The sequence below is a fragment of the Streptomyces sp. NPDC008125 genome (assembly GCF_042957125.1).
Classification (GTDB): Bacteria; Actinomycetota; Actinomycetes; order Streptomycetales; family Streptomycetaceae; genus Streptomyces.
In genome coordinates this window covers 113729-169579 of sequence record NZ_JBIBHR010000016.1, presented here as the reverse complement: position 1 = coordinate 169579, position 55851 = coordinate 113729, and the positions used below count along the sequence as shown (strand labels likewise).

General features: G+C 71.4%; 53 protein-coding genes (2 of these 53 only partly in view). 20 read left to right on the top strand and 33 right to left on the bottom strand.

All coding sequences use genetic code 11. The annotated features are described in order from the left end of the window. Together ACFZAX_RS25920 and ACFZAX_RS25915 are read right to left on the bottom strand one after the other, a co-directional pair. Window positions 1-1019, bottom strand: partial view of an MFS transporter gene (locus ACFZAX_RS25920; RefSeq protein ID WP_390964602.1) — the 5' portion only. Its footprint begins 316 nt before the window's first position; only the first 1019 of its 1335 coding nucleotides appear in the window; its start codon is at window positions 1017-1019; its stop codon lies off the left edge, out of view. A gap of 1 nt (window position 1020) precedes the next feature. Continuing rightward, window positions 1021-1911: an alkaline phosphatase family protein gene (locus tag ACFZAX_RS25915; RefSeq protein ID WP_390964600.1), complete on the bottom strand. Its 891-nt coding sequence runs from the start codon at window positions 1909-1911 to the stop codon at window positions 1021-1023. 187 nt (window positions 1912-2098) lie between these two features. Between ACFZAX_RS25915 and ACFZAX_RS25910 the strand changes: the two genes are divergently transcribed. From ACFZAX_RS25910 to ACFZAX_RS25895, 4 genes are all read left to right on the top strand, one after another. Continuing rightward, window positions 2099-2416 carry a hypothetical protein gene (locus tag ACFZAX_RS25910; protein WP_390964598.1) on the top strand — a complete coding sequence of 106 codons (318 nt, stop codon included), beginning with the start codon at window positions 2099-2101 and terminating at the stop codon, window positions 2414-2416. A gap of 32 nt (window positions 2417-2448) precedes the next feature. Continuing rightward, the gene (locus ACFZAX_RS25905) at window positions 2449-2736 is read left to right on the top strand and encodes a hypothetical protein (RefSeq protein ID WP_390964596.1); all 288 of its coding nucleotides are present in this window, start codon (window positions 2449-2451) and stop codon (window positions 2734-2736) included. Between the two features lie 278 nt (window positions 2737-3014). Further along, on the top strand, window positions 3015-4997 hold the full coding sequence (locus ACFZAX_RS25900) for an acyl-CoA dehydrogenase (protein ID WP_390964594.1): 1983 nt from the start codon (window positions 3015-3017) through the stop codon (window positions 4995-4997). A 225-nt stretch (window positions 4998-5222) separates the two neighbouring features. After that, the gene (locus ACFZAX_RS25895) at window positions 5223-5420 is read left to right on the top strand and encodes a hypothetical protein (protein ID WP_390964592.1); all 198 of its coding nucleotides are present in this window, start codon (window positions 5223-5225) and stop codon (window positions 5418-5420) included. Window positions 5421-5493: 73 nt separating this feature from the next. Here the strand turns inward: ACFZAX_RS25895 and ACFZAX_RS25890 are convergent, their stop codons facing one another. The 3 genes from ACFZAX_RS25890 to ACFZAX_RS25880 form a co-directional block, all read right to left on the bottom strand. Next, a complete protein-coding gene (locus tag ACFZAX_RS25890) occupies window positions 5494-6390 on the bottom strand; it encodes a geranyl diphosphate 2-C-methyltransferase (RefSeq protein WP_390964590.1) in 897 nt (298 codons plus the stop codon). Between the two features lie 15 nt (window positions 6391-6405). Further along, window positions 6406-7839, bottom strand: coding sequence for a family 2 encapsulin nanocompartment cargo protein terpene cyclase (locus tag ACFZAX_RS25885; protein ID WP_390964588.1), 1434 nt, complete (start codon window positions 7837-7839; stop codon window positions 6406-6408). A 171-nt stretch (window positions 7840-8010) separates the two neighbouring features. Next, window positions 8011-9423: a family 2B encapsulin nanocompartment shell protein gene (locus ACFZAX_RS25880; RefSeq protein ID WP_390964586.1), complete on the bottom strand. Its 1413-nt coding sequence runs from the start codon at window positions 9421-9423 to the stop codon at window positions 8011-8013. Window positions 9424-10136: 713 nt separating this feature from the next. Between ACFZAX_RS25880 and ACFZAX_RS25875 the strand changes: the two genes are divergently transcribed. The 8 genes from ACFZAX_RS25875 to ACFZAX_RS25840 all read left to right on the top strand — a co-directional run bounded on the left by ACFZAX_RS25875 (window position 10137) and on the right by ACFZAX_RS25840 (window position 18007). After that, complete coding sequence (locus tag ACFZAX_RS25875; RefSeq protein ID WP_390964584.1) at window positions 10137-11648, top strand: cryptochrome/photolyase family protein; 1512 nt, start codon at window positions 10137-10139, stop codon at window positions 11646-11648. A gap of 418 nt (window positions 11649-12066) precedes the next feature. After that, window positions 12067-12915 carry a phytanoyl-CoA dioxygenase family protein gene (locus tag ACFZAX_RS25870; protein WP_390964582.1) on the top strand — a complete coding sequence of 283 codons (849 nt, stop codon included), beginning with the start codon at window positions 12067-12069 and terminating at the stop codon, window positions 12913-12915. A 20-nt stretch (window positions 12916-12935) separates the two neighbouring features. Continuing rightward, the gene (locus ACFZAX_RS25865) at window positions 12936-13502 is read left to right on the top strand and encodes a DUF6309 family protein (RefSeq protein ID WP_390964580.1); all 567 of its coding nucleotides are present in this window, start codon (window positions 12936-12938) and stop codon (window positions 13500-13502) included. Then, complete coding sequence (locus tag ACFZAX_RS25860; RefSeq protein WP_390964578.1) at window positions 13499-14083, top strand: AMP-binding protein; 585 nt, start codon at window positions 13499-13501, stop codon at window positions 14081-14083. Before ACFZAX_RS25865 ends, ACFZAX_RS25860 begins: the two co-directional genes overlap by 4 nt. A gap of 104 nt (window positions 14084-14187) precedes the next feature. Next, window positions 14188-15450 (top strand): aminotransferase class III-fold pyridoxal phosphate-dependent enzyme, encoded by a 1263-nt coding sequence (locus ACFZAX_RS25855; RefSeq protein ID WP_390964576.1) that lies wholly within the window; start codon window positions 14188-14190, stop codon window positions 15448-15450. Window positions 15451-15533: 83 nt separating this feature from the next. Continuing rightward, window positions 15534-16430, top strand: coding sequence for a TauD/TfdA family dioxygenase (locus ACFZAX_RS25850; protein WP_390964574.1), 897 nt, complete (start codon window positions 15534-15536; stop codon window positions 16428-16430). Beyond that, window positions 16427-17173 (top strand): SDR family NAD(P)-dependent oxidoreductase, encoded by a 747-nt coding sequence (locus tag ACFZAX_RS25845; protein WP_390964572.1) that lies wholly within the window; start codon window positions 16427-16429, stop codon window positions 17171-17173. The genes ACFZAX_RS25850 and ACFZAX_RS25845 overlap by 4 nt, the downstream gene beginning before the upstream one ends. A gap of 60 nt (window positions 17174-17233) precedes the next feature. After that, the gene (locus ACFZAX_RS25840; protein WP_390964570.1) at window positions 17234-18007 is read left to right on the top strand and encodes a methyltransferase domain-containing protein; all 774 of its coding nucleotides are present in this window, start codon (window positions 17234-17236) and stop codon (window positions 18005-18007) included. 199 nt (window positions 18008-18206) lie between these two features. Here the strand turns inward: ACFZAX_RS25840 and ACFZAX_RS25835 are convergent, their stop codons facing one another. The 10 genes from ACFZAX_RS25835 to ACFZAX_RS25790 all read right to left on the bottom strand — a co-directional run bounded on the left by ACFZAX_RS25835 (window position 18207) and on the right by ACFZAX_RS25790 (window position 28005). Then, entirely contained in the window at window positions 18207-18632 is a 426-nt protein-coding gene (locus ACFZAX_RS25835) for a hotdog domain-containing protein (protein WP_390964568.1), read from the bottom strand. Continuing rightward, complete coding sequence (locus ACFZAX_RS25830; RefSeq protein ID WP_390964565.1) at window positions 18629-19777, bottom strand: GNAT family N-acetyltransferase; 1149 nt, start codon at window positions 19775-19777, stop codon at window positions 18629-18631. Before ACFZAX_RS25830 ends, ACFZAX_RS25835 begins: the two co-directional genes overlap by 4 nt. Next, the gene (locus ACFZAX_RS25825; protein ID WP_390964563.1) at window positions 19774-21042 is read right to left on the bottom strand and encodes an MFS transporter; all 1269 of its coding nucleotides are present in this window, start codon (window positions 21040-21042) and stop codon (window positions 19774-19776) included. The genes ACFZAX_RS25830 and ACFZAX_RS25825 overlap by 4 nt, the downstream gene beginning before the upstream one ends. Before the next feature lie 47 nt (window positions 21043-21089). After that, a complete protein-coding gene (locus ACFZAX_RS25820; RefSeq protein WP_390964561.1) occupies window positions 21090-22280 on the bottom strand; it encodes an acyl-CoA dehydrogenase family protein in 1191 nt (396 codons plus the stop codon). Window positions 22281-22322: 42 nt separating this feature from the next. Next, window positions 22323-23306, bottom strand: a complete 984-nt coding sequence (locus ACFZAX_RS25815; RefSeq protein ID WP_390964559.1) for a beta-ketoacyl-ACP synthase 3 — start codon at window positions 23304-23306, stop codon at window positions 22323-22325. A 16-nt stretch (window positions 23307-23322) separates the two neighbouring features. Further along, on the bottom strand, window positions 23323-24663 hold the full coding sequence (locus ACFZAX_RS25810; protein ID WP_390964557.1) for an aminotransferase: 1341 nt from the start codon (window positions 24661-24663) through the stop codon (window positions 23323-23325). A 48-nt stretch (window positions 24664-24711) separates the two neighbouring features. Next, window positions 24712-25449 (bottom strand): SDR family oxidoreductase, encoded by a 738-nt coding sequence (locus ACFZAX_RS25805; RefSeq protein ID WP_390964555.1) that lies wholly within the window; start codon window positions 25447-25449, stop codon window positions 24712-24714. 5 nt (window positions 25450-25454) lie between these two features. Further along, window positions 25455-26453 (bottom strand): hypothetical protein, encoded by a 999-nt coding sequence (locus ACFZAX_RS25800; protein ID WP_390964553.1) that lies wholly within the window; start codon window positions 26451-26453, stop codon window positions 25455-25457. Between the two features lie 166 nt (window positions 26454-26619). Further along, a complete protein-coding gene (locus tag ACFZAX_RS25795; RefSeq protein WP_390964551.1) occupies window positions 26620-27849 on the bottom strand; it encodes an acetyl-CoA carboxylase biotin carboxylase subunit family protein in 1230 nt (409 codons plus the stop codon). A 3-nt stretch (window positions 27850-27852) separates the two neighbouring features. Next, window positions 27853-28005: a hypothetical protein gene (locus tag ACFZAX_RS25790; RefSeq protein ID WP_390964549.1), complete on the bottom strand. Its 153-nt coding sequence runs from the start codon at window positions 28003-28005 to the stop codon at window positions 27853-27855. Between the two features lie 121 nt (window positions 28006-28126). Between ACFZAX_RS25790 and ACFZAX_RS25785 the strand changes: the two genes are divergently transcribed. Further along, complete coding sequence (locus ACFZAX_RS25785) at window positions 28127-29155, top strand: LuxR C-terminal-related transcriptional regulator (protein ID WP_390964547.1); 1029 nt, start codon at window positions 28127-28129, stop codon at window positions 29153-29155. A gap of 13 nt (window positions 29156-29168) precedes the next feature. Further along, complete coding sequence (locus ACFZAX_RS25780) at window positions 29169-29912, top strand: 3-keto-5-aminohexanoate cleavage protein (RefSeq protein WP_390964545.1); 744 nt, start codon at window positions 29169-29171, stop codon at window positions 29910-29912. Window positions 29913-29979: 67 nt separating this feature from the next. Here the strand turns inward: ACFZAX_RS25780 and ACFZAX_RS25775 are convergent, their stop codons facing one another. The 5 genes from ACFZAX_RS25775 to ACFZAX_RS25755 form a co-directional block, all read right to left on the bottom strand. Continuing rightward, window positions 29980-31431: a cellulose binding domain-containing protein gene (locus ACFZAX_RS25775; RefSeq protein ID WP_390964543.1), complete on the bottom strand. Its 1452-nt coding sequence runs from the start codon at window positions 31429-31431 to the stop codon at window positions 29980-29982. After that, the gene (locus tag ACFZAX_RS25770) at window positions 31428-32936 is read right to left on the bottom strand and encodes a family 20 glycosylhydrolase (RefSeq protein ID WP_390964657.1); all 1509 of its coding nucleotides are present in this window, start codon (window positions 32934-32936) and stop codon (window positions 31428-31430) included. The genes ACFZAX_RS25775 and ACFZAX_RS25770 overlap by 4 nt, the downstream gene beginning before the upstream one ends. A gap of 14 nt (window positions 32937-32950) precedes the next feature. Continuing rightward, window positions 32951-33796: an ABC transporter permease subunit gene (locus tag ACFZAX_RS25765; protein WP_390964541.1), complete on the bottom strand. Its 846-nt coding sequence runs from the start codon at window positions 33794-33796 to the stop codon at window positions 32951-32953. Continuing rightward, on the bottom strand, window positions 33793-34680 hold the full coding sequence (locus ACFZAX_RS25760; protein ID WP_390964656.1) for an ABC transporter permease subunit: 888 nt from the start codon (window positions 34678-34680) through the stop codon (window positions 33793-33795). Before ACFZAX_RS25760 ends, ACFZAX_RS25765 begins: the two co-directional genes overlap by 4 nt. Before the next feature lie 163 nt (window positions 34681-34843). After that, window positions 34844-36100 carry an extracellular solute-binding protein gene (locus ACFZAX_RS25755; protein WP_390964539.1) on the bottom strand — a complete coding sequence of 419 codons (1257 nt, stop codon included), beginning with the start codon at window positions 36098-36100 and terminating at the stop codon, window positions 34844-34846. A gap of 192 nt (window positions 36101-36292) precedes the next feature. On the opposite strand from ACFZAX_RS25755, the gene ACFZAX_RS25750 reads away from it, so the two are divergent. From ACFZAX_RS25750 to ACFZAX_RS25740, 3 genes are all read left to right on the top strand, one after another. Continuing rightward, a complete protein-coding gene (locus ACFZAX_RS25750; protein ID WP_390964536.1) occupies window positions 36293-37126 on the top strand; it encodes a UTRA domain-containing protein in 834 nt (277 codons plus the stop codon). A 209-nt stretch (window positions 37127-37335) separates the two neighbouring features. Then, a complete protein-coding gene (locus ACFZAX_RS25745) occupies window positions 37336-38490 on the top strand; it encodes a right-handed parallel beta-helix repeat-containing protein (protein ID WP_390964534.1) in 1155 nt (384 codons plus the stop codon). Window positions 38491-38524: 34 nt separating this feature from the next. Beyond that, entirely contained in the window at window positions 38525-39625 is a 1101-nt protein-coding gene (locus ACFZAX_RS25740) for a methyltransferase (RefSeq protein ID WP_390964532.1), read from the top strand. Window positions 39626-39707: 82 nt separating this feature from the next. On the opposite strand, the gene ACFZAX_RS25735 is transcribed toward ACFZAX_RS25740, so the two are convergent. From ACFZAX_RS25735 to ACFZAX_RS25705, 7 genes are all read right to left on the bottom strand, one after another. Beyond that, a complete protein-coding gene (locus ACFZAX_RS25735) occupies window positions 39708-40028 on the bottom strand; it encodes a TcmI family type II polyketide cyclase (RefSeq protein ID WP_390964530.1) in 321 nt (106 codons plus the stop codon). 213 nt (window positions 40029-40241) lie between these two features. Continuing rightward, window positions 40242-40721, bottom strand: a complete 480-nt coding sequence (locus ACFZAX_RS25730; protein WP_390964528.1) for an SRPBCC family protein — start codon at window positions 40719-40721, stop codon at window positions 40242-40244. A gap of 1 nt (window position 40722) precedes the next feature. Then, entirely contained in the window at window positions 40723-40980 is a 258-nt protein-coding gene (locus ACFZAX_RS25725) for a phosphopantetheine-binding protein (RefSeq protein ID WP_390964526.1), read from the bottom strand. 15 nt (window positions 40981-40995) lie between these two features. Then, window positions 40996-42255, bottom strand: coding sequence for a beta-ketoacyl synthase N-terminal-like domain-containing protein (locus ACFZAX_RS25720; protein WP_390964524.1), 1260 nt, complete (start codon window positions 42253-42255; stop codon window positions 40996-40998). Further along, the gene (locus ACFZAX_RS25715; protein ID WP_390964522.1) at window positions 42252-43520 is read right to left on the bottom strand and encodes a beta-ketoacyl-ACP synthase II; all 1269 of its coding nucleotides are present in this window, start codon (window positions 43518-43520) and stop codon (window positions 42252-42254) included. Before ACFZAX_RS25715 ends, ACFZAX_RS25720 begins: the two co-directional genes overlap by 4 nt. After that, entirely contained in the window at window positions 43517-43969 is a 453-nt protein-coding gene (locus tag ACFZAX_RS25710) for a cupin domain-containing protein (protein WP_390964520.1), read from the bottom strand. The genes ACFZAX_RS25715 and ACFZAX_RS25710 overlap by 4 nt, the downstream gene beginning before the upstream one ends. 71 nt (window positions 43970-44040) lie before the next feature. Continuing rightward, window positions 44041-45159, bottom strand: a complete 1119-nt coding sequence (locus ACFZAX_RS25705) for a TcmI family type II polyketide cyclase (protein WP_390964518.1) — start codon at window positions 45157-45159, stop codon at window positions 44041-44043. Between the two features lie 256 nt (window positions 45160-45415). Here ACFZAX_RS25705 and ACFZAX_RS25700 point away from each other — a divergent pair, with 256 nt between their 5' ends. Then, a complete protein-coding gene (locus ACFZAX_RS25700; protein ID WP_390964516.1) occupies window positions 45416-47116 on the top strand; it encodes an FAD-dependent monooxygenase in 1701 nt (566 codons plus the stop codon). A 97-nt stretch (window positions 47117-47213) separates the two neighbouring features. Here ACFZAX_RS25700 and ACFZAX_RS25695 read toward each other — a convergent pair whose 3' ends face one another. Both ACFZAX_RS25695 and ACFZAX_RS25690 read right to left on the bottom strand, forming a co-directional pair. Next, the gene (locus tag ACFZAX_RS25695; RefSeq protein WP_390964514.1) at window positions 47214-48137 is read right to left on the bottom strand and encodes a class F sortase; all 924 of its coding nucleotides are present in this window, start codon (window positions 48135-48137) and stop codon (window positions 47214-47216) included. 90 nt (window positions 48138-48227) lie between these two features. Further along, the gene (locus ACFZAX_RS25690) at window positions 48228-48725 is read right to left on the bottom strand and encodes a sortase (RefSeq protein WP_390964512.1); all 498 of its coding nucleotides are present in this window, start codon (window positions 48723-48725) and stop codon (window positions 48228-48230) included. A gap of 599 nt (window positions 48726-49324) precedes the next feature. Here ACFZAX_RS25690 and ACFZAX_RS25685 point away from each other — a divergent pair. Continuing rightward, window positions 49325-50377, top strand: a complete 1053-nt coding sequence (locus ACFZAX_RS25685) for a family 43 glycosylhydrolase (protein ID WP_390964655.1) — start codon at window positions 49325-49327, stop codon at window positions 50375-50377. Window positions 50378-50437: 60 nt separating this feature from the next. On the opposite strand, the gene ACFZAX_RS25680 is transcribed toward ACFZAX_RS25685, so the two are convergent. The 3 genes from ACFZAX_RS25680 to ACFZAX_RS25670 form a co-directional block, all read right to left on the bottom strand. Further along, window positions 50438-52006 (bottom strand): arabinofuranosidase catalytic domain-containing protein, encoded by a 1569-nt coding sequence (locus tag ACFZAX_RS25680; protein WP_390964510.1) that lies wholly within the window; start codon window positions 52004-52006, stop codon window positions 50438-50440. Between the two features lie 644 nt (window positions 52007-52650). Continuing rightward, window positions 52651-53148: a hypothetical protein gene (locus tag ACFZAX_RS25675; RefSeq protein WP_390964508.1), complete on the bottom strand. Its 498-nt coding sequence runs from the start codon at window positions 53146-53148 to the stop codon at window positions 52651-52653. 129 nt (window positions 53149-53277) lie between these two features. Then, a complete protein-coding gene (locus ACFZAX_RS25670; RefSeq protein WP_390964507.1) occupies window positions 53278-53886 on the bottom strand; it encodes an ABATE domain-containing protein in 609 nt (202 codons plus the stop codon). Between the two features lie 86 nt (window positions 53887-53972). Here ACFZAX_RS25670 and ACFZAX_RS25665 point away from each other — a divergent pair, with 86 nt between their 5' ends. After that, the gene (locus ACFZAX_RS25665; protein ID WP_390964506.1) at window positions 53973-54743 is read left to right on the top strand and encodes an MBL fold metallo-hydrolase; all 771 of its coding nucleotides are present in this window, start codon (window positions 53973-53975) and stop codon (window positions 54741-54743) included. 136 nt (window positions 54744-54879) lie between these two features. On the opposite strand, the gene ACFZAX_RS25660 is transcribed toward ACFZAX_RS25665, so the two are convergent. Continuing rightward, window positions 54880-55851, bottom strand: the end of a protein-coding gene (locus ACFZAX_RS25660) for a GH92 family glycosyl hydrolase (RefSeq protein WP_390964505.1). Its footprint extends 1404 nt past the window's final position; the window shows 972 of its 2376 coding nt (coding positions 1405-2376); its start codon lies beyond the right edge, outside the window; its stop codon occupies window positions 54880-54882.

Sequence of the window (55851 nt, the reverse complement as noted above, 5' to 3'; positions counted from 1 at the left end):
TACGCCCCGAGCAGCGCGACGTGCCCGGCGAGGAACACCTGCCACGCCCCGACCCGGTCCGCGAGCCGCCCCAGCGGCAGGGCGAGCAGCAGGAACGCGGCGGCGGTCCCGACCGGCATCAGGGCGAACCAGCGGTCGGGTACCCCGAGGCGGTGCTGGAGCAGCAGGTAGACGAACGAGTCGCTCACGGTCGCGAGCCCCAGCAGCAGCGCGCAGACGGCGATCCGCCGGATTCGGCGGTGCCGCAGCAGCGCGAGGGCCGCGCGCAGGGTGGGGCGGGGGTGCTCGGCCGACCTCGCGGCGTGCGGGGCGCCGGTCCCGGAGGGCACAGGAGCCGTGGAGGGGGCAAGGGGCCCGGAAGGCGCAGAGGTGGTGGAGGGGACGAACAGCACGAGGACCAGGACGCCCGCCACCGCGACGCAGAAGCTCACGGTGAACACCGCGTCGTAGCCGTCGACCGTGGCACGCAGGATCAGGAACGCGGCGAACGGCCCGAGCAGGGCGCCCGCGGTGTCCATCGCGCGGTGCACGCCGAAGGCGCGGCCGCGGGTCTCCGGCGGTGACGACAGGGAGATCATCGCGTCCCGGGGCGCGGTGCGCAGGCCTTTGCCGGTGCGGTCGGCCGCCAGCACGAGACCGATGGGCGTGAGGGTGTGGACCATGAGCAGGAGCGGTTTGCAGAGCGCCGAGATGCCGTAACCGAAGACGGCGACGAGCTTGTGGCGCCCGCCTCCCCGGTCGGCGAAGTGGCCGCCGACCAGCCGTACGAGGGCGGAGAACCCGTTGTAGACGCCGTCGAGGAGCCCGAATCCGAGGGGGCTGAGGCCGAGTCCCGCCACCAGGTAGAGCGGTAGCACCGCCGTCACCATCTCGGAGGACACGTCGGTGATCAGGCTGACCGTGCCCAGCGCCAGCACGGTGGGGGCGACCGCCACGCGCCGCCGGGCCGGCTCCTCGCCCGGCCCGGCGGCGCGTTCGGCGGACCCCGCACGGGTGGCGCGGCTGTCCGCTACATACATGTCAGGACGTCCAGATCCCGGTGATGTCCTTGGCGGACGCGGCGTTCCCCGCGTGCCCGAGGCCGTGCATGTCCTCCAGCGTGCGCAGGAGGTCGTAGTGGTTGTAGGTGGTGGCGGAGGTGGCGCCCGCGGCCACCCGCTGCCCGTAGAGGACCGTCGGGATGCGGTTGCCGCTGAGCCGGTTGTCCTCGTCGAAGGTGACGACGAGCAGGCTGTTGTGGGTCTTGGCCCAGGTCGCGTAGGCGCCCAGGTTGTTCTTCAGCCAGGTGTCACCGCTGGACACCGAGCAGTCGTGCATGTCGCTGCACAGGTTCGGGACGACGAAGGAGACCTGCGGCAGCTTCGTGTAGTCGGTGGGGAACTGCTGGAAGGTGTAGGCGGACGAGGTGGGGACGTTGCTGAACCCGAACCACGGGTTGTGCTTGCGGGCGTAGTTGCCGCTGCTGCACGTGGTCGAACCCTGGCTCGGCAGCGTCTCGTTGTAGCTCGCCCAGGTCTTGCCGGCCGCGATCAGCTCGGACGCGAGGTTGGCGTTGGCGGAGAAACCGGGGGTGTAGCAGCTGTCGTCCGTGATGCCCTGGGTGGAGCCGGAGAACAGGGCGAAGTAGTTGGGCTGACTGGGGTGCGTCTCGGCGTACGAGGCGGTGAGGTTGGCACCTCCGGTCTTCAGCGAGTTGATGTAGGGGGCGCTCGACGAACCGATGACCTGGCTGTAGCCGTGGTTCTCGAAGACGACGACGATCACGTGGTCGGGGGTGGGCACACTGGCCGCGGCCTGTGCGGACGAGGAGCCGCCGATGCCGGTCCACAGGCCGACGGCGGCCACGGCGGTGAGGGCAAAGGCACAGGTGAGGGCGGTGCGACTGCGGCGGAACACGGATCTGCCGAGCACGGGGGCCTCCGGTGGGGGAGTCGGGAGTGAACGGGGGGCGGTGCAAGGCCAGAGCATGCTCACGCCAAGAATCATCTGGGGCGCTCCACGCTGGTGGAGTCATGAAGAGCGGGTGAACTGTGCGTTCCGGTGAGTCATGCGCGGGGCCCTCTCGACAGGAAGGTGGCGGCCGCCCATGATGTTTGTCATGACCTCAACACAACTGCAGGGTTTCGTGCTGCCCCTGGCCGCCGCCCTCGCCCTGGTCACCGCCGGATCGGCGCAGGCCGAGCCGACCGTTCCGGACCACGCCGTCATCGTCTGCGACAGCGCCAGCTTCTACGCCAACTACGACAGCTCCTCCGGACCGGCCGGACTGAAGCGGGTGCTCGCGCGGGGCGACAAGGTCGGACACACGCGCGGCGCCCACCCCGTCTACAACGGATGGGCGGCCACCTTCGACTTCGGCCCCGACGACTGGGGTTTCGTCAGGCAGGAGTGCCTGGGAGGTTACGGATCATGGTGACGCCCGCGACCCGCACCCCCGGAGGGGGCCCCATGACCCGTACCAGCGGGCGCACCGCCCTCGTCCTGGCCGTCGCCGCCACGGTGGCGGCCCTGGCCGCAGGCCCCGCCGCAGCTGCCGACGGCACCGCCGGGCAGCGTGAGACCGTCTGCGCCGAGGACCTCTTCGTCCGGGTCACGGCCCCCAACGGGGCCTGGATGGGCACCCTGTACCGGGGGCAGACCTTTCTCGTGGAGGAAGCCGGCGGAACATGGGTCTACGGCTTCGCCTACGGCGACATCAACCGCCGGGGCTGGGTCCAGAACGGCTGGTTCTGCTGACCTCGCCGCCCCAGGCGCCTCGGAGTGCCGGTTGCCTCGGCCTGCCGACCAGCACCAACACCGGGAAGCCGGAGTGCGCCGCCGTCACGGTGACGGCGACCGGGGCGGGCGGCCGGCACTGAACGGGTGCGGGACGAGCACGGAACGTGCCACCGCGTGCGGCCGGTCGGACGATCCCGGGCGCGCGCGGTGCCACGGGCTGTCCTGACAGTTCCGGAGCGTCCGGGGTACCGGGAGCGGCCTCGCTTGATCGTCCGAAGCCGGGGTAGCGACATGCCATGACCACCGACAACGCTTCCACCCCCGGCACCGGCCACGTGCGGCCCGAGGTCGACGTCCAGGCGCTGACCGGGCTGCTCGACGGCGAGTACGCCGAGATCCGCGATCTCGTCCGGACCAACCTGGTGACCCATGCCTCCGTCCTCGACGAGGCCGAGGAGCTCGGCATCGACGCGTTCCGCGAGCGGGTGCGTGAACGCGTCGTCGAGATGGCCGCGACCGGCCAGACCGGTATGGGATTCCCCCGTGAGTACGGCGGTGGCGGCGACCTCGGCGCCTCGATCGCCGCGTTCGAGACGCTCGCCTTCGGCGACCTGTCGGTGCTGGTGAAGGTCGGCGTCCAGTTCGGGCTCTTCGGAGGGGCGATCCTGCAACTGGGCACGGCACGCCACCACGACGCCTATCTGCCCGACCTCGTCACCGGACGGCTGATGGGCTGCTTCGCGATGACCGAGAGCGGCCACGGCTCCAACGTCCAGGCGCTCGGCACCCTCGCGAGGTACGACCCCGCAGCCCAGGAGTTCGTCATCACCACGCAGGGCGACGGCGCGCGCAAGGACTACATCGGCAACGCGGCCCGCCACGCGGAACTGGCCGTCGTATTCGCCCAGTTGGAAGTGGGCGGGAAGTCCGAGGGCGTGCACGCCTTCGTCGTACCGATCCGGCGCGGCGGCGACGTCGTGCCGGGTGTCAGGATCGAGGACGACGGCCGCAAGATGGGCCTCAACGGCGTGGACAACGGCCGCATCCGGTTCGACGGCGTGCGGGTGCCGCGTGAGGCGCTGCTCAACCGGTTCGCCGACGTCACCGCCGACGGCGTCTACGAGAGCCCGATCGAGAGCCCCGGCCGGCGCTTCTTCACCATGCTCGGCACCCTGGTTCAGGGCCGGGTCAGCGTCGGCGGCGCCGGCATCAACGCCGCCAAGGTCGCCCTCGCGATCGCCGTCAAGTACGCCGTGCGACGACGCCAGTTCGAGGCGACCTCGGACGCGGCCTCGGACGCGGGCCCGGGGGAGGAGCAACTCCTCCTCGACTACGGTCTGCACCAGCGCCGCCTGCTGCCGCTCCTCGCGCGCACGTACGCGCTGCACTTCGCCCAGGACGTCGTCCGGACACAGCTGCACGAGGTGTTCTCCGGCATCGAGGGCGACCCCCACGCACGGCGCCTGCTCGAATCCCGCGCCGCCGGGACCAAGGCCCTCGGCACCTGGCACGCCACCCGGGTCATCCAGGAGTGCCGCGAGGCGTGCGGCGGCGCCGGGTACCTCGCCGTCAACCGGTTCGCCGCCCTCAAGAGCGACAGCGACGTCTTCACCACGTTCGAGGGCGACAACCACGTCCTGCTGCAGCTCGTGGCCAAGGGCCTGCTCACCCACTACGCAAGCGAGTTCGAGGACCTGGACCAGCTCGGCCTGGTCCGCCACGTGACCGGCCTCGCCGTCGAGACGGTGCTGGAGAAGACGTCCGCCCACAAGCTGCTCGAACGCGTACGCGACCTGCTGCCCGGTGGCGACGAGTGGGACCAGGAGGCGGGCCTCCTCGACCCGGAGTACCAGCTCGCCATGCTCCGCTACCGCGAGGAGCACATGCTCGCCGGTGTGGCACGCAGGCTCAAGCGCGGCATCGACCGGAAGGACAACCCCGGCGCCGTCTTCTCGCGGGTCCAGGACCATGTGATCGCCCTCGCTCGCGCCCATGTCGAACGGCTCGTACTGGAGGCGTTCGTCGACCGGGTGCGTACGCTGCCCGAGAGCGGCAACAAGGCCGCCCTGGCACTCCTGTGCGACCTGCACGCCCTGTCCACCATCGAGGCGGACCGCGCCTGGTTCATGGAGCACGGCCGGCTGACCGTCCAGCGCTCCAAGGCGATCAGCCGCGAGGTGAACGAGCTCTGCCGCAGGGTCCGCCCCCTCGCGGTGGACCTCGTCGAAGCCTGGGGAATCCCGTCCGAGATGCTGCGCGCACCGGATCTGGTGGGCTGAACCGGGGCGGGTCGCGACGGACGCCCACGACGGAGGGGGCGGAGGACCGGGTCGGCCCCGCGATCCCGGACCGGTGTTGGCAGGCGGCGAGGGGTGCCGGACGTCCACGGACTTGAGTGCCGGCCAAGGCTGTGCGCGGTGCCGACGCCCGGTCGGCCCACCGGCGCCCCGGCCCCGCCCGAGCCACCCGCTTCCGCACCCGAACGGGTTTGGCACGAAAGGTGGTTGTGGCTGCGCTGCGTCGCGGCGTGTCCGCTGGCCGCCGCGCTCACGCTGCCGATGTCGGTCGTCGCCGCGCCCGGCGCGCAGGCGTCCGGGCTGTGGAGCCTGGTCGCCGAGTTCGCCCTCGTGGCCGTCGTCCGTCAGGGCGTCGGGCCGCTGCGGTACCGGTTTCGGGCGAACGGCGAGAGCGGCCGGGCGTAACGCGCCGGCCGGCACCGGCGCGGGAGGGCCCGTTCCTGTGAACGAGCCCTCCAGGTAGCACGGTCGAAGGCGGTCAGACGCGGTCCGCCGCGATCAACAGGTACTGGAACGAGCCGTCCTTGTACGCGTTGATGAACGCGTCCTCGATCCCCGTGACCAGCGAGGACGTGGCTCGCAGCTCCCAGTAGGGCAGCGTGTCGGGGGTGAGGTCGACGACGGCCGTGGGCACGAGGCGGTTGTCGGCCATGGTGCGCAGGTACTCCCGGCGCGAGTGGATGTTGCACTCGAAGTGCGCGTTGATCTGCGAGACCCACTTCGAAGGCTGGCCGTACCGCGGGTTCCAGCAGCCGGTGATGGTCACGTAGCGACCGCCGACCCGGAGAATGCGGGAGTGCTCGGCGAAAAGGTCCTCCAGGTCGACGTACATGCTCGACTCGTTGTTCCACGAGCCCGCGGCCGACCCGGTCTCGAAGGGAGTGGCGAGCATGTTGCAGACGCGGGCACGGACATGGTCCTGGATGCCGAGTTCGCCGGCCCGGCCGTTGGCGAACTCCGCCTGCTTCGCCGAGAGCGTGACGCCTTCGACCGTGCAGCCGAAGCGCTGGTGCGCCATCACCATCGAGCCGCCCCGGCCGCAGCCCGCGTCCACCAGGGTGTCGTCCCGTCGGATGTCGCCCAGGTGTCCCAGGAGGTACTCGGCCTGTGCCGACTCCAGGCGGTGGAGTTCGGCGATGAGCTTCTTCTCGCTCTCGCTGTCCTCGGGGTTGCCGAGGGCCGCGTGGTCCACGTCGCCGATGCCGTAGTGGTGGTGGTACAGGCCGTCGACATCGCCGAGGCGCAGGTTCACGGGCCTGGCCTCCCCGTCCCAGTAGCGGGCGATGTCCCCCTGGTAGGGCGTCGCCGGACCGGCCGTCGCCGGCCGGGGGATGCGCAGGGAGGCGGGGGCGGCCGTGAGTTCGGTGTGGGTCACTGATGAATCCGTTCTTTACCAGAAATCGGGCAGGCGGTAGCGGAAGGTGTTGGTCCGGTGCCAGTAGTGGTTGCCGTCGACCCAAGCCGCGACGCCCCGCAGGAAGCGCTGCACTTGGGGAGCGGGGCAGGCCTCGGCCAGGGCCGCGGCCTCCGCCTCGAAGTCGTGCATGAGGTCGTTGTGGACCTCGACCGCCTTCAGATAGGCGTCCCGCTCGGAGAGCCCCTCGCGTTCGGAGATCACCACCGGCAGGTTCAAGTGCTGGCCGGGGGAGTCGAGTTCCTTCATGTAGGAGTACAGATCGTTCACGATGGTCGTCGCGTTCCCGGCGAGCGCGATGACCTTCTGCATGTCGGCGCGGGCGTGCAGGTCCGCCGGAAGTTCGTAGCCGCCGACGGTGTCGGTGATCGTCGGGCAAGGGCGGAAGTTGTTGAACTGGCGCATGGCCAGGTACTCCCACACCTCCGGTACGCGGCCTTCCTGGGACCAGGCCGCTTCGGCGAGGTACCCCAGGTGCAGCCGGGCCATGTCGTGCCGGAGCCGGTCCGCCTGGGAGGCACCCGCCGCCTGTACGAAGTACTCCATGGCGGAGCGGTAGGCACGCCGGGGTGCGTCCGCACGGAGCGACTCGGCCCACTGCGGCTGGTACTCCGCGGTCGTGTACAGGGGATCGAGGGCGGTGTGCGCCAGCAGAAGGCGTTCGCCGAGACCGATGGGCGAGCCGCCGTGGTCCTCGCAGTAGCAGTCGTCCACCGCGTTCTCGGCCACCATCAGGCGGGTGGCGAGCATCAGGTGGTCGACGGTGGGCGCGTCCGGATGGCAGGCGACCATGTACCGGCCGACGGAGAAGCCGTCGAACTCCTCCTCCCAGTCGTCGGGGAACAGGCTGACCTCGTCGACCGCCCAGTCCTTGATCCGACGGCTGACCTCCTCCACCCGTACTGGATCGGGCTCCGGCACCGGGTGGTGGTAGAGCCCTGGGACGGGCGTGCCCTCCGCAGTGTCCACGGCCGCCTCCCCCAACGTTTCTGCAGGTGAGGGCAGAGGTGACGGCAGGGACGCCGGCAAGGGGGAGGACAGCGACGGAGGCGTCGGCGGTGCTTCCCGCAGGACCAGGCGGAGCCCTGCCGTGCCCAGGCCGCTGGGGCCGCGCAGGAGGCGCTCCAGGCCCGCGTCCGGCGTCGGCGCTTCGGCCTCCACGAGGTCGAGGGAGGTGGCCGGTGCGGGTACGGCGATCGCGGCCGGATGGCCGGGCGCGGGGGCCGCAGGCAGGTCGGGGACGAGGACCGCCGCAGGCAGCCCGGGCACGGACACGGCGTCGGGCGGTCCGCCGGTGGCTGCCTTGACGTCGTGGGCGCGGGCCGCAGCGGCGGCGAGTACGTGCGCCCCGTAACGGGCGGCGGCCTCTGGCAGGCTCGACCGCGGTGGTGGCAGCTCGGGCGCTGGCATCCATGGCTCCTTGATGGGATGAGCGGCTCTCCGAAAGCCCGCCGGGGCACGCGCGGGCGCCCCGGCGGTTCCATGAGGGTGTCGCACCGGGCCCCTTGGATCAGGGCCTCTTCGGGCAGGGCCCCTTTGAGGCTGCGGCCCCTTTCAGGCAGGGTCCGCTGCGGGACGGACCTACCTGGGCCAGTGGGCGATCTGTACGTTCTCCAGCACGCCGACCGCGTCCGGCACGAGGATCGCGGCGGAGTAGTACGTACTGACGAGGTAAGACGTGATCGCCTTCTCGTCGAGGCCCATGAAGCGGACCGACAGGCCCGGTTCGTACTCGTCCGGCAGCCCGGTCTGGTGCAGGCCGATGACACCCTGGTTCGCCTCGCCGGTACGCATGCAGAGGATCGAGCTGGTCTTCTCCGGCGTGACGGGGATCTTGTTGCAGGGGAGGATCGGGACTCCGCGCCAGGCAGGCACCTGCTGGCCGCCGAGATCGACGTGGTCCGGATAGATCCCCCGCGCGTTGAACCCGCGCCCGATCGCCGCGATCGTCCGGGGATGCGCGAGGAAGAACTTGGAACCGCGGCGACGGCAGAGCAGCTCGTCCAGGTCGTCCGGGGTCGGCGGCCCGGAGTGCGGCTGGAGTCGCTGCTTGAAGTCGGCGTTGTGGAGCAGGCCGAACTCCCGGTTGTTGATCAGCTCGTGTTCCTGACGTTCCCTCAATGCCTCAATAGTGAGCCTGAGTTGTTCCTTGGTCTGGTTCATCGGGCCGTTGTAGAGGTCGGCGACCCTGGTGTGAACCCGCAGAATGGTCTGGGCGACCGAGAGTTCGTACTCGCGGGGCTTCAACTCGTAGTCCACGAAGGCGCCGGGCAGCTCCTGCTCGCCGACGTGACCGGCCGACATCGCGATCTCCGCCTCGCCGCGATGGTTCTGCTGCCGGCCCGAGAGCGACGAGAACGCCTCGACGTGGGAGCGGAGTTCCGGCGCACCGGAGGCCACGGCTGCGAAGTCGGCGCGCGACAGGGTGAGCAGCGTGCCCGAGGTCTCGGCGGTGGCGGTCTGCTCCCACCGGGCGTCCTCGTCCAGCAGGGCGTGCTCACCGAACCGGTCGCCGTCGGCGAGGACGTCCAGATCCACCTCGTCGCCGTAACTGCCCACGGAAGTCTGGTTGACGCGGCCGTGGGCGATCAGGTGGATCCGGTCCGCCGGCGCCCCCCGCTCGACCAGCGTCTCACCGGCACGGAAGTCGCGCTGCACGCAGCGGTCCGCGAGAGCGGTCAGCACCTCCACGTCGTCGAAGCCGCGCAGCAGCGCCAGTTCACCGAGCTCCCGGGGGATCACCCGGACGTCGGCGCCGTCCTGGACGAAGTCGATGGTCCCGTCGCCGACGGTGTAGGACAGACGACGGTTCACCCGGTACGCCCCGCCCTGGGTCTCCACCCAGGGAAGCATGCGCAGCAGCCAACGGGAGGTGATCTCCTGCATCTGCGGGGCGGACTTGGCCGTGTGGGCGAGGTTGCGGGCAGCCGCCGTGCCCAGGCTGGACTGCCGGGGCAGCTCCAGTTGCTCGTCCGGGCTGGAGTCAACAGTCATCGTGCACGCTCTCCGGGGTCAGGGCGGTGACGCGGGCATACGGACGCCACCGGGCAACTGGAGGAAAAGGGGTTATGTGAACGGAAACCCGTCCAGACGTCGAGGACACTAACGGCCGCTCCGCCTCCCGGACCAAGGGAAGACGCTGACATTAACTCGATACGATGATCGCGGGCCGCAAGATGTTTGTACGGGCGCCGAGCGGTTTCGGCCGCGAGGGGTCCCGACGGGGCGGCTGGAGGGACGCGCCCGGCCGTGCGGGGGTGCAGGCTCCCGCCTTTGCTCCGACTCGTCGTTCCTCGCCCCGTCGTCCCTCGCCCCGTCGTCCCTCGCCCTGCCTTCCACTCCCGTCGGCAGACGCCGGGTCGCATCCCGTTCCGCGCCTACCGGTCGGCCGTGAAGCGGCCCAGCAGGCCCGCTCCCGGCGGCCGAGGAGAACCGCACCACACGGAACGAGTTCCACTGCGTCGCCTGCGGCCACACCGCGCACGCGGATGTCGTAGGAGCCACCGATGCTCTCCGGGCCGGGCTGGTCCGTCACGACGCCGACACGGCGTAGTGAGAAGCCCCCCATATACGAGGGGGAGGAGTCGCCCTCACCCTCCGGCGTGTGCGGGACGCCGTCCGAGCCGTCGTGCGCTTTGATCGGTGGACCAGAGGCTGCGGGGCAGCCTCGGCGGGGCGGGGCAGGAATCGTCGATGGAGCACCCGGCATGACTGAGGAAGAACCCACCGCCGCCCACTGGCTGTTCGGCGATCAGCTCGGCCCCCACTTCGCCGACCCTGCGCGGGGCGGACCGCACCGGGGCGTGCCGCTGGTGATGATCGAGGCCCGGAGCGTCTTCCGTCGCAGACGCTTCCACCGCGCCAAGGCCCATCTGATCCTCTCGGCGATGCGCCACCGGGCCGCCGAGCTCGGGGACCGGGTGCGGTACGTCAAGGCGGACACCTATCGCCAGGGCCTGCGCGAGGCCGTGGGGGACGGCCCGGTGACGGTGCACCACCCCACCTCCCACACCGCGCGCGCCTTCGTGGACGCGCTGCCCGCCGTCCGCGTGCTGCCGGCGCGCGGCTTCCTCGTGGGGCACGACGAGTTCAGGAAGTGGGCGGACGGCCGGGGGACGGAGCGTCTGCGCCAGGAGGACTTCTACCGGTGGGTCCGCCGTGGGCACGAGCTGCTGATGGAGGGCGACCGGCCGGCCGGAGGCCGGTGGAACCTGGACCACGACAACCGGCAGCCCCCACCGCGCGGCGCGACCGGACTGGGCGTTCCGGCGCCCTACCGGCCCCGGGAGAGCGACATCGACGCCGAGGTACGCTCCGACCTCGACCGTTGGGAGCGCGACGGGGACATCGCGTTCGTCGGTGAGGACGCGCCCCGCAGGTTTCCGGCCACCCGCCGCGAAGCCCTCGCGGCGCTCCGCCGCTTCGTCGAGCACCGGCTCGCCACGTTCGGCGCGTACGAGGACGCGATGCTGGCCGGGGACGCGACGATGAGCCACAGCCTGCTCTCCTCGTCGCTCAACCTCGGCCTGCTGGACCCCGCGGAGTGCGTCGAACGGGCCGAGGCCCGGTGGCGGTCGGGCGACGTGCCGCTCAACAGCGCCGAGGGCTTCGTCCGGCAGATCGCCGGGTGGCGCGAGTTCGTCTGGCACGTCTACTGGTACTTCGGCCCGGGCTACCGGGAGAGCAACGCCCTGCACCACGGGGGCCGGCTGCCCGACTGGTTCACCGAGCTGTCCCCGGAGGGCACCGGCGCGAACTGCGTCGGCCACGTCCTGGACCAGGTCAGGGAGACCGGCTGGACCCACCACATCCCGCGCCTGATGATCCTGGGCAGCCTCGCCCTCCAACGCGGCTGGGACCCCCGGGCCGTCACCGACTGGTTCCACCGCAGCTTCGTCGACGGTTACGACTGGGTCATGGTCCCGAACGTGGTGGGGATGTCGCAGTACGCCGACGGGGGCCGTATGACCACCAAGCCGTACACCTCCGGGGGTGCCTACATCGACCGCATGAGCGACCTCTGCGGGACCTGCCGCTACAAGCCCTCCGTACGGGTCGGCGAGGACGCCTGCCCCTTCACCGCCGGGTACTGGAACCTGCTGCACCGCCACCGCGACCGGTTCGAGCACAACGCGCGGATGAGCAGGGCAGTGCGGGGGCTGGACCGGCTCACCGATCTCGACGCGCTGCTGGAGCAGGAGCGCCACCGCCGGGACTGAGGGGCCCCACGGACACGCCCCACCCTCGCAGGGGCCCCGTCAGTCACTCACCGCTCTTCCTTTCCGGTTTCCGGATATTCCCCTGGCACGGGCGGGGACCATTTTCGCTTCCCCGCGTGGCTGTTTCCGGCTTCTTCCGCTGCTTCAGGCCGAGGCTGCCGACCGGCAGCCTCGACGGCGATCCATGGCCGAAAGACGTTCCTTGCGGCCCTGATGGCCTCAAGATAACCTCCCGTTTCGTTCCGCCCGCCGATGATCCGGTGGGAGTTCGAACTCGGTCGCCCGTGCTCGGAAGGATGCTGTTCCGCCGGCGGAGGAAGAGGTCGTCCGGTCCGTGATCCGGTGCCGTCCCGACTGATCCACAGTGAGAAATCGAAAAGAAATGCACTCGACCTCCGGAACGAGGGGACGGTACATCTTGCGATCATCTTCCGGGATCGACGAAACGGAATCCGCCGGGGAGGCGCACTCCGAACCGGTGGAATACGGCGATGTCATCGAGGCGCGGAAGAGCTTCGAGGAGCTCGGCTACCTCGTGCTTCCCGGCTTCCTGCCCCCCGCGCTCGTGGACCGCCTGGTGCCCGAGGTGGACCGGTGGATGGACGAGGGGCTGCGTGCCCGGTCCATCGCCTGCAGCACCGGTACGGCGGCGGGCGCCCACCCGCCCGTGCTGGAACTCGAACTGCCCGCCCACGGCGAACTGCTCGTCCACCCGCCGCTGATGAGCCTGCTGACCGAGGTCATGGGCGGTCCGTTCGTCCACCACCACATGCACAGCCAGCGGCAGGGAGCCGGCGACACCGGCAAGCCGTGGCACCACGACAACGAGCCCAACGACCTCGGCGACAGGTCGCTGGTGATGGTTCACGCCCTGCACTACCTGGGCGGACTGAACGAGACGATGGGCAGCCTCGCGGTGCTGCCCGGATCGCACCACGAGGAATCGGCGAAGGACTTCCGTGCCGGACTCGGCACGGCCGAGCAGCCGGGGGAGGAGGTGATCGACCGCCTGCCGCGTGGATCCACGGTCCTGATCAACTCGGCCGTCTTCCACGCCCGTCGCCCCGCCCCGTCCCCCGTGACCGGACAGGACCGGTACTTCGTCGACGCCTCCTACTGCCGCACCGGCGCCCGGTGGAGGCCCGTGAAGCCGTACTGGCGGTACATGCTCGCCCGGGCCGAAGAGCTCGGCCTCGGTGGCGGGCAGTGGCCGGAGCTATTCTCCGAGCGGCATTTCACCGAATTCCAAGAGGTGGTGGGACGATGACGGCCGAAAGGGGTTCTCTCGTGCGCGCCGCGGAATCCGTCACGTTCTCGGAAGTGCTGACCGTGTACGGAAAGGACCATCCGGCCGACCGGTCGCACGCGTCCAACACCAATGCGGACGGCGAGAGGAACCTGCACCGGGCCCATGCTCTGCTCGGTTCCTGGTACCGGGTCGAACTCGGCCGCGCCGATATTCTCGATGTCGTTCTGCCCTGGCACCTCGGAGAATCAGGACGACGAGAACTGGTACCCCGCACGGGTCTGACGGTCGCCCAGGCCGCGGAGATCATCCGTGCCGATCCGGATGCGTATGCCAGAGCCAATCCCGTCTGCGCCACGAAACTCGACCGATTCGCCCGCGCGCCCATGACGCCCGTCTATCTGAGCACCCGGCCGGTGGACCACGCGGACTATGCCGGTCTCCGCACCCGGGAGGGGCTGATCCATCTCGACGGTCTGCACCGCATGCTCGGGTGGGAGGTGGCGGGGAGACTGCGCCGCGAGGCGTCCGTGGAAGTCTTCCTCGCCGACTTCCCCCGCCGGTCGCACGACGGCGCCACCCCCCGCGGCGCGGGGGAGGCCGCATGACGGCCCTCACCACGTCCGGGCTCGCCCGGCCCATACCCGTCGAACCACCCGCGGAACGCGGGGACGCGCCCCCGGACCGGGCGACCCTGACCGGACCGCTCCGGCCGGCCGAGCAGACCTGCCCCCACCGCCCCGCCGTCACCGACCACACCCGCGCGATCACCTACGCCGAACCGGGAGCCGCGGCCCGCCGGGCCGCCACCGGGCTACGGCGCGCCGGCATCGGCCCCGGACACCGAGTGGCGGTCCTCGGCCCGCGCGACGCGGTGCGGCTCCCCGGTCGGCGGGCGCCACGTCACCGCCGCATCCAGCCCACCAGTTCGTCGTGGGGAACCTACGGCCACCCGACCGAACTGTGCGACACCAGGACGTTCGAAGCCGCACCCGACCGGCCCGAGGGCAGGCATCCGGAGGCGGTCCGGCCGGCCGCCTCCCGGGACAGGCTGACGGACCGGAACGTCCGCACGGACTCCGACCGGCTGGGGGTCCGGTTCGCTCCGCCGGCCTGTCAGTGGTGGGACTCCGCCCTGGCCCGGGCCACCGGGACGGGCCTCCTGCCCCCGCTGCCCTCCGGCCGCTGACCTCCGCCGCACTCCGGCCGTTTCCACCGGCGCACGCCCACCACCCCCTCAAGGCCCGCGCCACCACCACTCGCCCCACCACCGCCGAATCCACGAGGTGAACCATGTCCCGGCTGTCGCCCGTACTGAAGCAGGCCACCCCCGTCACCGCCGTCCGAGGAGAAGGGCTGTACCTCTTCGACGCGGAGGGCCGCCGCCATCTCGACTTCACCGCGGGCGTCGGCGTCACCAGCACCGGCCACTGCCATCCCCGCGTCGTCGAGGCCGTCCGCGAACAGGCCGGACGTCTGATCCACGGCCAGTACACGACCGTTCTGCACGAACCGCTGCTGACCCTCACCGAACGCCTGGGCGAGGTACTGCCCGAGGGACTGGACAGCCTCTTCTACGTCAACTCCGGCAGCGAGGCCGTCGAAGCGGCGCTGCGCCTCGCACGCCAGGCCACCGGCCGCCCCAACGCGGTCGTCTTCGACGGGGGATTCCACGGCCGGACCATGGGCGCCGCCGCGCTGACCACGGCCGGCAGCCGCTTCCGGGCCTGCTCCGGCCCGCTGATCCCGGGGGTCGCGGTCGCGCCCTTCCCGCACGCCTTCGAACTCGGCATGGAGGAGCCGGCCGCGGTGGAGTACGCCCTGCGGGGCCTCGACCGGGTGCTGGCCACGACCAGCGCCCCCGAGGAGACCGCCGCGTTCGTCGTGGAACCGGTGCTGGGCGAGGGCGGTTACGTCCCCGCGCCCGACGGGTTCCTGGCCGGTCTGCGCGAACGCGCCGACCGGCACGGCATCCTCCTCGTCCTCGACGAGGTGCAGAGCGGATTCGGCCGGACCGGCCGGTTCTGGGCGCACGCGTACGAGACCGGGGCCGCGACCCCCGACATCCTGGTGACGGCCAAAGGCCTGGCCAGCGGCTTCCCCCTCTCGGCGATCGCCGCACGGGCCGAGCTGATGGGCCGCGCCCGCCCCGGCTCGCAGGGCGGCACCTACGGCGGGAACGCCGTGGCCTGCGCCGCCGCCCTGGCGACCCTCGACGTGATCCGCGACGAGGGACTGGTCGCCAACGCGGCCGAGCAGGGCCTCAGGCTCGCCGACGGGCTGCGCGAGGTCGCGGACCGGAACCCCGCCGTCGCCGACGTCCGGGGGCGCGGGCTGATGCTGGGCAGTGAATTCCGCCGCCCCGACGGCTCCCCGGACCCGGACACCGCACGCCTCGCCCAGCAGACCGCCGCCGAACTCGGCCTGTTACTGCTGACCTGCGGCGTCTGGGGCAACACGGTCCGCATGATTCCCGCTCTCACCGTCACCGCCGACCAGATCGACGAGGCCCTCACCCTCTGGTCGAAGGCCGTCGCCACCGCCGTGCACGACTGAGCGCACCCGCCGCCCGCACCGGTACGAGCCGCACCGGACGCGGGACCAGGTCGTTACGCGTACAGCAACGAGAAGGGACCCCGATGGACACCAGCTCGCGCGACAACGCGCCGACGCCCCCGCTCCCGTCCTCGCTCTCCTGGGACACCGACCGGCTCAGGGCCGGACGCGACCTGTGGTGCCTCGCCCCGGGCGACCAGGACAGCGACCGCCTCTGGGCGGCCGCCGGCCGGCCGGGGGACGAACCCGATCCGGTCTGGGAGGCCTTGCGCTCCCGGGTGCGTACCGGTCTCGACGTCTTCGGCTTCGCCCACGTACGCCGGTTCTTCCCCGCCGAGCCCGCCGCGGACCTCGTCCAGGAGAAGGAAGTCACCGAGCGGGCCGCGCGTCTCGTCCGCGACTTCGGAGCGATCGTGCCGCAGAACGGCGACGGCGACCTCACCCAGGTGCTCCGGCGCCGCCCGGGGGACCCGGAGGAGATCGGCTTCCACTGCGACACCTGCGACTTCCTCGTACTGCTCTGCCTGCGCCCCGCCGCCGAGGGCGGCGCCACCCGCGTCGCGGGCGCCCAGCACATCCATGACGTGCTCGCCGCCGAGCGCCCCGACGTGCTCGCCCTCCTCGGGGAGAAGTGGTACTTCGACCGGGCCGGCCGCGCGGGCGCCCCCCTCGTCCACACCCCGATCCTCACCACCGCACCGGACGGGCCGGCCACCTGCTACTACCAGTCCCGTACGGTCAGGGCGTCCGCCGGACACGGCGGGCGGCCCCCGCTCGACGCCGCCCGCGTCGAGGCGCTGGACGTCCTCGACGAGGTCCTCAACCGCCCGGAGACGGCACACCCGGTCATGCTGGCCTCCGGAGACCTGCTGATCATCCGCAACAGCCGGGTCATGCACGGCCGTTCACCGTTCACCGACGCCCCCGAGCCGCTGCACCGCAGGGTCCTCCGGCTGTGGCTGGACGAGGAGACGGCATGAGCGGCGTCGCCGTCGTCACCGGTGCCGGAAGCGGGCTCGGCCGCGCCGCCGCCCTGGCGCTGCTCGGCGACGGCTGGACCGTCGCCCTGGCCGGCCGGCGCCCCGAGGCGCTGGAGGGAACCGCCGCGCTGTCACCGGCCGGACCCGGCCGCACTCTCGCCGTGCCCACCGACATCACCCGCCCCGACGAGGTGGCTGCCCTGTTCCGCGCCACCACCGACCGGTACGGCAGAGTGGACCTCCTCTTCAACAACGCCGGAGCCCCCGCGCCGCGCGTCCCCGTGACCGAAGTGGAGACCGACGACTGGAACCGCGTCCTCGGCACGATCGTCACCGGCACGTTCCTCTGCTCGCGGGAGGCCTTCCGCGTCATGTCCGAGCAGGACCCGCAGGGCGGCCGGATCATCAACAACGGCGCCCCGTCCGCGCACGCGCCCCGCCCCCACTCCGTCGCCTACACCGCCGCCAAGCACGCGGTTCTCGGGCTGACCCGTGCGCTCTCCCTCGACGGCCGCGCCCACGGCATCGCCTGCGGGCAGATCGACGTCGGCAACGTGGCGCCCACCGACGGCGCCCCGCAACCGGCGGCACGCCAGGCGGACGGCAGCACGGCCGTGGAGGCGACCCTGCCCGTCTCCCACTTCACCGACGCGCTCCTGCTGATGGCCTCCCTGCCCGTCACCACCAACGTGCAGTCCCTCACCGTGCTGCCCACCACGATGCCCTTCGTCGGACGCGGCTGACCCCGCGACCGGCCCCGCCCTCGTACCACGGCCCCGCTCCACCGACCGGAAGAGGCGAACATGCTCGGCGAGACCGCCCGAACCTGGCTGCGACGATGGGACGAACAGCAGGAGCGCTACAGCCCGGACCGGGAGGAGCGCTTCCAGGTCATCATCGACGTCGTCGCCCTGTCCCTGGAACGGGCCGGCACCACCTCACCGCCCCGCCTGGTCGACCTGGGCTGCGGCACCGGCTCCCTCGCCGTCCGCCTGGCGGGCGCCTTCCCCGACGCCGACACGGTCGGAGTCGACGGCGACCCGCTCCTTCTCGGCCTCGGTGAGGAAGCGGTCTCCGGTACGCGGGTACGGCTCCTGGAGCGCGACCTCACCGCACCCGGCTGGGCCGACGAGATCGGCCCGGCCGGTACCTGGCAGGCGGCCGTGTCCTCCACCGCTCTCCACTGGCTCGCCCCGGACGAACTCGTCACGCTCTACCGCTCCCTGGCCGAACGGCTGCGTCCCGGAGGGGTCTTCGTGGACGCGGACATCCGTCCCCCCGCCGCCGACCCCTACATGTTCGAACTCGGCCGCCACATCCGCGCCCGCCGCGGCCGGCGCACCGGCCGTCGCGGCCGCGAGGAGTGGGCGGAGTGGTGGAAGGTCTTCCTGTCCGCCCCCGAACTCGCCGCCCTCGCCGAGGCGCGGGCCCGCTCCCCGATCGCCCGCCGCACCTTCAACGAACCCCACGGCCTGACGGCCGCCGACCACGTCGGCCTGCTGCGCGACGCCGGGTTCTCCACCGCGGCCACCATCTGGCAGTGCGGCGACGACAGCGTCCTGGTCGCGGTCCGCTGACCTCACAACCGCTGCCCCGCCGGAAGCGGGCGGTCAGGTCACGCCGGAACGACGTCCTGTCCGCCTGCTGCCGCGGGGCCTTCCCGGCCCACCGGACCGCGTACGGCATCGCCGGCCCCGAGCGGGTAGCCCCGGGCTCCGGACGGTCGAGGTACTGGTGCGCCTCTCGTCGTCTCGGGAAACGGGTCGGGGTGGTCGTTCAGGCCGTGCGCCGGCTGAGCTTGTCGGTGAACCGTGCCCTGTCGATCAGGGCCCGGGTGTGGTGCCCGCGCAGGACGGATCCGTGGGAGTCGCGGGCCTCCACGTCGAAGGTGAGCTTGCGGTCGTCGGCCCGGGTCAGGGTGGCGCGGACGGTGACGGCGTCGCCGACGGGCGTCGGCGCGAGGTGCGCCGAATCGTGGGCCAGCCCGACCGTCATGTCCCCTTCCGGGACGGCGCTTTCGACCACCTTCATCGCGGCGATCTCGCTGAGCCAGAGCAGGACCGGGGTGGCGAGCACCGGCAGGTCGTTGCCCCAGTTGGTGGCGGCGTCCTGGACGGTGACCCGGTGGACGAGCTCCGCGCTCGACCCCACGAGGGAGTCGATGCCGGAGAGGACGGGTTCGGGTGCGGAAGGCGCGGTCATGTGGGGTCCTTGGGTGTGGGAGGGGCGAGCGGACTCCGGTCACGTCGTTCCCGGAGGTCGTGCAGGTGCTGTCGCGCGGCGTCGTCGAGCGGGACGAACCAGGCCTCGCGCGGCCGGGTCCGTGCACCGCGACGCTGTTTGGTGGCGTCCGCGGTGATCGAGAGGTCGAGGCTGCGCACACCGTGCGCACAGGCCCACCGGATGGGCTCGTGCAGGGCCGCGCCGAAGTACACCGGGGCGTCGGCACAGCCTTCGGGGTCGAAGCCGGCCTGGCGGACGTACGCCCGCGAGCCGCGGCGCACCAGGGAGGTGAAGCCCACGTACGTGCCGTCGCGACGGGCCCGGACGACCAGGGCGTCGTCGCCGAGGTGGTCGAGGTAGGCACGGTGCAGGCCGGCGGCCTCCTCGACGGCGTACGCATGGCCGTGCTTGCCGTACAGGCCCAGTTCCAGGGGGACGATCCATTCGAGGTCGGCCTCGCGGAGGGGGGAGACCTCGAAATCGACTCCCGCCTCGCGCAGTTTGCGCAGGTCCGCCTTCTCCTTCGCCCGCTGCTTGCGGGGCAGTGACGCCATCCAGTCCTCGAAGCCGTCACCGGGCAGGCCGAGCACGTTGGTTCCGTGGGAGGGGAACCGGACACCGCCGTGGGCCAGGAACGCCGCCTGGAGGTCGGCGTCCTCGGGCGAGCAGTAGAGCGCGGCCAGGCAGGAGGCGCCACGCTCCGCAGCGTGCTCGGCCGCGGCGCCCAGGAGCCGGGCCAGGGCCTGCGGGCGCTCCCGGGCGGGGCCGTCCGTGTGGAACGTGCTGTGCCCGGGGCGCCGGCCGCCGATGGTGAAGGCCGGCAGCAGCGGGCCGGGGTCCTCTCCCCCGGCGCCGTCCGCCAGGAACAGGTCGGGCCGGGCGAAGGGCCAGGGGTTGCTCGCGGCGTCGAAACCGTAGGAAGGGGCGTACGCGGCGAAGTCCTCGCCCTGGACCCAGGTGTGGAAGGCCGGACCGGGGTGGGCCTGGTCCTCGACCAGGAGCCACGGCGGGCTGCAGTAGAGATGGGGGCACTGGCGCAGGAGCGGGTGGCCGAGCGTGCGGGCCGTCGGCCCGGGGGTGATGTGGGTGCCGGTGAGGACGGCGGGTTCTCGGGTGAGGGTCACGTGGTCTCCGGGGCGGGGGGTGCGGAGGAGCGTGCGGACAGGGTCATGGGGACGGCCGCCGCGAGCACGATGCAGCCGGCGAGGACGAGGACGGCCCGGGGCCCGTAGTGGGAGCCGACGACTCCGGCGAGTGCGGATCCCAGCGGGAGGCAGCCGAAGGCGATCAGCCGGTACGCGGAGGTGACCCGGCCGAGGAGCTCGTGCGGAACGGCACGTTGGCGGTAGGACACCGTGATCACGTTGACGAGGATGAGCAGCCCCGTGCAGCCGAGGCCGACACCGAGGACGAGCGGAGTGGGACGGATTCCCGGCAGGGCGAAGCCGACACTCATCCCCGCAAGGCCCAGAGCCATGCAGACGCCGTTCCCGAGCCGGGAGGTGGCGAGCGGAGCCAGCAGCCCCACGACGAGCCCGCTGACGCCCGCCACCATCAGGAGGGAGCCGTAGGCGGTGCTGCCGAGTCCCAGCGGACCGGGCGGCAGGGCCAGGAGGGGGAGCGCGGCGTACACGGCCGCCCACGCGATGTTCAGGGCGCCCACGCCCACGGCGTAGACGGTCAGGGTGGGGTTGCCGAAGAGGAACCGCAGCCCGGTCCGGATGTCGGCCAGGACACCACTTCCTCCGGGTGCGGCGGAGGCGGGCCCCTCCTGTCCGGATCGGCCCGGCGCGGCCGGCAGGGCCATCAGGAGGAGGACGGTGGCGAGGTAGAGGGCGGCCGTGGTCCCGAAGGCGAGGCTCGCGGACAGGCCCAGCAGGAGGCCGCCGACGGAGGGGCCGGCCATCTGGTTGGTGGTGATCTCCGCCGCCTGGAGACGGGAGTTGGCGCGTTCCAGCAGCGAGGGCGGCACGAGGCTGGGGGTGGTGGTGTGGAAGGCGGTGTCGAAGACGGTCTCGCCGATGCCGAGGAGGAAGGCCGCCGCCGCGAGCAGCGCGATGTCCGCCCGGTCCAGCAGCAGAGCCAGCGCGGTGGCGCCGAGGACCACGACACGTGCGGAGTTGACGATCCGCATCAGCCGCCGCTCGTCGAAGCGGTCGACGAGGACCCCGGAGAAGAGGGCGAACAGCAGCCAGGGCAGGCGCGCCATCACGGCCACCACGGCCACGCCGCCGGCACCGCCGCCCAGATGGACGGCGGTGACCGGCAGCGCCACCTGGTAGACGCCGTCCGCCAGGTTCGATCCCGCGCAGGCGTTCCACAACCAGAGGAAGGGCCGCCCGAGCCGGGGCGCGGACGGGGCGGCGGGCGCCGTCGGGGTTGCGGTCATGTCTTCCTCACTCAAAGAGGCGTCCACGGGGGAGCGGGGCGCCGGGGTCATCCCGGGTGGTGCGCCAGCATCTGGTTGAGAATGTTCTTGCGCTGCATCTCGCTGGTGCCCCCGGCGATGAGCGTGCCGAGCGCGTCCTGGACGACGCGTGTCCGGGCACCACGCATGTACCCCGCGTGCCCTTGCAGACGCATCAGGTTCTGTGCCGCCTCGACCAGTCCTTCCGAACCCACGAGCTTGGCGACGGAGCACCGCAGGGAGGCCTGGGGGTCGCCGGCCACCAGCGCGTCGATGCCGGCGCGGGCGGTTGCCCTGGCGATCTCGATGGTGATCCTGATGTCGGTGATGCGCCCCTGGACGTACTGGTGGTCGAGGATCGGTGTGCCGAACGCCTCACGCCGGCGGGCGAAGTCGACCGCCTCGTCGAGCTGCGGTTCGAGGAAGGCCGCGATGACCAGGCCGTAGAGGGCGCGGTCGAAGCCGATGATGTCGTAGAGGGTCCGCAGACCTTCGCCGGGTACGCCGAGTACGGAGGGCTCGGGCAGGGCCACGTCGTGGAGTTCGATGGCACCGGTGGGGCTGGATCGCAGACCGAGGAGCTCCTCCGCCGGTCCGCGCCGGACCCCGGGACTGTGGAGGTTGACCAGGAACAGGGTGATGTCGCGTCGCCCGAGGTCGGGGACACGGCCGAGGATGAGGGCCCGGTCGGCGACGGGCGCGTTGGTGATGTGGTCCTTCTTGCCGTTCAGCGTCCAGCCGTCGGCGGTGCGGGTGGCGACGGTGCGGGTGCGGGCGACGTCGGAACCGCCGTGGGGTTCGGTCAGGGCGGTCGCTCCGACCGCCCCCTTCATCAACTGCGGGAGCACCGAACGGTGGTGGAAGTCGTTGCCGTGCTCCACCAGGGCCCGTACGAGCCCGGCGTGCGCGATGAGGGAGAGCACGAAGCCCAGGTCTTCGCCGTCGCGGGCGATGTCGGCGACGTGCTCGGCCAGGTCCGCCCAGGTGCCTCCGACGCCGCCCAGCCGCTCGGGGACGCCTATGCGCCACAGGCCGAGGTCGGCCAGGCGCTGCCAGGACAGGCGGTCCAGGATCTCCGCCTCGTAGGCGGCGTCGGCCCTGCGGGCGACGTGGGTCCGGGCGAATTCGGCGAACGAGTCGTCGTGCGGGAGGGCCGCGGGGACGGGTGCGTCGTGCTGCGGGGTGGCCGGGCCTGCGTGGGCCATGGCGGGGGCGGTCATGTGAGGTGGTCTCCAGAGTGAGGGGGTGGGTGGGGCGGCGAGTCAGTACCAGCGCATGACGAGGGCGCCCGCGGTCATGCCGCCGCCGACGGCGGCCAGGACGACGACGTCGCCGCGGTGCAGCCTTCCGGCCGCCGCCGCCTCGTCCAGGGTGATGGGCACGGAGGCGGCGGCTGTGTTGCCGTAGCGGTCCACCGTCATCGGGACCCGGTCCAGCGGCACACCGCAGCGGTCGGCGCACTCCTCGATGAGGCGGGCGTTGGCCTGGTGGGTGATGAGGAGGTCGACGTCGTCGACGTCGAGGCCGGCGGCGGCGAGGGCCCCCTTGACCACCTGCGGGACGGCCTGGGTGGCGAAGTCCCACACCCGGCGGCCGTCCATGCGGAAGTAGTGGCGCCGTTCCGCGACGGTGCGCTCGTCGGCCGGTTCGAGGGTGCCGCCGGCCGGGATGCCGACCACGTCGAGCCGGGTGCTGTCGGCGATCAGGTCGCAGCCGAGGATGCCGTACCCGTCCGGGACCCTCCCGAGGACGGCCGCTCCGGCCCCGTCCCCGAAGAAGACGCAGGTGCCGCGGTCCTCGTAGTCCAGTACGCGGCTGTACACCTCGCACCCGACGACCATCACGTGGTTGTACTGGGAGAAGGTGTTCATCAGTCCCGCCGCCGCGGCGGTGGCGTAGACGAAGCCGCTGCACACGGCCCCGACGTCGAACGCGGGTATCTGGTGCAGGCCCATTCCGGCGTGCAGGTTGCAGGCGGTGGAGGGCTGGATCTGGTCCGGCGAACTGGTGGCCACGACCAGGGCGTCCAGCTGTTCCGCCGCGATGTCGTGGTCCCGCAGTGCGGCCTGGGCGGCCAGACGGCCGAGATCGGAGGTGCTCTGGTCCTCGTGCGCTCTGCGGCGCTCGCGGATGCCCGTCCTGGAGGTGATCCAGGTGTCCGAGGTGTCCACGGTCCGGGCGAGGTCGTCGTTGGTGACGATGTGGTCGGGCAGGTACGAGCCGGTGGCGACGATGCCGATGGCCATCGGGCGCTCCTTGGTGTCAGGCCGCCTGCTGCAGGCGGGGGGAGTCGACTACGTCGTGGTACGCGGCGGTGAAGCGCTCCAGCAGGTCGTCGATCTGCTCACCGGTGATGATCAGCGGGGGAGCGAAGACCACGGTGTCCCCCATGGCGCGCAGGAGGAGTCCGCGCTCCTTCGCCGCCCGGAGCACGGCCTGGCCGAACTGCCCGGGCTCGTGTCCGACGGCGGCCGGGTCGAACTCGACGCCGCCCAGCAGTCCGTGACCCCGTACGTCGCGGACCGCCTCGTCGCCGCGGAATTTCTCCAGCCCGCGGGCGAGGCGGGGGGCGACCTCCCGCACGTGGCCCGGGATGTCGCGCTCGCGCAGGATGGCGAGCGTTTCGCGGGCGACGGCGGCCGGGACGGGATGGCCGGAGTAGGTGAAGCCGTGGCCGAAGGTGCCGATCTGCCTGCTGCCTTCCGCGAGTGCGGCGCTGACGCGCTCACCGACGAGCGTGGCGGAGATCGGCAGATAGGAGGAGGACAGCCCCTTGGCCGTGGTGATGATGTCCGGGGTCAGGCCGAACTCCGTGGTGGCGAACATCGATCCGGTGCGGCCGTAGCCGGTGATGACCTCGTCCGCGATGAACAGGATGCCGTACCGGTCCAGGACCTCCTGGAGGCGGGCGAAGTACCCGGCCGGCGGGATGATCAGGCCGCCCGCTCCGAGAACGGGTTCGGAGATGAAGGCTGCCACCGTCTCCGGTCCGGCCTCCTCGATGAGGTTCTCCAGGTCCTCCATCAGCCAGTCGACCTGCTCGGCGTCGGTCAGGCCCCGCGAGGAGGGGTGCAGGGGGTTGGGACAGTGGGCCGAGAGGAAGTCGCCCGTGTCCAGGCCGAAGCCGTGGTGGATGTGCGGGAGCCCGGTGGCCGAACCGGCGGCGAGCGTGGTGCCGTGGTAACCGCAGCTGTGCGAGATGATCTTGCGGCGTTCCGGCCGGCCCTGGGACCAGTGGTAGTAGCGGGCGAACTTCATCGCGCTGTCGTTGGCGTCCGAACCCGAGTTGCCGAAGAACACCTTGCCCATGGGGATGGGCGCGATGTCCACGATGTCGGAGGCCAGCGCGAGCGCCACGTCGTTGGTGCGGTGGTTGAACGAACCGTAGAAGGGGAGTTTGTTCATCTGCCGGGTGGCCGCCTCCACCAGGCGCGGCTCGCTGTAGCCGAGGGTGACGCTCCACAGGCCGGCCACGCCGTCGACGAACGACTGCCCGTCCTCGTCGCGTACTTCGATGCCGGATCCCTCGGTGATCACGTGCGGCCGGGTGTCGAGGTAGAGGGCGCTGTGCGGTTCGAGCATGTGCGAGATCGCTTCGGGCATGAAAGGACTTCCTCCGTGGGACGGGACGATCGGGGCGCGGGGCGGGGCTCAACGGCCGCCGCCCACCTCCAGGACGGAACCGGTGATGTACGAGGCGCTCGGGGAGAGCAGGAAGACGGCGGCTTCGGCGACTTCCTCGGGGGTGCCGATACGGCCCATGGGCACGGACGTCCGCAGGCGCTCGGGGCGGTCGGGGACTCCGTTGGCCAGGTGGAGGCCGGTTTCGATCAGACCGGGGGCGACCGCGTTGACGCGGACGCCCTCCGCCGCCACCTCCTGGGCGGTGCCCCAGGTGTGGGTGTTGACGGCGGCCTTGAGAGCGGCGTAGTGCACCCACTCGTGGCCGCCGCCGGTGCGGGCGCCGGTGGACGAGATGTTGAGGACGCAGCCTCCGGGGCCGCCGCGACCGCGGGACATGTACCGCAGGCCCTCGCGGGTGCACAGCACCACGCTGCGCAGGACGGCCCGGTAGGCGACGTCCAGTTGCCGGATGTCCAGATCGACGACCCGGCCCAGCCCCCCGGTGACGCCCGCGTTGTTGACGACGGCGGTGAGCGGGCCGAGCTTCTCCACCGCGGTGGCGAAGAGGCGTTCGACCTCGTCCTCCTCAGTGACGTCGGCTTCCACGGCCAGCGCTTCGACGCCCGCCTCCCTGAGGTCGCGGACGACCTGCTCGGCGCCCGCGGCGCTGGACCGGTAGTTGACGCACACCGGTCGGTCCAGCGCCGCGGCACGACGGGCGATCGCGGCCCCGATGCCTTGGCCGGCACCCGTGATGATGATCATGAGAATCAGCCGTTGACCACGCCGTAGCGGTCGCCGAGGAAGAACTCCTCGAACGCCTTGCGGGTGTAGACGTTGTGCGTCTTCATGAGCCAGCGCTGCTTGAGGCCGTCGAGGTCGTGGATGGCGTTCACCTCCCGGCCGTGGATGACGTCCCGGTTGGAGAAGGTGACCGAGTCGCCGGGCCTGGACACCCGCATCTGCTTGCGGCTGTGCAGAGCGGCCACGAAGCGGTCCAGCACCGCCTGCGCCTCCTCGTCCAGACCGCGGGTGCGGTCCTCGAAGACGCGGGCACCCTCGTCCGTGTTGATGACGGCGTGGTTCTGGGCGCGGCGGTTGCCCAGGACGTCGCCCTGCCGGGTGGAGACGTCGTCGAAGGGGGTGTGGAACCGGGGCTGGGCCAGGATCTCGCGGTCGCCGTCACTGAGCTCGTCCAGCGCGTGGACGGTCACGGTGAAGGTCGAGTACACCTCGTTCGTGGGCGTGTCCCGCAGGGTCAGCGTGTTGACGAAGTCGGGGCTCACGAAGTGGTTGGCGAAGTCCCGGTGGAACTTCAGGGTCCCCAGCGTCTTCTGCGACTGGGAGTCGAACATCGACTCCTTGGGATAGATGTCGTGGAAGAAGTCGCCCTCGTTGACGCTGAGGTGCCCGATGATCTCCGTGCCGGTCAGGACACCGTAGGCCGCGAGGAAGCCCTCGGCGACGAAGGTCTTCTTCAGGCGGTACTTCTCGTGCACCGGGTCCGCCGAGCCGAACCGGGGCAGGTCGAGGTCGATGGGGGCGTTGCCGATGACCACCAGCGGCGCCTTCGAGAAGTCGCGGAGCATCGACATCTCGCAGAAGTCGGTGAAGCGGGAGCCGAGCCGCTGGTCGCCCCGGAGCCGGGACACGTCGGCCATGTAGCTCTCGAAGTCGCCGTACGGGTTGGTGGCGATCTCCAGGAGGACCTCGCGCAGGGCGTCGCGCTCGGCGTCGGTGAAGACGAAGTCGTAGTCGATCTGTCGCATGGAACGTCCTTCCATCGGGGCATGCCGGTGCCGTGGCACGGGCGGAACAGGGGGAACAGGGGTGGGTGGCACGTCGGACGGGAGGCCGCGGAGCGGTCGTACGCCCCGGCACGGCCGGGGGAGCCGACGGCGTGGGGCGCCGCCGCCGGGAGCGGCGCCGGGAGGCTCAGTCGGTCACGACGGCGGTGTGGGAGTCCAGGGTCGACAGATCCTGGAGAAGGACGTCGAAGTCCTCGTTCCACAGCAGCACACTGGCGGCGAAGTCGCGGATGTCCTCGGGAGCCTCGGTGGTCTGCCCGGTCTCCACGTTCCACTGCCAGTGGTGGTCGCTGAGCAGCGTGGCCCTGCGCAGTTCGCGCACCCGCCCCTCGACCTTGGGGAAGTAGACCCAGGCGGCGTGCGGCCCGATGCCCTCGCTGCCGGGCAGGTCCTCGCCGCGCTGGAGGCGGAAGTGCGCCTCCTCTATGTCGAGCCCCCGGCGGATACGGCTCGTGGAGGGCACGAGGGCGGCCGGTGCCCGGGCGGCGATCTCCAGGAACACCAGTTCGCCGCCGGGACGCCGATAGACCTCGTGGTGGTAGACGCCGTGGGACGGCTTGTCCGGGAGGGCATCCAGAACCCGGCGGTTGAACGCGAGGAGCGACGCGCGGACAGGGTGGTCCTCGGGAAGGGTGTGGCTCGCGCACACCTTCCCGTGGACGTAGTCGTAGCAGGGGTGGAGGTAGGCGTTGGCCTCCACGTGCACGACCGCGCCGCCGCTGACGGCGGTGTCCACGTGGTAGAGGACGCCCCGGAGGAACTCGTCCACCTCGTACCTGCGGGTGCCTGCCGTCGCCGCCCAGTCGCGGAGCTCGCCGGCGTCGTCCAGCCGCCTGGCTCCCACGCTGCCGGACTCGTCCAGCGGCTTGACGAACATCGGCCAGCCCAGCGCCTCCTCGAGCCCGGCCACGTAGCGGTCGGCGTCGGCGGCATAGGCGCGGGCGTCCCACTCCTGGTGACGCGGCAGGCGGACCCCGGCTCCCTCCAGAGCCCGCTTCATGGCGATCTTGTCGATGAACGGCGCCAACTGGTCCGGCAGGTCACCTGCCAGCCCCAGCCGCCTGCGCACCTCGGCGACCGCTCCCAGGGAGTACTCGTCGTGGCAGAGCAGCGCCACGTCGTCCCGGTCGGCGGCGGGCAGGGTCTCCCGCAGGGACTCGACGCACGCGGTGAGCGCGTCGGCGGTGAACTCCTCCAGCACGGCTATGCGGGAGAAGGCGTCCTCGCGATGGCGTTTGACCAGTTTCTGGTGCTGCCCGGGACTGGCGATCAGCCACGTGCGCCGGTGCGGACGCACCAGCACCGCGGGATCGATACGGAACGAGGCGACGTTCTGGACGACGATGTCGGTACGCACGCCTCAGCCCTCGTCCCGCGGGAAGAGGTCCCAGATGTTGCCCTCGTCCTCGGCGTGCGCCCTCGCCGCAGCAGGTGCTGCACCGTCGAACACGGTGGCCGCCGACAGGGCCGTACCGGCCACCGTCGCGCCACCCGTCGTTCGTATGCGTGCCATCAACTTCCTCCAGATGATCGGTGTCTGACCAACCGACGGTTATCCGGAGGTGCCATGGGCATGCGCACCCCTGTGTGACAGCAAGTGGCCAGACCACTACTGGACAGGGGAGCGTGAACGCGTGAGTGCGGACTATGACCCGCTGGACATCGAGCTCTACCGGGCTGAACTGCAGAAACCCCGGTACACCGACGAGGAACTGGCACGCGGGCTGGGGCTGGACCCCGCCGAGGTGAGACGCCGGAGACAACACCTGGCAGATCTAAGGCTGTTGAGACGGGTGGACGAGGAGACCTGGGTGGCCGTCAGCCCGCACGCGGCGGCCGACGCCTTACTCGGCGACGAGGAGCGGGAACTCGAAGAGCGGCGGATGGAGCTCGCCCGGCGCAGGGAGGACCTGACGGCGCTGACGGCCGAGTACCTGGAGGCCCGCAGCCTGCGCTCCAGCGCCGCCCACGTCGAGACCCTGCACGGCCTGGAGACGGTACGAGCCGCTCTGACCGAGCTCGCGGCCCTGTGCACCACCTCGGTCGACTCCATGGTCCCCGGCGGCGCGCAGAGCGACCGGGCCGTCCAGGCGGCTCTCCCGCTGGACAAGGCCCAGCTGGACCGCGGCATCGCCCTGCGGTGCCTGTTCCTCGACTCGGCGCGTTCGCACCCCGGCACCCAGCGGTACCTGAACGAACTGCGCGACGCCGGGGCGGAAGTCCGCACGATCTGTCTGCTCCCCACCCGCCTGGTGCTCTACGACCGGAGAACGGCCGTCATCCCGCTGGACGCGCACGACACCGCGCGAGGGGCCGTGGTCGTCCACGACCCACCCCTGGTCGACCTCCTCGCCCACCTCTTCGACCTCTACTGGGGACAGACCGCCCCCGACGCCCGGCGACACGAGCACCAGCTCAGCAGTACCGAGCAGGCTGTCCTTCGTATGATGGCGACCGGCCAGCTGGACGAGGCCATATCCCGGCAGGTCGGCCTGTCGGTCCGCACCACCCGGCGCATCATCAGTAACCTGACGCGGCGTCTGGGAGCCAACAGCCGCTTCCAGGCCGGGGTCGAAGCCGTCGCCCAAGGGTGGATCGCACAGCGGCCCGCCCGGCACGAACCGGCTGCTCCACCGCCGTCCGACAACGTCCACACCCCCTGAGGCGGAACACCCGATGCGGCACCACGTCGAACCCATCCAGGCCTGTCTGAACGGCCGGCGCACCGCCACGGACCACCGTGCGGTGCCGCTCACGCCGGATCAGCTGGCCACCGCCGCGCGCTCCGCGGTGGCGGCCGGAGCGGGCAGCGTCCACGTGCATCCCCGGGACGGGGAGGGCGACGAGAGCCTGGACGTCCTCTGGGTGGAACCGGCGGTCCGCGCGGTGCGCCGCGCCTGTCCCGGGCTGCCGGTCGGCGTGTCGACGGGGCTGTGGATGTGCGGGGGCGACGCCGCGGTCCGCAGGGACACGGTGCTGAAATGGACCGCGGCGGAGGACCGCCCCGACTTCGCCTCCGTCAACCTCAGCGAGCCCGGGTTCGAGGAACTGGCTGACGTCCTGGCGGAGATGGGCGTGGGCGTCGAGGCGGGCGTCTGGTCGGAGCGCGACGCCCTGACCCTGCTGGGCGGCACCCGCGCCGACTCCTGCACGCGGGTGCTCGTGGAGCTGATCGACCTGCCGCCCGAGCAGGCGCTGATCCGTGCCGACCGGATCATGGACCTGCTGCGCCGGGCGGATTGCACGACGCCGGTCCTGCTGCACGGGGAGGGTGTTTCCACCTGGCCGGTCCTCGACAGGGCCCTCGCCCTGGGGCTGGAGACCCGCATCGGACTGGAGGACACCCTCGTGGACCCGGACGGCGGCGTCGTGGCGGACAACGACGCCCTGATCCGGCTGGCACTGTCCCGTACGGTCTGACCGCGCACCGGAGGACGGGCGCCCGCGCGAGCGGCGCCCGTCCCCCGGTCCGGGAGGGCGGGAGCGGTCAGGAGGCCGGCACGGTGTCCTCGAAGGCCTTGCCCGCCGCCCGGTAGGCGGCGACCGCCGCGGTGACCTGGGCCGGGGTCAGCACCTGGTCCTTGGCGTGCAGGACCCAGTCGACCTTCTGGTCGTAGGCGCGCGGGGTGGTGCTGGTCTGGCCCGCGAGGTCGATGAGCCACTGGTTGAAGTTGATGGACATGGGCCGCTCCGGCAGATAGCGGGAGTCATGGCGCCCGAACTCGACGCCGTCGATGTAGTAGACGATGGCGGTGTCGTCGATGGCGAGGACGAGGTCGTGCCAGCCCGCGTAGCTGATCCGTGATTCGGAGTGCTGGTTGACCGCCTCCCACGGGTCGGGGCGGTAGGTCTCCCAGGACGTGGTGTAGAGGATGTTCGAGGGCTCGCCCCAGCCGCCGTTGGGCAGGTACTCGAAGTCGTACTCGGCGTAGTCGTCGGCCATCGGGGCCTTGAGGTCGTTGATCGTGAAGAACGTGGACACCAGGTGGTCCCCGTCGGGGCCGTACTTCGGCGCGTCGGCGAACCGCACCCGTGCCGCGTAGGTGCCGCCCAGGAACTTCGTGGCCTTGGTGAGCACTTCGGTCTGCTTCGTGGACGCCGGAGTCCCGGCGGTGGAGGTCTCCAGGTTCATGACCGAGTTGGTCCCCTCCTTGGCGAAGGTGACGTTCTCGGCCGGCCAGCTCGCCCCCGGCACCCCGGGACCGCCCGAGTTGGAGCGTACGTTCCAGCCGTGGGCGCCGATCGCCGGGTCGCTGGACGAGGTGTAGTCGAAGTCGTCGAAGAGCCGGGGGCCGGCGGCCGGCGGGTCGGTCGGGTTCGTCGGACCGGTGGGGTCGGTCGGGTTGTCGCCGGTGGGCGCGGTGCCCCACACCCGGGTGCCGCCGACCGCCGCGGTGACCTTGGACCAGTTGGCGTACGAGGTCTGCCCGGACCCGAAGGAGTAGTCGTCCGCCTGGTTCAGCGGCTGCCAGTTCGAGCGGTAGAACCGCAGTTGCATGTCCCCCGTGTCCGCGCCCGGGGCGAGCGAACCGGCCCCGGCGGTGAAGCCGATCTCCAGGTAGCGGTCGGCCGTCGCGGTGGGGTTGGCGAGGGTGCCGAAGGTGCCCGTGATGTTGGCGCACCCCTTGACCGCCCAGGAACAGGCGTAGGTGTACGAGGCTCCGGAGTCCGCCTTGAAGTAGTAGCGGATCTTGACCTGGGCGAGGGAGACGGACGTGCTGCCGGTGTTGACGGCCTTGAACCAGGGCTCCGCCTGGTCGGAGCCGGTGGAGCTCTGCCGGTACTGGACCGTCAGTGCCTCGCCGGCCGCGGTGGCGGGTACGGCCGCCAGGGTGGCGCAGCCGAGTCCGGCCAGTGCGGCGGCGGCCAGGGCGACCCGGACGCGGGAGACGCCGGGTCGGGGAGTGCGCTCTCTCTTGTTCGTGCTGCTGCTCGTCACCTGGGGGTCCTCTCGGGATGGTGGAGCGTGGAGGGACGGCTCGGCACTCCGAGGGCGTCGAGCCGGGTTCTGTGGTGGTCCAGCCGGGTCCTGAATCCGTCCCAGTCGTGGCCGCCGGACCAGGCGGTGTCGGCCAGGGCGCACAGCCGGGGGAAGACGAGGTACTCGGCGTGCGCCGCGGTGGGTACGTACTCGGTCCACAACTGCGCCTGCGTTCCCAGCACGTGGTCGGCGTCGGCCGCGTCCCAGTGGGCGGGCGCGGGGTCGGTGGCGTAGACGGTCGGCAGGTCCACCGAGAAGCCGGGCTGGCCCGGCGGCTCCTCGGGGTGCGCGGACTGCGGGTAGTCGAGGTAGGTGGAGCGGTGCGGGGTCATGATGACCTGGTGGCCGTTGCGTGCCGCCGCGAGACCGTGCTCCTGGTCCAGCCAGGCCAGTACGGTGAACGAGTCCGGCAGGTCGCCCCCGGTCTCGGTCCACCCCAGCGGGCGTCGGCCGTGCTCGGTGAGAAACGCCCCGACCCGTCCCATCAGCCAGCCGCGGAGCGCCTTCGGACCGGCCAGCCCCTCGTCCGCGACGCGCGCCAGCGCGGAGGGCGAGGTGTGCCACTCGTCGGTCGGGCACTCCTCGCCGCCGACGTGGATGTACGGCGAGGGGAAGACCTCCATGACCTCACCGAGCACGGTCCGGCAGAAGTCGAGCGCCTCGTCGTGGACGCCCAGGATGGTGTCGCACACCCCCCACCGGTCCCACACCTCCAGCTGCCGGTCGGGGAAGTTGCCGAGATGCGGGTAGGCGGCGAGGGCGGCGCGGACGTGGCCGGGCATCTCGATCTCGGGGACGACGGTCACCCCCCGGTCGGCGGCGTACGCGACCAGGTCGGTCAGTTCCCGGCGGGTGTACGCGCCCCCGTGCGGCACCCCGCCCACCTCGGTGAGCCGGGGGTAGGCGCCGACCGGCATCCGCCAGCCCTGGTCGTCGGTGAGGTGCAGGTGCAGCACGTTCAGCTTGTGCAGGGCCAGCAGGTCCGTGAAGCGCCGCAGGAACGAGACGGGCTGGAAGTGACGGGCCACGTCGAGCATCGCTCCGCGCCAGGCGTAGCGCGGTACGTCGGTCGTCTCCAGGCAGGGGATCGACCACGGCGTGCCGTACACCGGTTCGGCGGAGAGCGCGGCGGCCGGCAGGAGCTGACGCAGCGTCTGTACGCCGTGCAGCAGACCCTCCGGCCGGGCCGCCCGCAGCAGGACGGTGTCCTCGCCGACGGTGAGCCCGTACCCCTGGTCCCCGAGGCCGGTGAGACCGCGATCGAGGGCGAGGACCACCCGGCCGTCGTCCGTGAGCGGCAGCGGCAGTCCGGTAGCCGGGGCGAGCAGGGTGCGCAGCAGCGCGGCGGCGGGTCCGGTGCCCGCGGTCGCACGGATCGCGGTGGTGGTGTCGAAGGTGAACCGGCCCCGGCGAAGGTGGAGCCGTAAGGGGCCCGGTACGAGGCCGAGGCCGGTGGGGGGCATGGACACGGTTTCTCCTATCCCTTGACCGCGCCACCGGTCATACCGGTGGCGACCCGTCGTTGGAGAACGAGGAAGAGTACGAGGACGGGCAGCGCGAAGAGGGTGGAGGCGGCCATGGTGGCGCCCCAGTCGGTGCCGAAGACGTTGGAGAACGAGGAGAGCCAGACGGGCAGGGTCCGGTCGTCCTGGTTCTTGATGATCAGCATGTTGGCGAAGGCGAACTCGTTCCAGGCGGTGATGAAACCGAACAGGGACGTGGCGAGCAGCCCCGGTGCCAGCAGGGGGAAGGTGACCCGGCGGAAGGCGGCGGCGCGGGTGCAGCCGTCCACCTGGGCCGCCTCCTCCAGTTCGGCGGGGATGGCGGAGAGGAAGCTCCGCAGGGTCACGATGGTGAACGGCAGCGTGATCATGAAGTAGACGAGGGTCAGGGTCGCGAGCCGGTCGAGCATGCCGGTGTCACGTGCGATGACGTACATCGGGATCAGCAGCGCCTCCCAGGGCGCGACCTGCGCGACGAACACCATGAGGACGAAGCCCCGACGGCCCTTCCACCGCATCCGGGCCACCGCGAACGCCGCACCGAGGGCGACGACGAGGGCCAGCAGCACGCAGCCGGCCGTCACGAGGAGGCTGTTGCGCCAGAACGACCAGAATCCGTCGGCCGACAACGCGTCGGAGAAGTGCTCCAGCGTCACCGAGGTGGGCAGGAACACCGGAGTTTCGGCCTGGATGTCCGCGGTCGGCTTGAAGGCGGTGAGGATCATCCAGTAGACGGGGAAGACGCAGAGCACGAAGACGATCAGCGCCCCGGCGTTCAGGGGCAGTCCGCGCAGGGCCACGCGGACGGGACGGGCGCTCACAGCTCGGCCTCCTGTCGGAACATCTGGCGGAAGTAGAGGATCAGCGCGCCGACCAGGACGAGCACCGTGAGAGTGGCCGCCGCCGCCCCGAGGTCGTAGCGGTGCAGCGACTGGGCGACCTGGTAGGAGTAGACGGGCAGGGTGGTGGTCGCTCCGCCGGGCCCGCCCTTGGTGACCGCCCAGATCTGCGCGAAGCACCGGAAGACCCAGATGACTTCGAGGCTCAGCACCAGACCGAAGACCGGCCGCAGGACGGGCAGGGTGACGGAGCGGAAGATCCGCCAGCCGCCGGCTCCGTCGATCCGCGCCGACTCGAAGAGTTCGGCCGGGACCGTGGTCAGCGCTGAGTGCAGGGTGACGGCGACGAACGGCACCGACTGCCACACCACGAGCAGCACCAGGACGGCGAAGGCGGCCGGTCCGTGCGCGAACCAGGAGTAGTCGTTGAAGGAGTCGAACCCCAGGCGGACCAGCAGCCAGTCGACCACTCCGAGCCGGGAGGCGAAGAGCCACTGGAAGACCGTGGTGGTGGCGATGACTGGACTGGCCCAGGCGAGCACCAGCCCCACGAGGACCAGGGTCCGCATCCGCTTGCCGAGGCGTTGCAGCATCAGCGCGACGCCGGTGCCGATCACCATGATGAGCGTGACGTTGACCGCGGTCCACCAGAGGGTGCGCCGGGTCACCTCCCAGAACTCGCCGTCCCGCAGGATCGTGGAGTAGTTCTCCAGGCCGGCGAAGTCCGCGTCCCCGCGGATCAGTTCCGCCATGCCGTAGTGCTGGAAGGAGATCAGCAGGTTACGGGCGAGGGGGTAGGCAAGCAGGAAGGCGAACCCGACCACGGTGGGGGCGATCAGCAGATACGGCCAGAGGGTGCCCGGCAGGGTACGGCGCGGTCTGGCCGGGCCCCGGGCCGGGGGAGCGGCTCCCGGGGCGGCGGGGGCGCCCGGGCCGGCCTCTGCCGGTCCGATCCGTTCCGCGGTCCGGGTCACGCTCTTCCTCCCTCTGGGGGCGTCCCGGCCGGACATGGCGCGTTCCCGTCCCGGCTCACGGGTTGAGGGTCTTGCTGATGGCGTCGGACGCGGCCTTGGCCGCCTTCGCCGGGCCGGTCCCGGTGAGTACGGCCGTCATGTACTCCTTGATCGGGTTGGTCGCCTCGACGGCTGCCCACTCGGGGGAGTTGGGCGTGGCGCGCCCCTGCGCCGCGGCGGCGGCCATCGCCGCGTTGCCCTCGTCGTCCTTGAGCACACCCGCGAGCGAGGTCCGGTTGGGTACGTAGCTCATGGTGCGGGCGAGGTCGGTCTGCTCCTTCTCCCCGGTGAGCGCCGCGACCACCTCGTACGCAGCCTCCTGATGGGCCGAGGCGACCGGGACGATGAGGTCGGACCCGCCGGTGAAGGTCGCTCCCGGCTTGCCGGCCTCCTTGCCGGGGATCGGGAAGAAGCCGAGCTTGCCCGCGAGGGCTGGATTGGCCTGCTCCACGATCCTGGCACCGCCGGGTACGGCGATGATCTGGGCGACGTCGCCCTTGGCGAAGACGTCCGCCTGGGGCGGCTTCGCCTCGTCGGAGTCCTTGGGGCCCTGGCCCAGAGCCTGGAGCCGGCGGTAGAACTCCATGCCACGCAGCGCCTCGGGGGTGTCGAGCGCGCCCCGCCACGTGTCGCCGTCCTTCACGGCGAGTTCGCCGCCCTCCTCCCAGACGAAACCGGCCAGGGTGTACCAGTTCTGCCCGGGGAGGTAGATGCCCTGCGTCCCGCCCTTGTCGAGCTTCCCGGTGATCTCCAGCCACTCCTCCCGGGTGGTGGGCGGCGTCGTGATGCCGGCCTTCGCGAAGAGGTCCTTGTTGTAGATCACCACGCGGTTGGCGGCGTACCAGGGGACCCCGTACTGCTTCCCGTCGACCTTCCCCGGCTCCGCGAGGCCGGGCAGCCAGTCCGCCCCCTGCAACTCCGCGACCCTGTCACTGAGATCGAGCACCCCGCCGCTCTGCGCGTACTGCGCGACCTGGGTGTTTCCCACCTCGATCACGTCCGGGGCGTCCTTGCTGGCGAGCGCGGCGGTGATCTTCTCGCCGATCCCGTCCCACTCCTGTATCTGGATGTCCAGCCGGGTCTGGCCGTGCTGGGCCTCGAAGTCCTTCTCGAACCGCTGGAGATAGGCGTCGGAGACGCTGTCCTTCATGATCCACACAGTGAGAGCGGTGGGCCCGTCCGACTGGCCGGACCCGGATGAGGAGTTGTCGCACGCGGTGAGCGCGCACATGGCCGCCAGGGCCACCGCGGCCGGAATGAAGCGGATCTTCACTGGATTCACCTCGAAAAGGAGTTGACCAATTGGTCAACTGGACAACGGCGTGGGTAGAAGGTGGCATAGACCAGTGAGTGCGTCAACCCTCGTTTAAAGAAGGGCAGTTGAGTGCGTTGTACACTTCCGGGAGTCCCAATCACCGTTTACCACCGAACCAGTTGCCGATGACGAGGCGGAGAGGCCGGATCCATGCAGAACAGCTCCTCGGGCTCGGGCGGCGTACTCAAACGGGAGCGGGTCCGTGAGTACCTCCTCGGCCTGATCGAGGCGCGCCGGCCCGGCGACGCGATTCCCTCGGAGCGCACGCTCAGCGCCGGACTCGGTGTCTCGCGGCCCACCTTGCGCGCCGCGGTCGACGAACTCGTCGCCACCGGACAACTCGTACGCGAACACGGGCGCGGGATGTTCGTGGCCCCGGCCAAGATCACCCAGGAGCTGGCCCCGGACGACGCGGCCTTCGTGGTGCCCCGGGCGGCCGGCACCTGGTCCAGCAGGCTCCTGCGGCTCGACACGATCCGTGCGGGAGCGCGCATCGGCCGCAAGCTGCGGGTGTCGCCCGCGGCCGAGGTGGTCTACATCGCCCGCCTGCGGCTGGTGGACGGCTCGCCGATGGCGATCGAGCACCTGCACATCCCGGCGGAGCTCGTTCCCTCCCTCACCCCGCAGGAGCTGGAGGCGGGGGACCTCTACGACCATCTGCGCGAGCACCACCACGTCCACGTCGACCAGGCGGTCCAGTCCATCGAGCCGACGGTCATCAACGAGGCCGAGGCGGCCGTCCTGGACATTCCGGTCCTCTCGCCGGCCCTGCTGATCGAGCGCCTCACCACCGACACGGCGGGCCGGCCCGTCGAGTACGTCCACTCCCTCTACCGGGGTGACCGCTACCGCATCGTCTCCCGGCTGTCCCTCGGGACCTCGGCCCCGCGCCCACGCCCCGAGAGCCACCATCCGGGAATCCCGCCGGGGGATTTCGCGCACGGAGACATCATCACCTCGTCCACGACGGGAGACGCCCACTGAGACGACGACCCTTGAGCGGATCGCGGATCGCGGATCGCGGATCGTGGGTCGTGGGTCGTGGGTCGTGGGCCGTGGGCGGTGGGCGGTGGGCGGTGGCGCGGTCCGGCCGAGCGGGGCGGCGCCCGCGCGGGTAAGCCATTCAGGGGCGCGTTGTATCCACTCGCTCACCTTGCGTGGCGGCAGTGGTTGATCGCCCATAGCTTCGGCTCATGAGAACAAAACACATGAAATGCCTGGCGGGCGTCACGGCCGTCACGGCCACCGTCCTGGGGTTCTCGGCCGGCCCCACGGCGGCGTCCGGACACCATGAATTCGTGGTGCGACCAGGAGAGTCGATCCAGGAGGCGGTGGACGCCGCACACCCCGGCGACACCGTGGTCGTCCTGCCCGGCACCTACCGCGAGAGTGTGCTGATCACCACGCCGGGCCTGACGCTGCGCGGTACGGGCGAGCGCACGGTCCTCGCACCGCAGTCGGCCGAGGCGACCGGGACGGCCGAGGCGACCGGGACCGCACCCGCCAAGAGCGCCTCGGGTCCCGCCGCCGCCAAGGGCCCGAGGGCGGCCAACGCCTGTGCCGCGGGCGGCAACGGCATCTGCGTCGTGGGCACCGAGGCGAACCCCGTCGACGGCGTCAGGATCCGCGCGCTGACGGTCTCCGGCTTCACCAGGACCGGAGTCTGGGCATCCTGGACCGACGGGCTCTCCGTCCGCCGGGTGACCGCACGTGACAACGGGACCTGGGGCATCGCCCAGGAGCGCTCGACCCGCGCCGAGCTCCGGCACAACACCGCCACCGGCAACGGCGACGCGGGCGTCTTCGTCGCGAACTCGGTCAGCGAGGAGGGCGGGGCGACCGACACGGACGGGACGCTCGTCGCGGACAACTCCGTGAGCGGAAACCGCATCGGCGTCACCGTGCGCCGGGTCCGCAACCTCCGGATCGACGACAACACCGTCACCGGCAACTGCAGCGGGATCTTCGTCGTGGGCGACGAGTCCAAGCCCGCGGCCGGCGCGATGACCATCAGCGGCAACCGCGTCGTGAAGAACAACAAGCTCTGCGCGGCCACCCCGCGCCTCTCCGCGATCCAGGGGTCCGGCATCGTCCTCACCGGCAGCGAGAGCACGGTCGTGCGCTCCAACGTCATCCAGGACAACGTCGGCACCACCGACTTCTCCGGCGGCATCCTGCTCTACAAGAGCTTCGTGGGCGCGCTCAACACCGACAACACCGTCCAGGACAACCTCGTGAGCGGCAACAGCCCGGCCGACCTCGCCAACCGCGACACCTCGGGCACCGGAAACACCTTCACCGGCAACACCTGCGCCACCTCCGAACCGGCCGGGATGTGCGCCGAATGATCATCCACCGCCGCACCAGGAGGAACGAGACGGCATGACCACCGTGAGCCCCACCCCCGAGACCAGCCCCGAGAAGGCCACCCTCACCTCCACCCTCGCCGCGCCCCAGACCCACGCGGGCGCCCCGACCCCGCCGCCCTCCATGCGGCTGCGCGAGCTCGCCTTCGGGGCGGCCTGCGCCGCGGCCGTACGCGCGGCGGCCCGGCTGGGCGTCGCCGACGCCCTCGGGGAGACCCCCGCCTCCGCCGCCGAGCTCGCCCTCGTGGTCGACGCGGAGCCCGTACCGCTCCAGCGGCTGCTGCGGGCGCTGACCTGCTACGGCGTCTTCGCCGAGACGGAGGACGGCACGTTCGTCCACACCGACACGTCCCGGCTGCTGCGCGAGGACGACCCGCACAGCCTGCGCTACATCGCCCTGTGGTGCACGGAGCCCTGGACCTGGGACGTCTGGCCGCGCCTCGACGACGCGGTGCGCTCCGGCACGAGCGTCTTCCCCGAGACGTTCGGCAAGGGCTTCTTCGACTACCTCCACCAGGACGCCGGCGAGTCCGCCCACGTGTTCAACCGGGCGATGACCACGTCGAGCGTCCAGTCCGCACGCGACGTCGCCGAACTCCTCGACCTGACCGGCGTGTCCTCGGTCGCCGACATCGGCGGCGGCCAGGGCCACGTGCTCGCCAGCCTGCTGGAGAAGCACCCCTCGGTCCGGGGAACGCTCATGGACCTGCCGGGCGTCGTGGCCCGCGCCGACGAGCGGCTGCGCGAGGGCGGCGCGCTCGCCGACCGGGTCCGGATCGTGGCCGGCGACTGCCGCGAGGACATCCCGTTCGAGGTGGATCTCTACATCATCAAGAACATCCTCGAATGGGACGACGAGAGCACCCGAAGGACCCTGCGCAACGTGGTCGCCGCCGCCCGCCCGGGCACTCGCGTGGTGATCATCGAGAACCTCGTCGACGACACCCCCTCGATGCGGTTCACCACCGCCATGGACCTGCTGCTCCTGCTCAACGTCGGGGGAGCGAAGCACACCCGGGAGAGCCTGCTCTCCCGCATGGCCGAGGCCGGCCTCCAGGTGGGCGAGGTCCACCCGGTCAACGCCTACCTCCACGCCTTCGAGTGCACCGTGCCGTAAGCCGCCGCGCGAACCAGAACGCCCCGGGTCCGGCACCGAAGTGCCGGACCCGGGGCGATCCACTGGGTGCGGTGCCGGAGAGCTACCGCTGCCACGTGTAGAACGGCTGGGCCATCGCGTCCTTCGGACCGCGCCAGGTCTGCGGGTCGTACGGGCTCACGAAGGCGGTGAGCCGGTCGCTGATGGCCTTGAACTCCGGGTGCTCCGTCACCTTGGCGATCTCCGGGCCCGGCGGGCGGTCGGACTCGATCAGGTGCAGGTACACGTCGCCGAACTGGAACAGCGTGCGCCGGTGCACGCCGACGAGATGGGGGAGGTCCGTGCTGTCGGAGGACTCGAACAGCTTCGCGATGTCCGGAGCCGAACCCGGAGCCATCCGGGCGACGATCAGGGCGTGGTGCATCTGGCTGCCTTTCGGGGCGGGGCGTGAGGTGCTTCTGGGGGGGGCGGGAGTCGTGCGTACCCTCAGCGCCGCGGCAGGGAAGGCCCACCGGCACGCGGCGAACCCTCCCGGCCGCAGGACTACGGGCTTGCCGGGAAACAACCTGCGGGTTTTTGCGACCTGCGCTCGCAGGTCAGCGCGCTGTTGGCCCACATGTTGTTCTCCGGTAAGCCCTTAGGTGGCGGGTACGGCGGCGGAGCGGCGCTCGCGGTCGCGCTGCTCGATCTTGTCGCGGATGAGCTCCATCTGGACGCGCGAGTTGCGATTGATGTTGTCCGTCATCCACGCGTCGTCGACCGGGGCGTCCGGGCGCATCGCGAAGTCCTGCCGCCAGAGCATCCGCGTACCGCCCTGGACCTCCGTGTACTCCCACCGGATGTTCATGTGCTGGAACGGGCCGGGCTCGACCCGCCGGGCCTGCACGTTGCGTCCCGGGCGGTCGGTGGTGCGCTCCGAGACCCAGCTCCAGACCTTGCCGTTGTCGTCGGGGTGCATGGTGAGACGGAAAGTGGTCTTCTGACCCTCCCGCTCGATCACCTCGACGGCCGCGTACTCGCTGAACAGCTGCGGCCAGTTCTCCAGATCGTTCGTCGTCTCCCAGACCAGGTCCAGCGGAGCGGCGATGATGATCTCGTTCTCGGTGTGTCCGGACACGTCAGGCTCCTGTCACAAGGGTGTTGTTGACCAGGTCGAGGAACTCGGCGGGCGTCTTGCACTGGTCGGCGTCGGCCGGCAGCGCGTGGCCGTAGCGGTTCTCCAGCACGGCCACGATGCCGAGCAGACCGAGTGAGTCGAGGCCGTACTCCTCGAAGGCGGAGTCGGGACGGCTCGCCATCTCCGACGGGTCGGCGGTCAGGCCGGCGCCGCTCTTCATCAGGGCGGACAGTTCCTCGTACGTCAGTTGAGCGGGCATGGGGACTACTCCTTCTCACAGCGGGGTGTCGGTGGGGCGGCGTAGCACCAGGGCCGAGTTCGACCCCATCAGGCCGCGGCTCAGCACGAGCGCCGTGCGCAGTTCGGCGGGGCGCGCGCGCCCGGTGACCACGTCCAGGTCGTGGCACACGTCGAAGACGTTGGGCGTCGGCGGGATCAGACCGTGTTCCATGGCGAGTACGGCGGCGGCCGTGTCCAGCACCGGCGCGCCGCAGTAGGCACGGCCGATCCCGGTCTTGGGTGCCGTCACCGGCACCCGGCGTCCGTGCGCGCCGAGCGCGTCGGCGATCGCCAGCGCCTCGGCCCGGTCCGCCGCGGGCACACCGAGCGCGTCCGCGAAGACCACGTCGATGTCCTCCGGTGCGCAGCCGGCCTCCCGGAGCGCTCCCTCGATCGCGTGGGCCAGCCCCGCGCGGGACTCCTCCCACCGCGACGCGCCGGTGAAGGTGGCGGCGTGACCGGCCAGTTCGGCCCGCACCCTGGCACCGCGCCCGCGCGCCACCGCCTCCTCCTCGACGACCAGCATGCCGCCGCCCTCGGCCGGTACGAATCCGCAGGCGTCCGCGGTGAAAGGCCGGTAGGCGCGGGTTGGTTCGTCGCTGAGGCTGAGGTCCTCGTAGCCGAGCTGGCAGACGACCGAGTACGGCGCGAGCGGCGCCTCGGCCGCGCCGACCACCACGGCGTCCGTGCCGCGCCGGATGGAACGCGCCGCGTGCATCAGCGCGTCCAGGCCACCGGCCTCGTCGCTCGCCACGACGGCGCACGGCCCCTTGAAGCCGCCCCGGATCGAGATCTGACCGGTGCTGGCCGCGTAGAACCAGGCGATGGACTGGTAGGGGCCGACGTAGCGCGAGCCCTCCCCCCACAGCCGCTGGAGTTCGCGCTGGCCGAACTCACCGCCTCCCGAACCGGCGGCGGTGACCACACCCACCTTGAACGGCGCGCCCTCGTAGTCGGCGCGGCCGAGCCGCGCGTCGCTCAGGGCGAGGTCGGCGGCGGCCATGGCGTAGTGCGTGAAGCGGTCGGTCTGGACGAGGAAGCGCTCTTCGATGAACGCGACCGGGTCGAAGTCCCTGACCTCGCCGGCGACCTTGAGCGGGAGGTTCTCGCAGCCCTCGCGGGAGACCAGGTCGAGGACGCTGACGCCTTCCTGGGTCTGCTTCCAGAAGGCGTTGGCGCCGGTCCCGTTGGGGGCGACGACACCGATACCCGTGATGACGGAGGTGCGACGTGCGTCGGCTGCCCGAGTGCTCATGTGGACCTCCCGCCCGAGCGGGTCATGGCGACGGCGGACTGGAATCCCCCGAATCCGCTGCCGACCGAGAGCACGCTGCGCAGTTTGAGGGGGCGTGCGGTACGCGGTACGTAGTCGAGATCGCACTCGGGGTCCGCGGTCTCGTAGTTGGCCGTCGGCGGCACCGTCTGGTGCTTGAGGGCCAGGACGCACGCGGCGATCTCGATGGCGCCGATGGCGCCGAGCGAGTGGCCCACCATGGACTTGATCGAGCTCATCGGCACCTTGTAGGCGTGGGAGCCCAGGGCCCGCTTCACCGCGGCCGTCTCGTGCCGGTCGTTCTGCTTGGTGCCCGAACCGTGCGCGTTGACGTAGTCGACCTGCGAGCCGTCGATCCGGGCGTGGGCCAGGGCGCTGTTGATGGCCTCGGCCATCTCCAGCCCCTCGGTGGTCAGCCCGGTCATGTGGTAGGCGTTGCCGAAGGTGGCGTACCCCGAGATCTCGCAGTAGACGGTCGCCCCGCGCGCCCGTGCGTGCTCCAGCTCCTCCAGGACGAGGACGGCACCGCCCTCGCCCATCACGAAGCCGTCCCGGCGCGCGTCGAACGGCCTGGAGGCGTGCTCCGGATCGTCGTTGTTCGCCGAGGTCGCCTTGATCGCGTCGAAGCAGGCCACCGTGATGGGGGTGATCGGAGTGTCGGACGCCCCCGCGATGCAGACGTCCACGCGGCCCTCCTCCACGGAGTGGAAGGCGTAGCCGATCGCGTCGAGGCCGGAGGTGCAGCCGGTGGAGACGGTCTGTACGGGCCCGTGCGCACCGACTTCCTCCGCGACGGCGGAGGCCAGGGTGCTCGGCGCGAACGCCCGCTCCAGGTGGGCGCCGGCCGACCGGTGGTCGACGTCCCATCGCGCGCCGCTCTCGCTGACCGCGACGTAGTCGTGCTCCAGACGGGTGGTGCCGCCGACCGCCGTCCCGAGGGAGACCCCGATGCGCCAGGGGTCTTCCTTCTCCAGGTCGAGCCCGGCGTCGCCCAGCGCCTCCCGGGCGGCCACCAGCGCGAACTGCACGTACCGGTCGGAACGAGCGATCAGTTCCGCGTCCAGGCCATGGGCGAGGGGATCGAAGTCGCACTCGGCGGCGATCCGCGAGCGGAACTGCGCCGGGTCGAACAGGGTGATGCCGCGCGTCGCCGTACGCCCGTTGGCGAGCAGGTCCCAGAACGCCGGGGCGCCGATGCCACCGGGTGCGACGACGCCGACCCCGGTGACTGCCACGCGGCGGGTCATGAGGACGCCCCCGTTCGTTCTGGCGGCGCTCCGCGCTCGGCCGTCTCCGCGGCCGCGGTGGCCTCGGTGACCTCCGTGTCGACATGGCCGAGTTCCGGACGCGGGGCGAGCGGCCCCAGGTGGAAGACCATGCGCGCCTCCACGTCCCCCACGTTGCGGAAGCGGTGGCGGACGTGCGGCGGGATCAGCAGCCCCTGGTCGGGCCGCATGGAATACGTCTCGCCGTCCAGGTCCACTTCGAGGCGTCCCGCCACGACGTACACGAACTCCTCGGAGTAGGGGTGGTAGTGCTCGCCGATCCGGTCACCCGGTTCGACGAGGGCCAGCCCCATGAAGCCGCTGGTGGCGCCGACCGCGGTCGGGGTGAGCAGGGCGCGCAGGTCGCCGCCGCGCCTGCGGTTGGGCTGGGTCTCGCTGAGATCCACGATGCGATGCCGGTGGATGGTCATGGCTGCTTTTCTCCAGGCACGTTGGGAGGTGTGACGGCAGGCCGGGGCCGGCCCCCGTTGCCGGTGACGGGTCAGGCCTCGGCGGACCGGCGGTCGGTGATCAGGCTCATCTCGGCCTGGGCGAGGAAGCGCACGGCTTCCTGGTCGTTCGTCGGCACGGTCTGCACACCGCCGTCGAGCAGCCGGTCGAGCACGGCCGCCTTGCGGTCTCCGCCGATGCCCAGCGCCTGCGTGGGCTGGGCGTCGAGCGGGCCGACCACCTCGAGGAGCCGCACCACGACGTCGTCGCGCTGGAAGATCGTGCTGCTCTCGATGGGGCTCGCGACGTCGTCCGCGTTCTCCTCGTCCTGACCGGCGAGCAGCCGGGCCAGCGCCATCCCGCAGCCCTCCTTGGCCTGGTAGAACAGCGCGTGCCGCTGGACGTCCGCGGCACTGTGACGGCCGGCCGTCACGTGGTGGACGGTCGGCAGCGCCGCCCGGGTGAAGAACATCCGGGCGGAGTCGGGGTCGCTCAGGTCCCGGTCCTGCTCCAGGTACGGGTTGATGGCCTCCTCGACCGCCCTGACCTCGGGCTGGCGGGAGACGTGACGCAGGGCCGCCATCAGGTCGCCCTCGATCTCGACCGCCCGCACGACGCGGTTGCCGTGCATGAAGAGCGAGGTGCGGCGCAGCCGGGTGTTCTCGTTGACGCGGGCCTGCGGGGAGTCGTAGTCGGCGAGGATCTTCGCGACCATCTCCTCGGTGCCCGGCTTCACCGTGAAGGTGAGCGCGTGGCGTACGACGCCGTCGCCCAGGCGCGGCGCGGACTGGAGACGGCCCCGGAGCGGCTCGGGAGTGGACTCGAACGCGGCCCCCGTCTCCCGCAGCACGCTGAAGCGCAGCGAACGGGTGTCACGCACGCAGCTGTGCAGCGGCTGGACCGTCGCGACGTGCTCCTCGCTGTTCACCCAGGCGAGGAAGGGGGGCGCGCTCTCCCACTCACTGGTGATGAGCCACTGGGAGGGGTTCTCGATGGACTGGCACAGCTGGTCGCTGATGTGTCCCGGGATCGAGGCGACCTGGTTGCGCATGTGCTCGTACGCCTCCAGGAACTGGTTCTGGGCGCCGTCGTGCAGGTCAAGGAGCAGTATGACCCGGAGCCTCGAACCGTCGAAGGCGGACTGGGATACCCGTTCCGAGAGGATTGTCATCGCTTCTGTTCTCCTGTCCCGTTCCCGCCCGTCATGGGCCGGTTTCGGTGAAGTCGCGCAGGTCCTGCCTGCCGGTGGGTGGGCGTCCAGCCCCGTGCGGCGCGCGCACCGCTCCCCGCGACCGATCGTGGAACGCGGGTACGGCAGGCGCCAGATTTATGAACCGTTCAGGTGAGGCGTCGGCACAAGCCCTGCCCAACCCCTCCGACCAGGGCATGGACAGTGCGTCCCCCTGCGTCCGAGCTGGAGCGATCGAATGAACGAAAGCGTCGACCACCGCGTGCCGGTCCTCATCGTGGGCGGCTCCCTGGTGGGGTTGTCCACCTCCCTCTTCCTGAGCCGGCTCGGCGTCGACCACCTCCTGGTGGAGAAACACCGCAGCACCTCGACCCACCCCCGGGGCCGGGGCAACAACGTCCGCACGATGGAGGTGTTCCGTGCCGCCGGCGCCGAGCAGCTGATCCGCGACGCGGCCTCGGTCCTCGCCGAGAACCACGGCATCCTGCAAGCCGGTTCGCTCACCGGCGACGACCAGGAATGGCTCTTCAAGGAGATCGACCCGGGCAACGGCCTCGCCCGGTTCAGCCCGAGCGGCTGGTGCCTGTGCAGCCAGAACGACCTGGAACCCGTCCTCGTCGACCACGCCCGCGACCAGGGCAGCGAACTGCGCTTCTCCACCGAACTGCTCACCTTCGAGCAGGACCCCGACGGGGTCACCGCCGTCGTGAAGGACCGGGAGACCGGGGAGCACGCCACGGTGCGCGCCGACTACCTGGTCGCCGCCGACGGCCCCCGCAGCCCGATCCGCGAGCAGCTGGGCATCGGCCAGACGGGCCCCGGAGACCTCTTCCACAACGTCAGCATCACCTTCCGCTCCCGTCGCCTCGCCTCCGTGGTGGGGGACCGGCGCTTCATCGTCTGCTACCTCACCAACCCGGCGGCGGACGGGGCGTTGCTGCCGGTCGACAACGAGGAACGGTGGGTCTTCCACGCGCCGTGGCAGCCCGAGAGGGGCGAGACGCTGGAGGACTTCACCGACGAGCGGTGCGCCGAGCACATCCGCCGGGCGGTCGGGGACCCGGAACTCGATGTCGAGATCACCGGCAAGGCTCCCTGGCACGCGGCCGAGCGGGTCGCCGAGCGGTACGCCGCCGGCCGGGTCTTCCTGGCCGGCGACTCGGCCCACGAGATGTCCCCCACCGGGGCGTTCGGCTCGAACACCGGCATCCAGGACGCCCACAACCTGGCGTGGAAGCTGGCGGCCGTGGTCGGCGGGGCGGCGGGCCCGGAGCTCCTGGACACGTACGAGGCGGAGCGGCTCCCGGTGGCCAGGGCCACGAGCGCGCGCGCCTCGGCCCGCTCGGGGGAGCACAGCCACCCGGGGTACGCGGGGCCGCCCGGAGGCCAGGGCGGTCCGGGGGGGGCCGACGGCGCCGGTCGACCCGGTGGACCCGGGGGGCAGGGCGGCCCCGGTGGCGGCCGGCAGGGCGGGATGCTCTCCGTCGCCCTCGGCTACCGTTACGTGCGCGGCGCGGTCCTGGGGGCAGACCCGGACCTCCCGGTCGTTCCCGAGGGCGTCGGCCTGACGGGCGAGCCCGGCACCCGCGCCCCGCACATGTGGCTCGGCCGCGACGGTGAGCGGGTGTCGACGCTGGACCTCTACGAACAGGCGTTCGTCCTGCTCTGCGACGAGAACAGCCCGGAGTGGCGCGGCGCGGCCCGCCACGTGGCGAAGCGACTGGGCATCCGGCTGGACGCCTTCACCATCGGGTCCGGCACGGAGGCGGATCTGCGGTCCGAGGACGGTGCCGACTGGGCAGCCGTCCACGGCACGTCCGCCGAGGGCGCCGTACTGGTACGCCCCGACGGATTCGTCGCCTGGCGCACACCGAACGCGGCGCCCGACCCGGAGACGGCGCTGCACGGGGTCATGACGGCTCTGCTCCGCCGGACCTGACCCACCGCACCGCGAACACCGGACACTGATCCCCGGCGGCCATCGGCCCGCCGGGGATCAGTGTTTCGTCGCCCCCGCGCAGCGTCCTGGGGGGCCGTCAGCGCGAACCGGTGAGGGCGGCGAAGACCACGACGTTCTCCTGGTACCCGGACCCCTCGTCGTACTCGCCGCCGCAGGTGATGACCCGCAACTCGGGCCGGTCCGACCGGCCGTAGACCTTCTTGTCCGGGAAATCCTTCTTGCTGTAGGCCTCGACGGCGTACACCGTGAACACGGCGGTGGTCCGATCGGCCCGGACGATCTCGACGGTGGCGCCCTTGCGCAGGGATCCCAGCAGGAAGAAGACGCCGGGCCCGAGCCTGGTGTCCACGTGCCCGGTGGTGATGGCGGTCCCCACCGAGCCGGGCACCGTCCCGTCGGCGTACCAGCCGCTGAGCACCGGGTCGTTGTCGGGCGGCGGCTTCAACGCGCCCGCCGCGTCGAGGCCCAGCCTCATCATCGGCGAGTCCACCTTGAGCACGGGAATCCGCAGGCGTACCGGTGGGGACGGCGGCAGCGGCGGTACGGCGGGGGACGCCGGGGCCGTGAGGCCCGGGCGCGGGCGGCCGGAAGCCGGAGCGGGACCCGCCGGGCGGGTCGGGCCGGCGGAACCGGCCGGCCCGGGACTCACCGGCAGCGGTCGCAGCGGCGCCGGCCGGACGGGCGGCCGGGGGAGGAGCACCGGCGGTGCGGTGGGACGGCGTACGAGGGAAGGCGGCAGGCGCACCGGATACCGCGAGGCCATGTACACGGGGCCCGCGGAGACGGAGGCAGGGGGCGCGGCAGCGGGCGGCGGGGCGGAGGACGGGACGGCGGCGGGCGGCGGGGCCGCGGCCACGGCCGGCGGGTCGGGCGGCTGCGGCGGCCGGTCGTCCCGCAGCCCGCTGACCACCAGCACGGTACCCGCTACCACGGCCCAGAGCAGGTGTTTGGACGCCGGGAACGACTGGGGCGAGGTGCTGGTACTGCGCCCGTTTTCCATCGCGTGTCCTCTGCTCGCGGCGGGTGGGGTGGTACGGTCGCGCGCCCCGGAGCACGGCGGGGTACGGGGCGCGCGGAGGGTGCCGTACGGTCAGTCGCGGGCCGACGCCGCCCGGCGGCGCATCCGGAACACGGCCCCGGCCGCCGCCCCGGCGAGCAGCACGGAGCCCGCGGCGAGCTGCGCCCCGTGGTTCACGGGGACGTTGAATCCGGCGGCCACCCCGCCGCTGGGCGTGCGGTCGGCGATCCGGTAGGTGTCCGTCATCCGGAGACGCGGGGGGCACTTCACGGTGACCGTGTCCGTGCCCGGCTTCGCGTCGTCCGGCACCTCGAACTCGCCGACGAGCACGCCCCCGCGCTCGCCCTCGAAGAGGTGGAACGCGCCCGCGGCCTCCGAGGTGCCCTTGCCGTAGGTCTCCTTGCCGCAGGCCCGGGTGGAGACGGTGACCAGCGAACCGGGGGAGGCGCCCCTCGGGCTGATGTGAATGGTCTGCTCACCGGCGGGGTCCGCGGCCACGGCGGCGGGGGTCGCGAGGGCCAGCAGGCCTACGGCCAGACAGATCCCGGCACCGGTGCGTGTGTTGCGCATGAGGTTCCTCCATCGACAGCGTGGCCCGGCCGGACTGCGCGGCTCCTCCGCTGTGCTCCGCGTCCGAGGCAACCGACACCCCGTCACACCCGCAACACGGAAAGCGGCCCCGCCCGTCACCCGGTCAGGCCCGGTATTCGGCCTCGGGCGGCTCGTTTGCGCAGGTCATCCTCGTGCGGGGGAGAGCGGGGGAGAGCGGGGGAGGCGGCGGCGCTCGGAGAGCGAACGGGCTAAGGCGATCCGTGCCGGCACGAGCCGGTGCTGGGCAGCGGTAGTTGAGCGTGCGGGCCAAGGCCCTGGCGCCGGTGTCCGACGGTCCGGCACCTGATGGGCCGTAGGACGGGCGGCAGACGTCCTGCCGTCCCGGGTCATTGACATGTGCAGGTCCATTCTTGATGCTGTGAGAGCGCTCTCAGCCGAGGCGGGTGAGTGGGGGAGCTCGGTGGCGGGGGGAGTTCGACGGCCGGTACCGCCCCTGCGGCGTCCTCCGAAGCGGTCCCGGCCGGATGCCGCGCGCGGTCCGGCGTTCCCCGGCCGGTACCCGCCGGTGTCGAAACGGAGGAGAACCGTGGAACGGGACCATGAATCCAATCCGTCGTATGTACGGCCTCGCCGCCCTTGTTCTCGCAGGGGTTCTCACGGCCGTGATGTCCGTGTCGTCGGCGCAGCCCGCCCGGGCTTCCCAGACGACCATGCGGGCCGCCGACCCGAGCGTGATCCGGGTCGACTCCACCTATGTCTCCGTGCAGTCGACCGGCGGCGGCATCGCCGTGCGCCAGGCGTCGTCGACGGCCGCCCTGGCGTCCGCACCCGCACGGCAGGTCTGGTCCGACACCCGGGGCCTCGGTGAGGTCTGGGCCCCGGAGCTCGTGCGGGACGGCGGCCGGTACTACATCTACTTCACGGCCGGAACCGGCGCCGCGCACCGGATGTACGTGATCAGCTCGGCGGCCCCCGCCGGCGGGTACACGGCCGAGACCCGACTCGCCCTGCCCGACAACAAATGGGCCATCGACGGCACCGCGTTCACCTTCAACGGGCAGCGCTGGTTCGTCTGGTCCGGCTGGGCCGGCGACACCAACGTCGAGCAGAACCTCTACATCGCCCGGATGAGCAGCCCCACCACGCCGACCGGCGCGCGCTACGTCATCTCGCAGCCCCGGGAGAGCTGGGAGCGCGTCGTCGGCAACCCGTTCATCAACGAGGCGCCCGAGGCGATCAAGGACCCGAACGGTCAGCTGCACATCGTGTACTCGGCCAACGGCAGCTGGAGCGACCAGTACTGCCTGGGCGAACTGCGGCTGCGGGCCGGCGGCGACCCGACGTACGTATGGGACTGGTACAAGTCGAACGGATGCCTGTTCGGTTCGAACCGCTCGACGATGATGGCCGGCTGGGACCCGACCCTGCAGGTGAACGGTCCCGGGCACCACAGTTTCGTACTGCTGGACGGTGACATCAACACCAGCCCGCCGGCCGGTCCGCAGTTCCCGCTGATGTTCCACGCGGTCCCGAAGGGGACGGCGTACTCGTGGGACAACCGGTACTGGTACACCGGGACCTTCTGCTGGTGGGGCGGTACGACCTACAGTCGCGCCAACGTCCCGGGAGCGACCTCGGACACCGGCTGGAGCCTCAAGTTCTTCGAGTGAGGCGCTGCGGAGCGCGGGCGGCCCTCCTCGGGAGTGGCCGCCCGCGCTCCGCAGGGAGGGTCAGGGAGTCCAGGCGGCGACGACGGCCCAGCTCACGTCGTCGGGCCAGAGGGCCGTGGCGTCGAAGGTGTTGGAGCCTCCGTCGGAGGCGACGTATCCGATGTTGTCGTAGTGGCGGATGTAGCGGTCGGCGAAGTTGTACGAGACCAGCGAGTTGCCCTGGCCGTTCACGCCGGCCTGCGAGCAGAAGGTGGCGTCGTTGGCGAACAGCGCCGTTGAGTCGTTGGCGTGCAGAGAGAGCTGGTAGTTCTGGTGCCGCAGATAGCTGCCCGGCGTGTTCTTCGACTCGAAGGAGCGGCAGGAGCTGTTGGCCAGGCCCGGCCGGACGATCCAGGACGCGTTCGCCTTGTCGGTCGCCGAACTGGCGGAGGAGACCACCGTGGTGTTGACGTTCGCGCCGGAGTGGCTGAGGTAGCGGGTGGAGCAGCAGGACGTGGTCGCCCGGAGCGAGACGGACGAGCCGGAGTTGAGGGCGGTCCCGCCGCCCGACCCCTGCGTGTAGCCGGCCGCGACGATGTTTGCCTGGACGGCGTTCTCGGTCGCGTCGGTGGGATAACCGGAGGTCATGACGCCCTCGTAGAAGGTGCCGGCGCCGCTCACGCTGTTGTCGCCGCCGATGCCGAGGATGATCGCGCCCTCCTTCTTCATCGGGTTGTAGCCGGAGGCGTTCGGCCGGACCCCGTTGTAGTAGGTGGACAGTGAGCCGGACTGGGCGTTGCCGGCGCGGATCGCCCAGTGGTTCGGCTCGCCCTTGACGATCGCGGTGAGGAAGCGGTGGTTCACCGTCGGGTCGCCCGCGTTGTTGCCGGTGTTGACGCCGGAGAACAGTCCGTTCTCCAGGTCCGCCATCACCCAGGGACCGTTGCCCGCACCCGAGCCCCAGCCCCGGCTGTTGCCGAAGTAGATGGCCTCCATGGTGCCGTTGCCGTTGTCGCGGCTGTTGGTCTCCGCGTTGCCGTAGTCGAAGCAGCAGCCGTCGTTGTCGTGCGTGCCGTCGAGGATCGCGTACATGCCCTCGGGCTGGTCACCGGTGGCGATCCCGTTCGTGGCGTTGTTGCGGTAGCCGGTTCCGGGCGAGACGAAGACGCCGTAGGCGCGGTTGCCGTTGAGGCTGACCGGCGCCATCGTGGCGTTGGCGAGCTTGTCGTAGCCGCCCGACGCGGGGCCGCTGAACCCGCCCGGAGGGGCCTGGGTGAGGCGGTTGTTGCGGCCCGTCTGGTCGTAGACGACCGTGATGACGCAGCTGGTCCCGGCGCAGAACGAGTCCTGCGCGGCGGCGTTGGCGTACCCGCCGGCGCTGAGCACTCCGACGTCACGCGTGCTGTTGTCCGAGGCGCGGCGCACCTGGTACAGCGCCCCGTTGTAGGAGCCGTACAGGGCGCGGGTGGTGCTGTGCGCGGCGACGCACGGCGTGCCGCCGGCGGCGTACAGGTCGCAGGGCTGGGACGTCGCGGCCTGGGAGGCGGTGGTGCCCGTCAGGGCCCCCGCGACGAGCACGGCGGCCAAGCTCGCCGTCAGCGCGGCGGCGCGGCGCCGAAGAGCGGAGCGAAGTCCTGGCAGTCCTTTCATTCCGTTCGTTCCTTTCATCGCTGTCCTCGATTCGGTGGTGGGCGGGGGGAAGCTCGCATGCGGGCATGCGGGGACGCGCCGCGGTACGGCGTTCTGCGGGGGAGCGGGGAGGACCGGTGCGCGGGGGAGGCCGGCACCGAGCTCCGTGTGTGAGACGGGTGGGGGGTATGCCGAGGCGCGTATCCGGGCCGGGAGCGTGCGGGGTCGGCCGCCGGACACGGCCGGGCCGTCCGGCGGTGCGGGGTGCGGAGGTGCGGAGGTGCGAGGGTGCGGGGATGCGACGAGGCGGCCGCGTCGCACGAGGAGATCGGGCGACGGGAGGGAGTGGATCCTTACGCCGCAGGTCAGGCCGGCGAGGGAGATTGTTAGCGCTAACAATTCTGACGTGACGTCGGGTGGGGGAGAAGTCGCTCGGGTGCCACAGACGCTAAACCGAGGGGGCTAGGCGCGCAATAGTTTCGTCCAACTCCCGCCAAGTGCGGACGGGGGTGCGGCAGTTCGGTGGATCGCGACAGTGGGGCGGTGCTCGTTCGTCGGCGGATCGCCTTGATCCCGGCGGGCACGTAGAAGCTCGGGTGAGGCGGTGACTTCGCGGAGGCTCCGCACAACGTCACGGATCTGCGGCTGGAGGACTCGCCGGGGTTTCATGAGCTCTGCTGGAGGCGCTCCGCAGCCTGGGCGGGGCTGTCGTAGTAGCCGGGTCGTGCCGGCAGGACCGAGCTGAAGTGGTAACCCTGATCTCCCTCCGGCTCGTCGTCGGCCGCGAACGGACGCCAGAAGCTCAGCAGCAGGTCCGGGGCGACGAACGAGGCGTCGTCGTCGGGATCCTTCTCGATCGAGGTGAACCCATCGACGTGCCGGACAACTTCACGGGCGGAAAGCGCGAACACGTCCACACCGTGAAACAGCACTCGGTCCGTCGGGAACCACTGTCTTCCCGGCTCGATGGCTTCAAGCAGGTCACGCGTGCAGTGGATGCCGATCATCAGCCCGCTGGGACGGAAGATGTGCCGTCCTGGCGCATCGGACTCCGAGATCGCGGATCGGTCGCGGAGCGAGTCCAGCGCCGTGCCGGCCGCATGCCGGGTCATGCCGATCCGCAACGGCCCGACGCCGGTCGGTGGTTCGAGGTCGAAGTCCATGCGGACATGATCCCCCGTGGCATGGTCGACAGGTCGCGAAGGGACGCTTCGGTCCCGGCGGATTCACCCGGCGTGAGCCCTTCACGGGAACGGCGGCGTTGGGCGGTTGTCGTCGGGTCACGTGCTTCCTCACCTGTCGGACTGTGCGCGGCGTGCGTAGGCGCGGGCCGCACGGGCACGGTCCCCGCAACGCACCGAGCACCAGTGGCGGCGGGCGTGGGTGCGCAGCAGGTAGCGGCGGCAGGGAGCCGAGTCGCAGGCGGCGAGCCGTTCCGCGTCCGAACCGGTGAGCAGGTCGGCGGCGTCGGCTGCCAGAACGGCCAGAGCGTGGTCGACGATCTGGTCGGTCGGATGAGCCTGGACCCGGTGCAGGCCCTGTGCGGGGTCCCAGTGCAGGAGGGCGGCCACGGGAGTGCGGGTCAGTGCGTCGTTGACGGCATGCAGGGCCCCGGCCGGGGCGGGGAGGGCGTCGATCCGGGACGCAAGCAGTGCGCGCACCTGATCCCGCAGGGCACGCAGCCGGGCCGCGCACACCTCGTACAGCTTGCTGCCGGTCGGCGCGAGGTCATGGTCGATCAGCCACTGCGTCGCTGCCTCGGGTGAGCCGAGCAATTCCAGGAACTGGCCGCCCGGCAGGGTGAGCGTGGTGTTGGCGAAGTCGAGCACGGGGTACCGCTCCGCGCCCGGTGCGGGCGGCGGAGCGGAGTGGGTGGGCTCGCTGGTTGCGGTCTCCTTCATGGTTCTCATGTTAGATCTTGCGTTTCTCCGTGAGACTCGACTACCTTCACCTCACGGTAAATCTTCCTTCTATCCGTGAGGACCTGATGACCAGCAAGCATGCCGAACGGACCCCCGTCAGCGTCTTCGGCGGTCCGACTGCCCTCATCGAGTACGGCGGGCTGCGGTTCCTCACCGACCCCGCCTTCGACGCCCCCGGTGAGTACCCTCGGGGCAACGGCCACGTCCTCACCAAGACCGCACCCGCCGCCGTCGACCCCGTCGAACTCGCCCCGCTGGACGTGGTCCTGCTCTCTCACGACGAGCACCCCGACAACCTCGACCACTCCGGCCGTGCCCTGCTGGCCGACGTCCCGCTGGTCCTGACCACGCGCGGCGGCGCGGACCGCCTCGGCGGCACCGCACGGGGGCTGGCCCCGTGGGACGCCGTCGAACTGCCCCGCCCCGACGGCGGCACCGTGACCGTGACCGCTGCCCCCGCCCAGCACGGGCCCGAGGGTTGCGAACCGGTCACCGGCGAGGTGATCGGGTTCGTCCTGACCGCCCCCGACCTGCCCACCGTCTATGTCAGCGGCGACAACGCCTCACTGGACGTGGTCCGGCGGGTTGCCGACCGCTTCGCCCCCGTGGACACCGCTGTCCTCTTCGCCGGCGCCGCTCGTACGGCTCTGTTCGACGGCGCCCTGCTGACTCTCGACAGTGCCCAGTCCGCCGAAGCCGCCACCATCCTTGCGGCCCGCCGTGTGGTCCCTGTCCACTTCGACAGCTGGGGCCACTTCACCGAGGGCCGCACCCAGCTGGTCGACGCCTTCACGGCGGCCGGGCTGCTGGACCGTTTGGAGCTGGCCGGGGCGTGAGTCGCCGTCGCGCATGCCGAAGCTCTTGCGGGGCGGGACTCCGTCGTCCGACGGGGCGAGCGGCCTGCTGCGGCCGTGAACTGCGCGTGGCGCGGCTCCTCCCCGGAAGTCCGGGAGGAGCCGCGCCCCGGGACCGTCAGTGCTTGGCGGCCGTGGCACCCATGGCGGGCGGGGCGGCGTCGACACCCCAGGTGGTGGGCTTGTCGGAGAGGTCGATCCGGATCGTGCCGGCGTGGAGCAGGTTCTCGTGGGAGAGCCAGCTCTGGCGCAGTTTGCCCTTGCCGGTGGTCACGGAGGACACGTACTGGAGCTTCGACGCGCTCGCGCCGGGGGCTTCGATGCTGATCGTGCGGCCGTGCTCCGGCCGGATCTCGACCTTCTCGAACATCGGCGCGGTGACGATGTAGTCGGCTGAGCCGGGCTGGGCCTCGAAGACGCCGGCCATGGCGAAGACGAGCAGCGACGAGGTGGCGCCGAGGTCGTCGTTGCCGGGCATGCCGTACGCGTCATCGGTGAAGAGGGTCCGCATCGCCCGCAGCACGGACGAGGTCTTCCACGGGGAGCCGGTCCACGTGTACATCCACGGGGTGTGGAAGTCGGGCTCGTTGTTGGGGTTGAAGGCGAAGTTGTTGTGGTAGTCGTACGCCCCCGTCACCCAGCTCTCCTTGGCCGCCTTCGCCGGGTCGGCGAGCACGGTCGGCAGGTCGAAGAAGGTGTCGAGCCGCTGCTCGGCCTTGTCCGCGCCGCCCATCAGGCCGTACAGGGTCTGCGGGTCCTGCTGGGCGAGCCACTGGTACTGCCAGGCGGTGCCCTCGTGGAAGGCGCCGGACTGGGTGGGATCGGGGTCGCCGGCGACGGAGCCGTCCGCGTTGCGCGTGACCGGGAAGCCGGTGAACCCCTGCGAGGTCACGTCGTTGTCCCAGAGCGTGGAGAAGTTGTCGCAGCGCGAGGAGAGGGTCGTGGCCTTGTCCCGGTAGCCGAGGCCCTTGGCCATGGTGGACAGCGCGCAGTCGGCGAGCGCGTACTCCAGCGTGGCGGAACCGGCCTGGCGGCTGTCGCCGTACGTGTAGCCGGGGAGGTTCCGGTAGGCGACCCAGCCGTTCTGGAC

What these genes read in the sequence shown, in the direction of transcription:
- ACFZAX_RS25690 (WP_390964512.1), bottom strand. Translation starts at nt 48,725, where the DNA reads ATGCGCAACACACGCACCGGTGCCGGGATCTGTCTGGCCGTAGGCCTG.
- ACFZAX_RS25805 (WP_390964555.1), bottom strand. Translation starts at nt 25,449, where the DNA reads ATGATCATCATCACGGGTGCCGGCCAAGGCATCGGGGCCGCGATCGCC.
- ACFZAX_RS25670 (WP_390964507.1), bottom strand. Translation starts at nt 53,886, where the DNA reads ATGAAGGAGACCGCAACCAGCGAGCCCACCCACTCCGCTCCGCCGCCC.
- ACFZAX_RS25700 (WP_390964516.1), top strand. Translation starts at nt 45,416, where the DNA reads ATGAACGAAAGCGTCGACCACCGCGTGCCGGTCCTCATCGTGGGCGGC.
- ACFZAX_RS25675 (WP_390964508.1), bottom strand. Translation starts at nt 53,148, where the DNA reads ATGGACTTCGACCTCGAACCACCGACCGGCGTCGGGCCGTTGCGGATC.
- ACFZAX_RS25860 (WP_390964578.1), top strand. Translation starts at nt 13,499, where the DNA reads ATGACGGCCCTCACCACGTCCGGGCTCGCCCGGCCCATACCCGTCGAA.
- ACFZAX_RS25680 (WP_390964510.1), bottom strand. Translation starts at nt 52,006, where the DNA reads ATGAAAGGACTGCCAGGACTTCGCTCCGCTCTTCGGCGCCGCGCCGCC.
- ACFZAX_RS25790 (WP_390964549.1), bottom strand. Translation starts at nt 28,005, where the DNA reads ATGGCACGCATACGAACGACGGGTGGCGCGACGGTGGCCGGTACGGCC.
- ACFZAX_RS25905 (WP_390964596.1), top strand. Translation starts at nt 2,449, where the DNA reads ATGACCCGTACCAGCGGGCGCACCGCCCTCGTCCTGGCCGTCGCCGCC.
- ACFZAX_RS25900 (WP_390964594.1), top strand. Translation starts at nt 3,015, where the DNA reads ATGACCACCGACAACGCTTCCACCCCCGGCACCGGCCACGTGCGGCCC.
- ACFZAX_RS25880 (WP_390964586.1), bottom strand. Translation starts at nt 9,423, where the DNA reads ATGACTGTTGACTCCAGCCCGGACGAGCAACTGGAGCTGCCCCGGCAG.
- ACFZAX_RS25780 (WP_390964545.1), top strand. Translation starts at nt 29,169, where the DNA reads ATGCGGCACCACGTCGAACCCATCCAGGCCTGTCTGAACGGCCGGCGC.
- ACFZAX_RS25840 (WP_390964570.1), top strand. Translation starts at nt 17,234, where the DNA reads ATGCTCGGCGAGACCGCCCGAACCTGGCTGCGACGATGGGACGAACAG.
- ACFZAX_RS25885 (WP_390964588.1), bottom strand. Translation starts at nt 7,839, where the DNA reads ATGCCAGCGCCCGAGCTGCCACCACCGCGGTCGAGCCTGCCAGAGGCC.
- ACFZAX_RS25715 (WP_390964522.1), bottom strand. Translation starts at nt 43,520, where the DNA reads ATGACCCGCCGCGTGGCAGTCACCGGGGTCGGCGTCGTCGCACCCGGT.
- ACFZAX_RS25735 (WP_390964530.1), bottom strand. Translation starts at nt 40,028, where the DNA reads ATGCACCACGCCCTGATCGTCGCCCGGATGGCTCCGGGTTCGGCTCCG.
- ACFZAX_RS25685 (WP_390964655.1), top strand. Translation starts at nt 49,325, where the DNA reads ATGTACGGCCTCGCCGCCCTTGTTCTCGCAGGGGTTCTCACGGCCGTG.
- ACFZAX_RS25710 (WP_390964520.1), bottom strand. Translation starts at nt 43,969, where the DNA reads ATGACCATCCACCGGCATCGCATCGTGGATCTCAGCGAGACCCAGCCC.
- ACFZAX_RS25665 (WP_390964506.1), top strand. Translation starts at nt 53,973, where the DNA reads ATGACCAGCAAGCATGCCGAACGGACCCCCGTCAGCGTCTTCGGCGGT.
- ACFZAX_RS25855 (WP_390964576.1), top strand. Translation starts at nt 14,188, where the DNA reads ATGTCCCGGCTGTCGCCCGTACTGAAGCAGGCCACCCCCGTCACCGCC.
- ACFZAX_RS25850 (WP_390964574.1), top strand. Translation starts at nt 15,534, where the DNA reads ATGGACACCAGCTCGCGCGACAACGCGCCGACGCCCCCGCTCCCGTCC.
- ACFZAX_RS25705 (WP_390964518.1), bottom strand. Translation starts at nt 45,159, where the DNA reads ATGACAATCCTCTCGGAACGGGTATCCCAGTCCGCCTTCGACGGTTCG.
- ACFZAX_RS25810 (WP_390964557.1), bottom strand. Translation starts at nt 24,663, where the DNA reads ATGCCCGAAGCGATCTCGCACATGCTCGAACCGCACAGCGCCCTCTAC.
- ACFZAX_RS25910 (WP_390964598.1), top strand. Translation starts at nt 2,099, where the DNA reads ATGACCTCAACACAACTGCAGGGTTTCGTGCTGCCCCTGGCCGCCGCC.
- ACFZAX_RS25720 (WP_390964524.1), bottom strand. Translation starts at nt 42,255, where the DNA reads ATGAGCACTCGGGCAGCCGACGCACGTCGCACCTCCGTCATCACGGGT.
- ACFZAX_RS25820 (WP_390964561.1), bottom strand. Translation starts at nt 22,280, where the DNA reads ATGACCGCCCCCGCCATGGCCCACGCAGGCCCGGCCACCCCGCAGCAC.
- ACFZAX_RS25800 (WP_390964553.1), bottom strand. Translation starts at nt 26,453, where the DNA reads ATGCGACAGATCGACTACGACTTCGTCTTCACCGACGCCGAGCGCGAC.
- ACFZAX_RS25845 (WP_390964572.1), top strand. Translation starts at nt 16,427, where the DNA reads ATGAGCGGCGTCGCCGTCGTCACCGGTGCCGGAAGCGGGCTCGGCCGC.
- ACFZAX_RS25745 (WP_390964534.1), top strand. Translation starts at nt 37,336, where the DNA reads ATGAGAACAAAACACATGAAATGCCTGGCGGGCGTCACGGCCGTCACG.
- ACFZAX_RS25815 (WP_390964559.1), bottom strand. Translation starts at nt 23,306, where the DNA reads ATGGCCATCGGCATCGTCGCCACCGGCTCGTACCTGCCCGACCACATC.
- ACFZAX_RS25725 (WP_390964526.1), bottom strand. Translation starts at nt 40,980, where the DNA reads ATGCCCGCTCAACTGACGTACGAGGAACTGTCCGCCCTGATGAAGAGC.
- ACFZAX_RS25770 (WP_390964657.1), bottom strand. Translation starts at nt 32,936, where the DNA reads ATGCCCCCCACCGGCCTCGGCCTCGTACCGGGCCCCTTACGGCTCCAC.
- ACFZAX_RS25825 (WP_390964563.1), bottom strand. Translation starts at nt 21,042, where the DNA reads ATGACCGCAACCCCGACGGCGCCCGCCGCCCCGTCCGCGCCCCGGCTC.
- ACFZAX_RS25750 (WP_390964536.1), top strand. Translation starts at nt 36,293, where the DNA reads ATGCAGAACAGCTCCTCGGGCTCGGGCGGCGTACTCAAACGGGAGCGG.
- ACFZAX_RS25740 (WP_390964532.1), top strand. Translation starts at nt 38,525, where the DNA reads ATGACCACCGTGAGCCCCACCCCCGAGACCAGCCCCGAGAAGGCCACC.
- ACFZAX_RS25835 (WP_390964568.1), bottom strand. Translation starts at nt 18,632, where the DNA reads ATGACCGCGCCTTCCGCACCCGAACCCGTCCTCTCCGGCATCGACTCC.
- ACFZAX_RS25695 (WP_390964514.1), bottom strand. Translation starts at nt 48,137, where the DNA reads ATGGAAAACGGGCGCAGTACCAGCACCTCGCCCCAGTCGTTCCCGGCG.
- ACFZAX_RS25875 (WP_390964584.1), top strand. Translation starts at nt 10,137, where the DNA reads ATGACTGAGGAAGAACCCACCGCCGCCCACTGGCTGTTCGGCGATCAG.